This window comes from Parendozoicomonas sp. 2304DJ65-17 (assembly GCF_058148445.1).
Genome location: NZ_JBYVJV010000001.1, coordinates 806,813 through 864,483 on the forward strand (window position 1 = coordinate 806,813; position 57,671 = coordinate 864,483).

46 protein-coding genes (2 of these 46 running past the window's edge) are annotated in these 57,671 nt (G+C 46.9%); 22 read left to right on the forward strand and 24 right to left on the reverse strand.

The window, feature by feature from the left end; all coding sequences use genetic code 11:
- Positions 1-6,157, forward strand: the 3' portion of a protein-coding gene (locus ACY2RR_RS03705) for a two-partner secretion domain-containing protein (RefSeq protein WP_490106796.1). It extends 2,201 nt beyond the left edge of the window; 6,157 of the gene's 8,358 nt are visible here — the last part of the coding sequence; its start codon lies off the left edge, out of view; its stop codon occupies positions 6,155-6,157.
- 1 nt (position 6,158) lies between these two features.
- Positions 6,159-6,578 carry a hypothetical protein gene (locus ACY2RR_RS03710; protein ID WP_490106797.1) on the forward strand — a complete coding sequence of 140 codons (420 nt, stop codon included), beginning with the start codon at positions 6,159-6,161 and terminating at the stop codon, positions 6,576-6,578.
- 148 nt (positions 6,579-6,726) lie between these two features.
- Here ACY2RR_RS03710 and ACY2RR_RS03715 read toward each other — a convergent pair whose 3' ends face one another.
- Both ACY2RR_RS03715 and ACY2RR_RS03720 read right to left on the reverse strand, forming a co-directional pair.
- A complete protein-coding gene (locus tag ACY2RR_RS03715) occupies positions 6,727-6,912 on the reverse strand; it encodes an S-ribosylhomocysteine lyase (RefSeq protein WP_490106798.1) in 186 nt (61 codons plus the stop codon).
- A gap of 24 nt (positions 6,913-6,936) precedes the next feature.
- Complete coding sequence (locus tag ACY2RR_RS03720; protein WP_490106799.1) at positions 6,937-7,776, reverse strand: transposase; 840 nt, start codon at positions 7,774-7,776, stop codon at positions 6,937-6,939.
- 94 nt (positions 7,777-7,870) lie between these two features.
- Between ACY2RR_RS03720 and ACY2RR_RS03725 the strand changes: the two genes are divergently transcribed.
- A complete protein-coding gene (locus tag ACY2RR_RS03725; RefSeq protein ID WP_490106800.1) occupies positions 7,871-8,335 on the forward strand; it encodes a hypothetical protein in 465 nt (154 codons plus the stop codon).
- A gap of 8 nt (positions 8,336-8,343) precedes the next feature.
- Positions 8,344-8,676, forward strand: coding sequence for a hypothetical protein (locus ACY2RR_RS03730; RefSeq protein WP_490106801.1), 333 nt, complete (start codon positions 8,344-8,346; stop codon positions 8,674-8,676).
- 61 nt (positions 8,677-8,737) lie between these two features.
- Here ACY2RR_RS03730 and ACY2RR_RS03735 read toward each other — a convergent pair whose 3' ends face one another.
- On the reverse strand, positions 8,738-9,109 hold the full coding sequence (locus ACY2RR_RS03735; protein ID WP_490106802.1) for a hypothetical protein: 372 nt from the start codon (positions 9,107-9,109) through the stop codon (positions 8,738-8,740).
- Between the two features lie 495 nt (positions 9,110-9,604).
- Between ACY2RR_RS03735 and ACY2RR_RS03740 the strand changes: the two genes are divergently transcribed.
- A complete protein-coding gene (locus ACY2RR_RS03740; RefSeq protein WP_490106803.1) occupies positions 9,605-10,204 on the forward strand; it encodes a hypothetical protein in 600 nt (199 codons plus the stop codon).
- Positions 10,205-10,421: 217 nt separating this feature from the next.
- On the opposite strand, the gene ACY2RR_RS03745 is transcribed toward ACY2RR_RS03740, so the two are convergent.
- Together ACY2RR_RS03745 and luxS are read right to left on the reverse strand one after the other, a co-directional pair.
- On the reverse strand, positions 10,422-10,553 hold the full coding sequence (locus ACY2RR_RS03745; protein WP_490106804.1) for a hypothetical protein: 132 nt from the start codon (positions 10,551-10,553) through the stop codon (positions 10,422-10,424).
- Between the two features lie 202 nt (positions 10,554-10,755).
- Entirely contained in the window at positions 10,756-11,268 is a 513-nt protein-coding gene (gene luxS, locus ACY2RR_RS03750; RefSeq protein ID WP_490106805.1) for an S-ribosylhomocysteine lyase, read from the reverse strand.
- A gap of 192 nt (positions 11,269-11,460) precedes the next feature.
- On the opposite strand from luxS, the gene mtnN reads away from it, so the two are divergent.
- On the forward strand, positions 11,461-12,216 hold the full coding sequence (gene mtnN / locus ACY2RR_RS03755) for a 5'-methylthioadenosine/S-adenosylhomocysteine nucleosidase (protein WP_490106806.1): 756 nt from the start codon (positions 11,461-11,463) through the stop codon (positions 12,214-12,216).
- Between the two features lie 63 nt (positions 12,217-12,279).
- Here the strand turns inward: mtnN and ACY2RR_RS03760 are convergent, their stop codons facing one another.
- Complete coding sequence (locus ACY2RR_RS03760; RefSeq protein ID WP_490106807.1) at positions 12,280-12,753, reverse strand: hypothetical protein; 474 nt, start codon at positions 12,751-12,753, stop codon at positions 12,280-12,282.
- Positions 12,754-12,926: 173 nt separating this feature from the next.
- Positions 12,927-13,715, reverse strand: a complete 789-nt coding sequence (locus ACY2RR_RS03765; RefSeq protein ID WP_490106808.1) for a TIGR00266 family protein — start codon at positions 13,713-13,715, stop codon at positions 12,927-12,929.
- Between the two features lie 247 nt (positions 13,716-13,962).
- Here ACY2RR_RS03765 and ACY2RR_RS03770 point away from each other — a divergent pair, with 247 nt between their 5' ends.
- From ACY2RR_RS03770 to ACY2RR_RS03780, 3 genes are all read left to right on the forward strand, one after another.
- Positions 13,963-14,793, forward strand: a complete 831-nt coding sequence (locus ACY2RR_RS03770; RefSeq protein WP_490106809.1) for a type 1 glutamine amidotransferase domain-containing protein — start codon at positions 13,963-13,965, stop codon at positions 14,791-14,793.
- A 92-nt stretch (positions 14,794-14,885) separates the two neighbouring features.
- Positions 14,886-15,563: a hypothetical protein gene (locus tag ACY2RR_RS03775; RefSeq protein ID WP_490106810.1), complete on the forward strand. Its 678-nt coding sequence runs from the start codon at positions 14,886-14,888 to the stop codon at positions 15,561-15,563.
- The gene (locus ACY2RR_RS03780; protein WP_490106811.1) at positions 15,560-16,012 is read left to right on the forward strand and encodes a hypothetical protein; all 453 of its coding nucleotides are present in this window, start codon (positions 15,560-15,562) and stop codon (positions 16,010-16,012) included. The genes ACY2RR_RS03775 and ACY2RR_RS03780 overlap by 4 nt, the downstream gene beginning before the upstream one ends.
- Positions 16,013-16,066: 54 nt before the next feature.
- Here ACY2RR_RS03780 and ACY2RR_RS03785 read toward each other — a convergent pair whose 3' ends face one another.
- The gene (locus tag ACY2RR_RS03785) at positions 16,067-16,555 is read right to left on the reverse strand and encodes a glutathione peroxidase (RefSeq protein ID WP_490106812.1); all 489 of its coding nucleotides are present in this window, start codon (positions 16,553-16,555) and stop codon (positions 16,067-16,069) included.
- Between the two features lie 357 nt (positions 16,556-16,912).
- On the opposite strand from ACY2RR_RS03785, the gene ACY2RR_RS03790 reads away from it, so the two are divergent.
- The 5 genes from ACY2RR_RS03790 (at position 16,913) to ACY2RR_RS03810 (ending at position 22,127) form a co-directional block, all read left to right on the forward strand.
- Positions 16,913-17,713, forward strand: a complete 801-nt coding sequence (locus ACY2RR_RS03790) for a hypothetical protein (RefSeq protein WP_490106813.1) — start codon at positions 16,913-16,915, stop codon at positions 17,711-17,713.
- 52 nt (positions 17,714-17,765) lie between these two features.
- Positions 17,766-18,935, forward strand: coding sequence for a murein transglycosylase A (gene mltA / locus ACY2RR_RS03795; protein ID WP_490106814.1), 1,170 nt, complete (start codon positions 17,766-17,768; stop codon positions 18,933-18,935).
- Positions 18,936-19,069: 134 nt separating this feature from the next.
- Positions 19,070-20,116 (forward strand): phospholipase C/P1 nuclease family protein, encoded by a 1,047-nt coding sequence (locus tag ACY2RR_RS03800; protein ID WP_490106815.1) that lies wholly within the window; start codon positions 19,070-19,072, stop codon positions 20,114-20,116.
- A 65-nt stretch (positions 20,117-20,181) separates the two neighbouring features.
- The gene (locus tag ACY2RR_RS03805; protein ID WP_490106816.1) at positions 20,182-21,483 is read left to right on the forward strand and encodes a peptidylprolyl isomerase; all 1,302 of its coding nucleotides are present in this window, start codon (positions 20,182-20,184) and stop codon (positions 21,481-21,483) included.
- Positions 21,484-21,497: 14 nt separating this feature from the next.
- Entirely contained in the window at positions 21,498-22,127 is a 630-nt protein-coding gene (locus ACY2RR_RS03810) for a hypothetical protein (protein ID WP_490106817.1), read from the forward strand.
- Between the two features lie 65 nt (positions 22,128-22,192).
- Here the strand turns inward: ACY2RR_RS03810 and elbB are convergent, their stop codons facing one another.
- From elbB to ACY2RR_RS03850, 8 genes are all read right to left on the reverse strand, one after another.
- Complete coding sequence (elbB, locus tag ACY2RR_RS03815; protein WP_490106818.1) at positions 22,193-22,846, reverse strand: isoprenoid biosynthesis glyoxalase ElbB; 654 nt, start codon at positions 22,844-22,846, stop codon at positions 22,193-22,195.
- 157 nt (positions 22,847-23,003) lie between these two features.
- Positions 23,004-23,381 carry a hypothetical protein gene (locus tag ACY2RR_RS03820; protein ID WP_490106819.1) on the reverse strand — a complete coding sequence of 126 codons (378 nt, stop codon included), beginning with the start codon at positions 23,379-23,381 and terminating at the stop codon, positions 23,004-23,006.
- A gap of 15 nt (positions 23,382-23,396) precedes the next feature.
- Entirely contained in the window at positions 23,397-25,652 is a 2,256-nt protein-coding gene (locus ACY2RR_RS03825; protein ID WP_490106820.1) for a hypothetical protein, read from the reverse strand.
- A gap of 66 nt (positions 25,653-25,718) precedes the next feature.
- The gene (locus ACY2RR_RS03830) at positions 25,719-27,395 is read right to left on the reverse strand and encodes a BAR domain-containing protein (protein WP_490106821.1); all 1,677 of its coding nucleotides are present in this window, start codon (positions 27,393-27,395) and stop codon (positions 25,719-25,721) included.
- 18 nt (positions 27,396-27,413) lie between these two features.
- Positions 27,414-28,721 carry a hypothetical protein gene (locus tag ACY2RR_RS03835; RefSeq protein WP_490106822.1) on the reverse strand — a complete coding sequence of 436 codons (1,308 nt, stop codon included), beginning with the start codon at positions 28,719-28,721 and terminating at the stop codon, positions 27,414-27,416.
- A gap of 11 nt (positions 28,722-28,732) precedes the next feature.
- Positions 28,733-29,296, reverse strand: a complete 564-nt coding sequence (locus ACY2RR_RS03840) for a hypothetical protein (RefSeq protein WP_490106823.1) — start codon at positions 29,294-29,296, stop codon at positions 28,733-28,735.
- Positions 29,296-31,146 (reverse strand): hypothetical protein, encoded by a 1,851-nt coding sequence (locus ACY2RR_RS03845; RefSeq protein WP_490106824.1) that lies wholly within the window; start codon positions 31,144-31,146, stop codon positions 29,296-29,298. The genes ACY2RR_RS03840 and ACY2RR_RS03845 overlap by 1 nt, the downstream gene beginning before the upstream one ends.
- Before the next feature lie 138 nt (positions 31,147-31,284).
- Positions 31,285-32,790 (reverse strand): amidase, encoded by a 1,506-nt coding sequence (locus tag ACY2RR_RS03850; RefSeq protein WP_490106825.1) that lies wholly within the window; start codon positions 32,788-32,790, stop codon positions 31,285-31,287.
- A 75-nt stretch (positions 32,791-32,865) separates the two neighbouring features.
- Here ACY2RR_RS03850 and ACY2RR_RS03855 point away from each other — a divergent pair, with 75 nt between their 5' ends.
- On the forward strand, positions 32,866-34,365 hold the full coding sequence (locus ACY2RR_RS03855) for a YifB family Mg chelatase-like AAA ATPase (protein ID WP_490106826.1): 1,500 nt from the start codon (positions 32,866-32,868) through the stop codon (positions 34,363-34,365).
- A gap of 17 nt (positions 34,366-34,382) precedes the next feature.
- On the opposite strand, the gene ppk1 is transcribed toward ACY2RR_RS03855, so the two are convergent.
- From ppk1 to hemB, 3 genes are read right to left on the reverse strand one after another with little or no spacing between them, the layout of a single operon-like run.
- Positions 34,383-36,536, reverse strand: coding sequence for a polyphosphate kinase 1 (gene ppk1 / locus ACY2RR_RS03860; RefSeq protein ID WP_490106827.1), 2,154 nt, complete (start codon positions 36,534-36,536; stop codon positions 34,383-34,385).
- 49 nt (positions 36,537-36,585) lie between these two features.
- On the reverse strand, positions 36,586-37,173 hold the full coding sequence (locus tag ACY2RR_RS03865; protein ID WP_490106828.1) for a LysE family translocator: 588 nt from the start codon (positions 37,171-37,173) through the stop codon (positions 36,586-36,588).
- A 4-nt stretch (positions 37,174-37,177) separates the two neighbouring features.
- Positions 37,178-38,194 carry a porphobilinogen synthase gene (gene hemB / locus ACY2RR_RS03870; RefSeq protein ID WP_490107049.1) on the reverse strand — a complete coding sequence of 339 codons (1,017 nt, stop codon included), beginning with the start codon at positions 38,192-38,194 and terminating at the stop codon, positions 37,178-37,180.
- Positions 38,195-38,376: 182 nt separating this feature from the next.
- Between hemB and ACY2RR_RS03875 the strand changes: the two genes are divergently transcribed.
- Both ACY2RR_RS03875 and ACY2RR_RS03880 read left to right on the forward strand, forming a co-directional pair.
- Positions 38,377-41,097 (forward strand): ubiquitin carboxyl-terminal hydrolase family protein, encoded by a 2,721-nt coding sequence (locus ACY2RR_RS03875; RefSeq protein WP_490106829.1) that lies wholly within the window; start codon positions 38,377-38,379, stop codon positions 41,095-41,097.
- Between the two features lie 80 nt (positions 41,098-41,177).
- Positions 41,178-43,298, forward strand: a complete 2,121-nt coding sequence (locus ACY2RR_RS03880; RefSeq protein WP_490106830.1) for a dihydrolipoyl dehydrogenase family protein — start codon at positions 41,178-41,180, stop codon at positions 43,296-43,298.
- A gap of 24 nt (positions 43,299-43,322) precedes the next feature.
- On the opposite strand, the gene ACY2RR_RS03885 is transcribed toward ACY2RR_RS03880, so the two are convergent.
- Positions 43,323-45,968 (reverse strand): SET domain-containing protein-lysine N-methyltransferase, encoded by a 2,646-nt coding sequence (locus tag ACY2RR_RS03885; RefSeq protein WP_490106831.1) that lies wholly within the window; start codon positions 45,966-45,968, stop codon positions 43,323-43,325.
- 433 nt (positions 45,969-46,401) lie between these two features.
- Here ACY2RR_RS03885 and ACY2RR_RS03890 point away from each other — a divergent pair, with 433 nt between their 5' ends.
- A complete protein-coding gene (locus ACY2RR_RS03890) occupies positions 46,402-48,465 on the forward strand; it encodes an FAD-dependent oxidoreductase (protein WP_490106832.1) in 2,064 nt (687 codons plus the stop codon).
- Positions 48,466-48,507: 42 nt separating this feature from the next.
- Here the strand turns inward: ACY2RR_RS03890 and ACY2RR_RS03895 are convergent, their stop codons facing one another.
- Positions 48,508-49,662, reverse strand: a complete 1,155-nt coding sequence (locus ACY2RR_RS03895) for a hypothetical protein (protein ID WP_490106833.1) — start codon at positions 49,660-49,662, stop codon at positions 48,508-48,510.
- 60 nt (positions 49,663-49,722) lie between these two features.
- On the opposite strand from ACY2RR_RS03895, the gene ACY2RR_RS03900 reads away from it, so the two are divergent.
- Positions 49,723-49,935: a hypothetical protein gene (locus tag ACY2RR_RS03900; RefSeq protein WP_490106834.1), complete on the forward strand. Its 213-nt coding sequence runs from the start codon at positions 49,723-49,725 to the stop codon at positions 49,933-49,935.
- 373 nt (positions 49,936-50,308) lie between these two features.
- Here ACY2RR_RS03900 and ACY2RR_RS03905 read toward each other — a convergent pair whose 3' ends face one another.
- Together ACY2RR_RS03905 and metE are read right to left on the reverse strand one after the other, a co-directional pair.
- Positions 50,309-52,060, reverse strand: a complete 1,752-nt coding sequence (locus tag ACY2RR_RS03905) for a hypothetical protein (protein WP_490106835.1) — start codon at positions 52,058-52,060, stop codon at positions 50,309-50,311.
- 106 nt (positions 52,061-52,166) lie between these two features.
- A complete protein-coding gene (gene metE / locus ACY2RR_RS03910) occupies positions 52,167-54,446 on the reverse strand; it encodes a 5-methyltetrahydropteroyltriglutamate--homocysteine S-methyltransferase (RefSeq protein WP_490106836.1) in 2,280 nt (759 codons plus the stop codon).
- Between the two features lie 154 nt (positions 54,447-54,600).
- Here metE and ACY2RR_RS03915 point away from each other — a divergent pair, with 154 nt between their 5' ends.
- Both ACY2RR_RS03915 and ACY2RR_RS03920 read left to right on the forward strand, forming a co-directional pair.
- On the forward strand, positions 54,601-55,530 hold the full coding sequence (locus ACY2RR_RS03915) for a LysR family transcriptional regulator (RefSeq protein ID WP_490106837.1): 930 nt from the start codon (positions 54,601-54,603) through the stop codon (positions 55,528-55,530).
- A 65-nt stretch (positions 55,531-55,595) separates the two neighbouring features.
- A complete protein-coding gene (locus ACY2RR_RS03920) occupies positions 55,596-56,201 on the forward strand; it encodes an OmpA family protein (protein WP_490106838.1) in 606 nt (201 codons plus the stop codon).
- Between the two features lie 58 nt (positions 56,202-56,259).
- Here the strand turns inward: ACY2RR_RS03920 and ACY2RR_RS03925 are convergent, their stop codons facing one another.
- Complete coding sequence (locus ACY2RR_RS03925) at positions 56,260-56,547, reverse strand: accessory factor UbiK family protein (protein ID WP_490106839.1); 288 nt, start codon at positions 56,545-56,547, stop codon at positions 56,260-56,262.
- A gap of 156 nt (positions 56,548-56,703) precedes the next feature.
- On the opposite strand from ACY2RR_RS03925, the gene ACY2RR_RS03930 reads away from it, so the two are divergent.
- Positions 56,704-57,671 carry the 5' portion of a hypothetical protein gene (locus tag ACY2RR_RS03930; RefSeq protein ID WP_490106840.1) on the forward strand. Its footprint extends 517 nt past the window's final position, so 968 of the gene's 1,485 nt are visible here — the first part of the coding sequence; the start codon lies at positions 56,704-56,706; the stop codon falls past the right edge of the window.

A 57,671-nucleotide genomic window follows, 5' to 3' on the forward strand; every position in this document is an offset into this window, starting at 1 on the left:
GAACAGTGAAATCTCCGCCAGTTATTTTGCTAACCACGGCTTATTGAATCATAACGGTAGTGGCACATTCACACTTGGCGGGCGCGGGGTAGATAACTTCTACCAGATAGGTAGCCAGGGCAATATCAGTTTTAACAGGGGGCGCTACTATCAAGAGCGTTCTGGCACCCTGCAAGCTGCGGGCAGTCTGTCGTTTACAGGTGTTGGGGCAGACATTCTCGGTGGCAGCATTAAGGCTTCCGATCTTATCGTCAATATGCCTGGCATGACATTCTTCCATGGCGCTGACACTGATATTCAAAACCATTTTGATATCTCTGTTGGCACCTTTTTGGGAGATTATGGTTCGCTGCGCTCACTGGCTCAAACCGGCAGCAGCCAGGTTATTGCAACAGACTACTTTTCTCTGGTTAATGGCCTGATCGCTACCAATAACCATGACCTGTTGATTAAAAGCCCCTCTGCTATTGGCAGTGAACGTGGCATTGAGCACAGCGGAGCGGGCACTTTCACTCTTGATATCAACGAGCTGCATGGTGATATCAACCTGATCAGTAATGGCCTGCTTGCAGCTGACAATATCATTAGCTGGGAGTTACAAGGTGGGAATGTTTCTGCAAACTCCCTGCGTTTAAAAGGGAATGGATCATTAACCAGTTTTGCAAATATTGGCGCAAACAATCTGATTATTGATCTGACAAAAAATCTTATTATAAACGCTGGAAGCCTGACCCAATTTGGTAACAGTAACCAGACTATTCGAGCCGGTTTCCTCCGCAATGATGGCACCATCTCAAGCAACGCCGAAGCGTTATCATTCCATGCTTCAACAATTGAAAACTACGGAAACGTCCTGCATTACGGAACAGGGTGGCTGACAGCAACGCCAACTCTGGCTTTCTCAAATCATGGAGACTGGCTGAGCAACAGCAACACATCCATTACCACTGACACGTTAATAAACTCAGGGACAATAAACAGTCAGCTGATGTCTCTGACAGCTCTTAACATTGATAACGCAAATGGTGAAATTAGGAGTTTTGGTGACCAGCTGACACTTACAGTCACTGATACATTGAAAAATGAATCTGGCCGCATCTGGTCAGAGAATAAAGGCATCTTGAGCGCCAACTTTCTGGATAATCGCAGCGGCATTTTTGAAGCTGATGATACGCTGAACCTTACTCTGAACCGACTCAGGCAATACAGCGATGACAGCCTGGGCGCAACGAATGGAGTTACAATTCGTAGCTTCGGGAACTTTGTGAATGACGGCACCCTGAAAGCTAACAATGACTGGACGTTTGATGTTGCCAACCAGCTTAATAACCGTGGCACCATATCTACTCTTGGCAATATCACCATTACGGCACAGTCGCTGTTAAATAATTACGATGCAACACTTTCCAGTGGCGGAAATCTCTCCGTTAACCTGACCGGTGATTTAACCAACAGAGCTTTGATCACATCTGGAAATGCGAACATCTCCGCCAGCACCTTATTGAATGATTACACCTTAGCTGCCAATCAAGATCTAACTCTCAACCTTTCTGGTAATAGCCAGAACTCTTCCCTGGTGTTTGCTGGGCATAACCTCAATTACTTCAGCGCTGGTGAGTTCCTTAACAACCGTGGCAGCCTGTTTGCCGGTAACAACTTTACTTATGCCCTGAATGCCGATTTAGCAAAAGGCGGTAAGCTTTCCAATCGTTCAGGTAGCATTGAAGCTTTTAATGGTGGCATAGGAATTTATGCAGCAAACCTGCTGAACACCAAAGATGAGTTTGCTCATCAGGTCTTCCAGACAACGGCTCCTATCGATCTCCGCTGCTCGGATTGCAGCGGTGATAACTATACCGGCCACGTGATAATCACCCGTTTCACTTCTGATGTAATAACAAAAGACTCACCTGCCGCTCAAATTCTTGCCAGCCAGGACCTGGTTATTGATACCGGGCACTTAGAAAACAAATACAGTCATATTCTTGCGGGAGGAGACATTACCCTCACCGGCTCGCAGCTCACGAACCTGGGCTTTTCCAGCGGTGAAGTGGTTGAAACAGAAAGCCGTTCAGGGCGTATGACAGACGGCACTTTCGATGGAACTTATGGACAAGTACAAAACTACAACAACGCAAAAGTAGAATGTACCTGGTGCATAACGACGGGTGACGAAAAAGTTTACCGGGTACACAACGGCACTGTCCCTTCCACTTTATACAGCTGGTGGTGGTCTGAAGACAGCAAGATTAAATCGTATATCCCCCTGGTTGAAGCACCAGGCCTTATTAAGGCTGGAGGCACTCTCAGCGGCAGTTTCACAGACCGCATTGATAACATTAACATCGGCCAGAATAGTGATGCTCCACAGATTACGGCCAGAAACGTACTGACCAATCCTAAAGGCCAGGTGTTGCAGGGCAATACTGCGAACCCTTTTGCCAGCTCCCTGGACAACACCCGCCAGGCTCATGAAAAGGCTCTCGCCACTGTCGCAACCCAGGCTCTGGCTTCGCCCCAGAAACACGGCACCGACATCACACTGAACGGTGCTATTGGCAATGCCTTTAATCCTCTCGCTACTCCTGGTTTTGAACTACCTGAAAGCCGTTACGGCAGTTTCCGCCCGGCTCTTAACCCCAATCATAACTACGTTATTGCCAGCAACCAGGTTCTCGTAGAATCAGGCCTCTTTACCAGTACTGACAATCTGGTGAAACAGCTGGGTATTGAAGTCGACAGCCTGCAAACCCGTTTGGGTGATGGGGTGTACGAAACCCGGCTGGTTCGTGACCTGGTGGCCCAGGCAACGGGTAATCGTTTTCTGCAACCTGAGTTCTCTAACGACACAGAGCAGTTCCAGTGGCTGATGAACAATGCTGCTGATGTTCACCAGGATCTGCAGCTAAGCCTTGGTGTCGCTCTCTCTGCTGAACAGGCCAAACAATTAACGACAGATATCGTTTGGTTGGTTGAGCAGCCAGTGAATGGTGAGAATGTTCTGGTACCAGTGCTTTATCTGGCTGGCGAGAACCGCACCCTGCAACACGACGGTGCGCTGATAGGTGGTAACGATGTTGAACTCACGACTGACGGCACTCTCAACAACAGTGGAGGGATTCGTGCCTCAGAAAACCTGATCACAAATGCCGGCCACAATCTGTTGAATACCGGTACCCTGCAGGGAATTGAGACTCTGCAGGCCACTGCCGCTGGCAACATTGTGAACCGGGGTGGCCATGTGGATGGTGGCCGGGTTCAGCTGGATGCCATAACCGGCAATATTGTGCATGAAACGGCCATTGTTCAAACCCATAGCGAAGAACAGTTCCGTGGTGCCAGTGCCCAGATCAGCACCGAAAAAGGCGATACTGCCCTGATTACGGCAGATGAGCTGACCCTCAATGCTGGCAACGATATTGAAGTTACGGCTGCACAGGTAAGAACGACTGACAGCCTGACCGCTGTTGCCGGTGAGAACCTGATCATCTCCAGTGATGAACTGCGTGCCCGCAGTGGTGGTGCAGGCAAGAAAGGTCATTCACTGAATGACAAGATCTGGCATGACGGCAGCTCTATTGAAGTGGGTGGTGATGCCAACCTCAATGCCGGAAATATTGCCGCTGTACAGGGCAGTCAGATAGACGCCGAAGGTGACTTAACGCTGCAGGCGGAAAACGGTGTGGCCATTGTCTCCGTACAGGACTCTGCAGAGTTCAGCTACAAGAAGAAATCCAAAAAGTCTCTTGGGCGGAAGGAAAGCCACAGCATTGATGCCAGCTCGGTAGAACAGAACAAGAGCCAGCTCAGTTCCGGTGAAACCCTCACAGTACAATCTGGCGAAGACATTCTGGTACGTGCCAGCCGCCTGGAAGGGGAAGAAGCGGTTCATCTTGAAGCCGAAGGTACCGTGACCCTTGGCTCGGCCAAGAACAGTGAAAAGTACGAAGAGCACAAATCCAAGGTTGGCACAGTCTGGCAGAAATCCAGCGGTGAAGGCCGCACCGATGAAACGGTTGTTCATACCGAGATCATCACACCAGAGCTGACCATTGCCGCCCAGCGTATTGAAGCGGACTTTAAGGGTATTGAAGGATTAACCCTGAAAGAAAGCGTTAAACAGCTGTCGCAAAACCCGGAACTGGCCTGGATGGCTCAGCTGGAGAATGACCCTCGGGTTGACTGGAACCGTGTACAGGAAATTCATGACCAGTGGGATTATGAGAGTGAGGGGCTGGCACCTGCTGCCGCTGTTGTAATTGCTATCGCTGTAGCTATTGCTACAGGCCCTCAAGGGTTTGCCTCAATCAAATTTACCGGACCTGCTGCTACAGCCATGCAGGCAGGTTATACCGCTCTGGCTTCACAAGCCACGATCAGCACCATCAACAACAAAGGTGATTTAGGTGCTGTATTTAAAGAGCTGGGCTCGAGTGACTCTCTAAAAAGCATTGCCACGGCAATGGTCACCGCAGGACTGATGGATAAGTTCCAGGTCAATGTGAAAACTGCCAAGGGGCTGGATCAGCTGGAGCACCTTGCAAAACAGACTGTTATTCGTGCCGGTGTGGATACAGCCATTAACGGCGGAAGTTTGGGAGATAACCTTGCTGCCAATCTCCAAAGCGGTCTGGTGCAAGTACTGGCGCAGGCAGCCAACAAAGAAGTTGGCGATTTTAGCCAGGGAGTACTGGAGGACGGAAATCCCGTTAAGGCTGCTATTCATGCAGCAGTAAGCGGAACACTGGCAGAACTAGCAGGAGGTAATTTTGCTGCTGGAGCTGCCACCGGCGCAACACTGGAGTTGCTCTCCAATGTTCTTGCCGAGATTGAAGAACCGCAGCTTCGTATTCAAGTAGCAGGATTGATAGGCGCCACAGTTGCAGCATTAACGACCGGTGAAGCTAATGATGCCAATATTGCAGCCATGCTTGGTGAAAGCCTGGCAGAGTTTAACCATTACTTCCATGAAAGGGATGCAAGAGGAAAGATCAGATTTGTTTTTGAGGATGAACTACCCGAGGGTGTAGAAGAAGATGACCTAATTGAAGTGTTAAAAGCTATGGCTGCTCAGCATGTAGAGCTGATCGGACAAACTTTTGATGCAACAGGTCTCAACCCCGCAGCCGTAGAATTCATAGCTAATAATGCGACTGTTTTCAGCCGTATATTTAAAGTAGATGACCATTATGCTGAAGCTAATCAAGCTGCGGAGCAATCCCAACAGCAGGAACTGGAAAAGCAGAGAGAATTTATTGATCAGCTTTCCAATGACCCCGCTCTGCTGGCAGTGTACACAGAGCTAAGCCAAATTGAACAACACAAAAATCAGCTTAAAGCGGATAGAGCTGATGCTGCACTCAAAGCATTAAGGGCAATAGAAGCGCAGGCACTTCAAGATCGTGTGTTAGGGGTGGCTTATGCAGAATACAAGAAAGAGCTGCTGAGCACGACAGAAACAGTCAAGCAGGGAGCAGCTACAGTAGGTGAGTTACTTGAGCCAGATGTTCTGGATGTTCTCTTTTCTGCTGGTAAAGTGGCAAAGTTTCTAGACTTGTACAAAAGTCTGGGAAGAGTTGTTCCAGCACCAATAAGCGATCTTCTCAAGATTGATAATCAGCTGAAGGCTATTGATAGGGGCGTGCTCCCCCCTGCAGAGGTATTGGCGAAATATGAGGCTGACCCTCTAGCTGAGGCTACAGCCAAGTACAACAATGATTTGAAGAAACTTGATGGAAATGTAAATACTGACGAAATAATCGACACAGATAACACATTCGTGTTACCAGGTTTAGATCGGCCAGTCAGAAAACCAAATGTAGATTTCCCGCCAAATGAATCATTGGTGCATGCTATGAATAATATGCCTATTTGTACCGGCACTGATTGTTCAGATATAGCTGCAAAATTATTTGATATAGCAGGGGAAAAAGGGAAGATTCTTGAAGTACGCCCTCGTAAGACTGGTGAACTGAATGTATTCGAAGAGGGGCAAAACGTTGGTGGACAATTTTATCACCAAGTATACTCAGATGGGCGCTACATTTATGACCCTCGTCTATCTAGTTCACCAATTCCTAAAGGTGACTGGGAACAACATATGAAGAAGATAAACCCTGACGGTGTGGTTATTTCTAATACCCCTGAGGGACTCTAAAGTGGAAGACCGTGATACCAGTTTGAAAGTGCTAGAAATGATTGAAAAGTATTGTGGTCGCATGGTCTGGCGCAAGTACCAACCTCGTTATCCCTCCGTATGGGAAAAAGGGGAATGGCTCACGGTTAGTGAGCCATTATTCCCGCCATTCTTGGCGTTTCGATTAAAAGATAACAACTGTAAAGAATTGAAATTTATTTTTTCGCTCATAGAAAAGTTTAGGGGTAATTTCAGGTGGGTTGTTTTTGAGCAAGAGCGTATGCATTTGAAGGGTAATAATTGGGTTGTTGCACCTGAATTTATAAAAGCAAAGGACACATCTTCAAATAAAACATATGAAATAAACCTTAACCAGAAGGCATTTGATGATCTAGATAATTTGGCAGCATTTATTGATGAAAGATTAAAAAAGAAAGCATAAAGGGGGCGAAGTAGATTAGCATGTACAGCAATACTCTACCCTCACCACAAAGCGCCCTACTGGGTGCGAAGTGACTTATAGAATAAAAAGCAGGGTTCAAATAACCCTGCTTTTTATTTTTCAGGTATGAGCTGAGAGCAAAGCCTTCTTACTTCTGCCCAACCAGAAACTCATCACTCAAAGTCAGTTCTTCATTGGAGTTCACACCAATACCACTGTCCAGTACCTGCTGGGCAATCTTCTTGGCATCTTCCAGTGAGTGCAGGGTGTAAGTGCCGCACTGGTATTCGTTCAGCTCTGGGATTTCCTTCTCACCGGCAACATTCAGGACCAAAAGGCGGGGTCACAAAAGGCGGGGTCAGGTCTTGCATCGTGCAACCACTCTGCTGACTGTTGAGTAATGTACACCGAAATAGTCTGCTATGGCTTTCATTGAGTAACCACCGGATTGCCAGGCACTGACAATGGCTTCATTACGAGTAACAGACTTTTGTTCGTAAAAGGATAAGGGTTTAGCAGAAGGGCGTGTTTGGGTATGGGGAACTTCAGATAGAGGTGCCCCCTGCTCTTGTAAAATAGCCTGTTGCCGTTCAATAAAGTGATCATTTCCCAAAAACACTTGTTGACGCAAGTCTTTCCAAACGTTTTGCCCAACACCGCCTACAACAAATGCTTGAAAGCGATCAATAGCTTGCTGTCGATGCGTGGAAAACTGCAACAGCATAGCGTCAGTGGCTAACCAAGGAGGAGAATGATGAACGCCAAGAGTATACAGATAGCTGCTCCACTTCCACTCATCAGCTGAGCCTACCATTCGTGCACGCACCGGGTTTAATACTACATATCGGCTGAGTTCCAAGAGATAAGCGGATTTATCAACCAGAATACTTTTGTAACGCCCCTGAAACAGATGCCCCACTCGGTTGTGCTGGTGATTAAATCGAAGACTGTAAACACCGTTTAACTGGCGCATACCTGCCGACAGGTTGGCTTCAGGCGTCTCGACTATGAGGTGGTAATGGTTTGTCATTAAGCACCAGGCATGGATCACCCAGTTACACTGAACACACACATCGCTCAGCACTTCAAGAAACAGGGAAAAATCACATTCCTCTCGGAAAATTGCTTTTCGCTCATTCCCTCGGGAAGTGACATGATACAGTGCACCAGCATATTCTAAGCGTAACGGCCTGCTCAAAAGTAATCTCTGCCTACTCTACAGAAAGAGATTAAAAGTAGACTGCAGTCCAAGTTATGCACGGTGCAAGACCTGACCCCTTTCTTTTGGTGGTGTGAAGAAGGCGGTAAATGGTAACAAAGTTGCCGATAACAAGGCTCCGGCTAATCCGAATTCGACAAGTGCTAAGACGGATGATGAGGCTTCACAAAAAGTTGATTGGAGCGTTAAGGAAAACAGCAGCTCTAGCTCTGGTGGCGCAAAACGTGCTGGGAAGTATAGCCAAAACTGGCCAACTGCTAACTTGAATACGGCAATTGAAAAATTTGCTGGCACATCTCCAAATATAACGATCACTCCAAAAGGGAAAAAAATATACACCAACCCGGACAATGGTGTACAAGTTGTGCAAGACCTTAATGGTAACTATTTTCGTATATACGACCCAAGTATTTCTGGTAAAAGAGCATACTTAGACTTGGATGGCACAGTACCTAATAATAAAACGCTAGAAAATGGGAAGAAATCTGGGCGTACTCAAGGTGAGTATAACCAAGTTACTCATTTCAATATCGAGTGATCAGAAATATGAAAGTAATTACTGTTCCTCTAACAGAGTCTGCAATGAAGAGGCTAGATCATAATGAATCTAGAGAGGGAGACCTGTTCGAGTTTTCGCTAGCCGAAATAGAATATAAGACTCTTGAGGAAAAGGGTCTTTTTGATGATCTGAATAGAGAATTAAAACTCATGATTGATAGTTACGAGGACGAGATCATCTCTTTTAATAAATTGGAAGAGGCATTGAGGATTGTAGAAAACTTCCAAGAAAAGTATCCAGATACTCCTAAAATACAGGAGTTTAAGAAGTCAATTTTGCTAGCAAAGACAAAGCAAACAGGAGTCTTTTTGTTCTTCTAGGGAGTAAAAGTAAAGACGGGGTCAGGTATTGCATCGTGCAACAATTCTGCTAACCGTTGAGTTATGGACACAAAAATAGTCCGCTATCGCTTTCATGGAAGCCAGGCGCTGACAATGGCTTCATCACGTGCGATAGAGTCTTGCTCATAAAAGGACAAGGGTTTTGCGGAAGGGCGTGCTTGGCTGGGGGAACTTCAGAGAGAGGTTTACCCTGCTCTTCTAAAATAGCCTGTTGTCGTTCAATGAAGAGGTCGCTTCCCAAGAACACCTGTTGATGCAAGTCTTTCCAGATATCCTGTCCAACACTGGCTGCAACAAGTGCTTGAAAACAATCGATAGCTTGTTGCCGGCTCTTAGAAAGCTGCAACAGACGCCCCACTCGGTTGTGCTGGTGATTAAATCGAAAACTGTAAACACCATTTAACTGACGCATACCTGTCGACAGGTTGGCTTCAGGCGTCTCAATGGTTTGTCATAAAGCACCAAGCATGGATCACCCAGTTACACTGAACACACATCGCTCAGCACTTCAAGAAACAGGGAAAAATCACATTCCTCTCGGAAAACTGCTTTTCGCTCATTCCCTCGAGAAGTGACATGATACAGTGCACCAGCATGCTCTAAGCGTAACAGCCTGCTTATAAGTAATCTCTGCCTACTTTACAGAAAGAGATTACAAATAGACTGCAGTTTAAGTTATGCACGGTGCAAGACCTGACTCCTTTCTTTTTAATTGCCTCACAGATGATTCATTATCATCTCCTGTAGAAGAATTTAATGGCGGTTAATAAAAAGGGCAGAGCATAACATTAGAGCCTCTGCTAATCCCTCTTACAGTGTTAGGAACACTAACTGGGTTGTCATGTATCTTTCTATTTTATTTTCATAGCTTAGTTTCTATGAACACTGCGCATAAAGGGAGGTTGCAATGTTTAATTCAGAATTTGTTTCTAAAATACCGGTCAGAAAAAATGGCCGCATCCAAATGGAAAACCAAAAGCCTGCGCAGGAATGCGCCTACTGCCATAAAGGCTTACGCAGATGTCAGATTGTTCAACAACTCTGCTGCGGGCATTTTTACCATTCACGCTGTATCGCTGAACAAATGAGTTCGTACCCGTCGGCCAGAGAAGGGTGTAAAATTTGTCATAGGGATATTTCTCTGCACACGCATCGATCCAGAAGCCACCCATACGATAGATGCTACCCTTGGCGCCCGCACTGCATGAGTCAGGCTCAGGATCCCGTTGAACGCGCCAGAGTTTACAAGAGCAGTGGTATGTTTGATACCAGCCTTGCTGATCCAGAGGAGTCTGATATCCAGAAGGCTATAACCTCCTGCCTGACTTCTGATCAGAACGCTCTCCTTCACAAACTCATGCTCGAGTCTAAATTCAGGAATGACTACAGTGAAATCTGTGAAAAGGAAACCTTGCGTCTGGAGCAACAAGGTATCACGAGCCTTAACTCTACTATGAAGTCAATTTTTACCAATCCCGATATCTTAAAAAAAATCGGGTTAGAATAAATAGTAAGTAAAAGAGTTAATAATCCTAGAGGGCGTTCTCAATTATTCTGAGAAGTAACTCACGTTTAAATAAGCCATTTGGATAACCGCCCCACGACTCTAGAGAGCGAAACATAGGAACAGTTTGGCTCTCTAAAGTTTCTTCTACATTACTACAGCCTTCGCTTTTAAAGAAAAGAAAACTTACTCCAACTGCTGTTGATAACTTTGGAAACTGTCAAAACATCCAGCTTTGCCACGACCACTCAAAAGTGCCTCCGTCACCAAATACCATAGCTTTCAGACCTCCGGCACGCTGCATGTCATATTTAATGTCATCAGAGAAACTTACCAGACAGCCGGTGTCCAAACGCAGGGTTTCATCGTTTAGTTGCCGCTCAACAACAGTACAGTCGGCATGAATAAAGCCATACCATAGCCTTCCAGCTGCTGCAGGATAAATCCTTCACCACCGCAAAGGGATCGGAGCAGGTTAACATGCACAATGCTCCTCCCCCCTCACTACAAGGTAGTTCTACCAAGTGCGAAGTGACTTATAGAACAAAGCCTTCTTACTTCTGCCCAACCAGAAACTCATCACTCAAAGTCAGCTCTTCATTGGAGTTCACACCAATACCACTGTCCAGTACCTGCTGGGCAATCTTCTTGGCATCTTCCAGTGAGTGCAGAGTGTAAGTACCGCACTGGTATTCGTTCAGCTCTGGGATTTCTTTCTCACCGGCAACATTCAGTACGTCACCCATGGCAGCTTTCCATGCATTAGCAACACGCTGCTCCTCTGGTGTTCCAATCAGGCTCATATAGAAACCTGTACGACAGCCCATGGGAGAGATATCGATAATCTCTACACCGTTGCCATTTAAGTGATCGCGCATAAAGCCAGCGAACAGGTGTTCGAGGGTATGAATACCACGCTCAGAGAGAAGGTCCTGGTTAGGGATGGTGAACCGCAGGTCGAACACAGTGATAGTGTCGCCACCTGGGGTTTGCATGGTTTTAGCAACTCGTACGGCAGGGGCCTGCATACGGGTATGATCTACACGGAAACTATCTAGCAAAGGCATATTCCGGCTCCAAATTTCACTACTCAACCGAACTGAATAGTTATGACTACATAGGCAAAGGGTCGGAATTATACGCTCTCACAAAATCTTATAACAGAAGAGAAAACAATAAGGAAATTTCCGTAATAGGTCTCTGTCGTATTGCTTGGTAGGATGCGCCAGATTATACAATATTAGAATAGGTCTTAAGCAGTGACCAGTGTACAGAAGCCTATCGGCATTATTGGAGCAATGGATCAAGAAGTCGCTCTGCTGCGCGAACAGCTTCAAAACAAACAGGAGTTGTCTCTTGGTGGTATGACCTTCTATGAAGGTGAACTGGATGGCATTCCCGTGGTTCTGCAGAAGTGCGGCATTGGCAAGGTTAACGCCGCTATTGGCACAACCATTCTGATTGATCGTTTTCAGCCTTCAGCCATTCTCAATACCGGTTCTGCCGGTGGTCTGGACAGTTCCCTGAATGTTGGGGATGTTGTGATTTCTACTGAAGTGCGCCATCACGATGTGGATGTCACCGCCTTCGGTTATGAGTACGGCCAGGTTCCTCAGTTACCAGCGGCGTTTACCCCCTGTGAGAAACTGGTTCGACAAGCTGTTCTTGCATTGAACAACATGAATGCTGAATCAGGCACAAGCTACCGGATTGACCGTGGTCAGATTCTTACTGGTGATTCCTTTATGCAGTGTGCTGACCGGGTTGCACAGACCCGCGAGCGTTTCCCGAACTCTGCTGCCGTTGAGATGGAAGCTGCTGCTATCGCGCAGGTTTGCCATCAGATGGATATTCCTTTCCTGATTATTCGATCTTTGTCTGATATTGCCGGAAAAGAGTCCAACGTCAGCTTTGAACAGTTCCTGGATACAGCTGCAACTCACTCAGCTGATATGGTTCTGGCCATTGTTCGCCAGATATCCAATGAGCCCGAACAGCCTCCTGTTGCGGCTTAATATTAAAAGGCCGAAACAAAGAACATTGTTTCGGCCTTTACCTGATTGAGCTCTGTGCTCAACTCAGAGTTTCTTTTCTATTGCAGCGGCTCTGGCTTTTAGAGTTTCCAGCGCCTGTTCTGACTGCTGCAGGTAACTCTGAAAAGTGTCAAAATCCTTTGGCTTCACAACCATCCCCGGAAAGTTAGACTCCCCCCACGTTTTGAGCATGTTGTAGAACGCCTCAAAAGCTGAGCTTTTTTCTGACAGATCAAGAAATTCTTTCTTAATTATGGCGCTCGATGCTCCATTCAGGTTCAGGCTTTCTTCAAGATACTCCGCTGACAATTTCAGGTTGTCAAAACCATCCAGAACGTAAGACGACAAGATTGCGGGATTAACCGTAGAGCGAAACAGGAAGAGATGTTCTCCCGCATTTTTGTTGTATGAGTGAGTGTATTCCAGATAACGATTCATCTTTTCTTGAGCTGTTTCTGCTGCAGCATAAGAGTAAACAGAAGAAAAAATAAGTGAAGCAGTAAGCAGAAGTAGTCGCATGATTTGCCTCCTGTATCGGCAAACCAAAAGTAGCTACGGGTTGGCTTATCAACAAGTGTGGGGGCTAAAGGTTAGAGAGTTAAAACCGACAATAAGTGCACTTACCCCGGCAGCGAATTCTGAGAATTTCGCAAGCACAAAGAATAACCGGGGTAAGCAATTTATGACGAGACTTAATCTCCGTCGATCAAATCGCCAAGATTCCCTAACACCGAACCTTCACCTTTTCGGCTGCCACTCGCAACGGGCGCGTTAGCCAGAATACGATCTGCAAGGCGTGAGAATGGCAGGCTTTGAATCCACACTTTGCCCCGGCCACTCAGGGTGGCAAGAAAGATTCCTTCACCTCCAAACACCATAGATTTCAAACCTCCGGCGCGCTGAATGTCGTATTCAATATCACCAGCGAAACCTACCAGGCAACCGGTATCCAGACGCAGGGTTTCATTATTCAGTTCCCGCTCTACGACAGTACCTCCGGCATGAATAAATGCCATGCCATCGCCTTCCAGCTGCTGCAGAATAAATCCTTCTCCACCAAAGAATCCGGCACCCAGCTTGCGGTTAAAGGTTATGCTAATGCTGGTTCCCAAAGCGGCACAGAGAAAGCTGTCTTTCTGGCATACAACCCGCTCACCGAGCTTGGACATATCCAGCGCAACAATAGAACCGGGGTAAGGAGCAGCAAAGCCAACACGCTTTTTGCCCATGCCTTCATTGGTAAAGTGTGTTGTGAATACAGACTCACCCGTCAGAGCACGCTTACCGGCAGAGAATAGCTTGCCCATAAAACCCTGATCGGGTTCAGAACCATCGCCCATGCGGGTTTCGAAGTTAATGCCTTCTTCCATAAAGGTCATTGCTCCGGCTTCTGCAACTACCGTTTCCTGAGGATCCAGTTCCACTTCAACCAGCTGCATATCATGCCCGCGAATTTCGTAATCAACTTCATGGCAACGCATATTTATTATTCCTTTAATCGAGTTGGTGTTATCAGCCGGTATAGATTATCAAGAGCGCTATTTGTAAAACACCTGAAGATTCATCCATGTACTTATCAAAGATGATTTGAGATACAGGATCTATCAGTGAATTTGTCCAAGTGCAATGACAAAGCCTTGCCATAAAACTTCAAGACAGGGACAAAGATATAAATATCTGCGTTTGATATTGTGGCTCTCGAAGTATTCCTACAATAGAGAGCACGCAATGCCACGCTTCGCTTTTTTAGCTCGTTTGATGGCTTTAACAAGCCTTATATTCCTTACCGGTTGTGCAACCAATACTCCATTAAACTGGATGGGGTTACATCCTGAACTTGATGCAACACCAATAACACTTAAGGAAAAGCGGGCTTTGGTAATTACCACCAGCCAGGCAACACTGGGTAAAGATGGCAGTGCTACTGGCGTATTCGCCTCTGAGATGACCGGCCCCTATTACCAGTTTCTCGATGGCGGTATGGATGTAGATATTGCGAGCATTAAAGGCGGCAAGGTTCCTGTAGATCCATTGTCTTTTTATTGGTTTATTAAAGCAGAGTCAGACCAGCGCTTTTTGGAAGACGAAGAGTTTCAGGCCAAAGCCAATAATTCCCTGAAAATTGATGACGTAAATATCAATGATTACGACATTGTTTTCCTGTCCGGGGGATGGGGCGCAGCTTATGACTTTGGTTACTCTGATGTACTCGGCGAAAAAATGTCTCAAGCTTATGCACAAAACAAAGCGATTGGTGGAGTATGCCATGGGCCGCTCGGTTTACTGAAAGCTCGAAAGCCTGATGGCACTCTGTTGGTAGATGGTTTGAAAATGACAGCAGTGACAGATCGTCAGGTCAGTCAATTATTTGTTACGGAAACACCTCAACATCCAGAAAATGAATTGCGTAAGGCCGGGGCTGATTTTGAAAGTGACTGGAGTCTGATTGATATTTTTTCTAACCATGTTGTAGCTGATGGTCGTATAATTACCGGCCAGAATCAAAACGCTGGTGAAGAAGTTGCTTACAAGCTTATGGAGCTTGTGAAGGACGAATAATTTCTTTTTAGCGTCGTGTATAGAAAGAGGCTGATGACAGCCTCTTTCTTTTTGTCCTGAAAATAAAAATCACTAATAAATTCAATTGATAAATGAACAAAAAACTTCTGCTTAGCCTGTTCTCTCTCATATTACTTTCTGGTTGTGCCACCGGCCCTGTATTCCAAAGTGTTGATGATCCCACCAGTAAAGAGCACGCTTGGATATACACATTTCGTACAGTCCCTTACTCTGGTGGAGCTGTTCCGACAAAGGTCCTTGTAGACGGAAAAGAACGAGCTGGTTTATTCATCAGAGAATATCATGCGCAGCAAGTTGAACCTGGCGAGCATACTGTCAGCCTCTGGACAGGAAATGGTTGGAGCTATTACGACAGTAATCGTCTTCAAACAAAAGTATCCGCAGAAGCAGGAAAGTCATACTTTTTTACCATCAGACAAAAGCCATCCAGTTTCAGTAATGAAGTCATTTACAAAATCACTCAAATCCCTGAAGAAAAGGCCAGAAGGGATTTGTTGAACATGGAGTTTACCCTCGCCGAAAGCTATAAGGATGGCAAGGTTCATGAACCAATATCAGAAGAAACAATCGCTATAAAACAACGGAACAGCATCAAGAAACAATGGCGAGTTAGCAAACGACTACTCATGATGTTGAAAGAGAAGAACAGTGATCCAAAGCTTATCAAATCCTACGAAGAACTGGTCGCGAAACAAGAAGCTGAGCTAGAAGAACTCGACAAAAAAATCAGCTGGTGGAACGCCTTATGAACAAGCTCTATCTACTTACCGTTGTCTTGTATCTAGCAGGGTGTGCGGGGTTCGTGCCTCCGGAAGAAAGCAGTACACGCATACATTTTATAGCATCTGATGAGTTACCTTCTCCCTCAAACCAGTTTTACTCCATCTTTAATAAAGAAAGTTGCCTGAGTAAGCCGGGTTACGGGATGGCAGCAAATCTTGGGCTTTTTTCAGATGAGAAAATTGTCAAAGTAACTCCAGATCAAACTATTTATATTCTTTCCAGCGTATCAACCCATAGTCACAGTTACTCTCGTAGCTGTACAAACTTCATTACCCTTATCCCCAGCAATGGGGAAACTTATCGCGTAATCCAGGAATTAAAATGGCCTAGCTGTAAAACTCATATTACAGAGGTTTCCACTGGTAAAATTCCTGAGTCTGCCATTCAGATAGAAGTGCCTGAAGGGTGTGGATAAGATTAATTAGTCATTTTGATATCTAATTAGGTGTGGCTCCGAAGAGCCATACCTTTACGCAATCTCAGTCAACAAATTTGCCATTGGTTTAACCAGCTTTTCAGGAGCATCCTTTGGCGCAAAACGCTGCACAACATTACCCTCGGCATCCACCAGAAACTTTGTGAAATTCCATTTAATCCCCTTAGAACCCAACAACCCCGGAGCTTGTTCTTTAAGGTAGTTAAACAGTGGATGTGCGTTATCTCCATTCACATCCACCTTACTGAACAGAGGGAAAGTCACGCCAAAATTAATTTCACAGAACTCGCTGATCTCATTTTCAGAGCCTGGCTCCTGATGCCCAAACTGATCGCAAGGGAAGCCCAGTATTTCCAGCCCCTGGTCTTTGTATTTTTTATAGATCGTTTCCAGAGCTTTGTACTGAGGCGTAAACCCACACTTACTGGCAGTATTCACAATGACCAGGACTTTTCCGCGATACTGCTCCAAAGAAACAGTCTCGCCTTTTATTGTTTCAGCTGAAAACTCATAAATACTCATCTTCCCCTCCTTCATTTTCTATTTTCTGCCTTCTACGTCAGATCGTACTGAACAGATCATGAAGGCTCTAAATTTTCCTTCTCATATCGACAGTGAGCATAACACACCGGTTACCCCAGCCTAAGGAACAACAAGTGGGATCACTGTCTAATCACTTTCGGAATACTGAAGGAACAGAGTGAAAATGAGCCTTACCAGACATAGCAAAGCCGATTCCATAAATATTAATCCTGCACTGGTTGCATATATTAACAAGGGGTTCTCAGACCCTGTTATTGGGGAAAAAACAGCACAGGTTATGGCGTATAAAAAACGCTTGGTGTGCGAGCCGCGAACCTTTACCCCTACACAAAAAAATTGCGTGATTTCGCAATCACATCAATAAAAGCCTTTTCATTTGGGCTTGCCTGCGCGAAAAGCACTTATGCCTTTTTCTCAAAGGTTGCAGATATTGCCTGGAGGGCGGCTCCCGGGTCTATCGCTCTTTTCACCTTTACGAAGTGTGCCATGTATCACTACAGTTCAGTTGCTCCAGCAATAGGAGCCTTATGTACAACCGTAGATACCTTATGCACGAAGTATCCCGCCTTTGGCTATTTAGAATGGGCTTATCAAAATCCTGTTTCTTGTCTGCTTATATGCGTGGCGTTCAGTATGGTTCCATCTGTATTAGCATCTAATTGCACTCAAAATATTATGCAAACAGTGTCCTCTTTAAAAAACCTGATGAAGGTTACAACTCTTGGCTTAGCTCATCGTTTACATCAACTCTCCGCAGAAGATAAAGGCTCAGATAAAGCTGAGGAGATACAAAACAACGGTTTCAGAGATATTAAAACAGGCGATAAAGAAGAATTAACAATGAAAGATCTTGTCCCTGAGGAACCTGAGAAGCCACCAATGGACTTATTCAGCTACGGTGCTGATGCAAGAGAACAAGAATTCATTAAATATTGCAGACATACTTCTCAGGTAAGGCCTAAAACACCTTCCGAGAAAATAGAACCAAAAGCAAAATCTGAGTTACCTCCTCTACAGATGAAGCCTTTAACCAAAAGCAGAACTTACTGGATTAACGGCCATAAGTATCACCGTGTCTCAGGCAGCCTGTTCCGCCCAGAGCTATTTGCTAAAGAAGCTACCAAAGAAAAAGACTGATAAGCTTATCCGGTAATCACCGGAAAACATCAATCGATAGCGAAAAATAAATATGCTCTGGAAGCTCGCCTGTTTTCGTAAAGCGGTTTTAAGTCTTACCTTTCTGGCAATCTTTATAAGCGGCTGTAGCTGGCTGCCAAAAGAACCTGACTATATTTTTCAGTCTTCAAACTTCCAACAGTTAGAAGGCTGGAACCAGCAACAGGCTACCGGCCTGAAAACAGCCCTGATTGAAAGCTGTACCGTTTATAGCCAGCGCGAAGGTAATGTCGCAGATGATCCGCGCTTTGGCACTTACGAACAGTGGCATTCCCTCTGTGAAGCATTACCCGTACTGGAAGATGACGCGTTACCAGAGTTCTTTGAAAACGAGTTCGTGGTTTACCAGATAACCCCTTGGGAAAACGGGTTGTTTACCGGCTACTTCACGCCGTTGCTCCACGGCAGCCGTACAAAGTCAGAACGTTATTCTACCCCACTACTCGATGTTCCTTCCGACCTGATTCGCTTTAATCCCAATGATTTCGGGTTGGTTAAAATTGATGAAGATCGCCCAAACCGTATGCTGGCCGCCAAAGTAAGAAATGGCTGGATGGTTCCTTATGATGATAGGGAAGGCATTAACCAGCGTGCGCAACAGGGTGATTATGATAACGACGTTCTTTTCTGGATTGATGATCGGGTTGATCGTTTCTTCCTGCAAATCCAGGGTTCTGGAACTGTGCGCCTTGATACTGGTGAAGATGTTCAGGTGCGTATCTCTGGCCGGAACGGTCAGGAGTACTTTGCCATTGGTCGCTACCTGAAACGTAATGGACTTCTGGATAAAGTTTCTATGCAAAGTATTCGACAATGGCTGGATGATAACCCGGAACGTCTGGATGAGGTTTTGTACACCAACCCCGACTTTATATTCTTCTCTGAACTTGAAAAGCCTGGCCCAATAGGAGCCCAGGGAACCCGTTTGATTCCTGAACACAGCGCTGCTGTGGACGACAGTATCATCCCATTAGGTACACCACTCTGGTTGAGCACAACACTTACTCACGATGAAACACCGTTCGCCCGAGCTATGGTGGCACAGGATGTAGGCTCAGCTATTCAGGGGAATGCCAGAGCCGATATTTTCTTTGGGGCTGGTGACGATGCTGCTTTGAAAGCTGGTTTCCAGAATGCCGGCGGCAAGCTTTTTGTTTTACTTCCCCGACAATCAAGCAACTGACAGAAATGCCTTTTATTGATTAATAAATATGCAATAAAACTGTCTTAACCAACACGCTATAGTCATAAAGCTGCCATAGGCAGCTTTTATAAATGCACGACAAATCTCGTTAAACAATAAAAGGATCACGTGCTATGACTAAACTCCCTTCTCAGGGGAAGAAAGGCATGCTGCTCAAAGCATTGCCTTTCGCACTTTTGGCGGCAGTCGCTACCGAAAGTCAGGCCTTCAAACAGGAAACCCATAAGCGCATCGTAATTGACGCCGTCAATTATATGAAAGCTAACCCTGAAACCACTGAGTTCAACCGGTTAAAGGCAGCAGCTAATGCTGCAGGCTATACCGTTGAACAAATGGCAGAAGTTATGGGACAGGCTGCTTATGATGTGGATGACTTCGAAGACACCTATCTGTGCGGCAACGTAAGTGGTGACTGTGTTCGCGCTCCGGTATGGGGTCTGGGTTCAGCATTTACTAACTATTCCTCCTGGTGGCACTTCCAGAACCAGAGCCGTGGTCAGGATGCTCATGGTAACGACTTCGGTGGTTACAACTATGACAAGCTGACTGTTGGCGGCACCATGGATAATCTTGCCGCTACCTGGCTGGATGGCGATCACCTTGATGATGGCCCCGGCGGTATGGACGGCTGGTGGGGAATGGAAGATTCTGAATACAACTCCTATGGAGTAACAGAAGCTAACTACCGTCAGGGAAGCCAGTCTTCAAAGTCGATGTACAAAGACTTTGAGACAATGCCGTTCCAGCCTGTCGATAACCTGGGGCAATACTGGTACAGCCAGTTCTGGCAGCAGCCAAGTGCACAGACTCTCGGTTTTGCCTTGCACACAACTGACCTGCTGGTGCCCATGCATACCTGGACGACACTGGACAGAAACCACAGCGGCTGGGAAGGTTGGGTGCGTGACTACTACGATCAGGAAAATCTCAACGATTTCGACCTGGTTGCAAACGCCCTGCAAACCTTTACTCCACCAGTACCAGGCAATCCGGAGATTCGTGAAATCCTGACTCAGGGTGGCACGCTCTCATACAGCACTGGTAGTGTTGTTTTGAGCAGCACAAGTCATGAAGATCGTAAGCAGGTAGCCCGTAATCTGGTACCTCATGCTATTGCCATGGCTGTTCATGTTCTCAATCATGCAGCATTGCGTTTCTAATTAACAAAATATCAGGCAGGGAAGTGAGTAGTCCTGCTTTTCTCCAGTTCCTGGACAGTGTTCTAATGACAAAAATAAATATTGCTGCCCTGATCTTTGTTCTATTGCCCGTCGCTGGATTTGCTTCTCGAGCTCCCGATCCTGTAGTCAGCATTAACAGTGAAACAATTTCGCCGAACGTATTCAACCTGATTCACAAAAGTATCAAAACTCAGAACTTTTCTGCTTCACCACAAGCAACTCTGAAACGGATAACAGAAAACAGACTGCTCGCCCTACATAGTAAAGAAGAAGGCATAAAAGAACCTGAAACCAAGGTTGGTTTCCAGCGCACGGTATCTGTTAATGACCAGCTTGTGGGCTTACTCCGCTCTTCATACAAGAACAGTTACAGCCAATGGCAAAAACAACAGAGTGGCGGGCTAAAAGGATTTATTACCAACAGCACAGTTCCAGATTCAGCATCATTGAGAAGTATGCTGGGAAACTCCTCCTTCGTTTATCAGTTGGTCGGAGAAGAACTTAGCAAATTAAAAGAACACTCTCTGGTTCATTACCGTTTTCCTGATGGTGACACACAAACACTCAGTCTACACGATATTTACCAGCGCCAGAATGTTCAGGGCCGTATCAGCCTGCATCAGGGCGACGTTCGCTTTTTACAGAAACAGATTTTACAAATGCTGGATCGACGATCTGTTATTCACTGGGCACAACTGCATTCTGGTCTCTCAGAAGATGACCTCTCCTCTATAAAGAAAGTTCTCGCTGATCAGCGCCAGCGTAAGATTGTTATGAAAAGCGTTGGATTGGGGGATTTCTTTCACGGCAGCAACCCTGTTTTTGATCAGTTGGTGAAAGATGTTACCAAAGAAGAAGTATTCGAATATTACACCCGCAACAAAGAGACCTTCCGGGCGATTAATTCAGTTGATGCTTACCAGGTAATACTCTTTAGCCAGGAAGAAGCCGACAGGGAATATGAAAAACTCAGCGGAATGACTCAGCAGCAACTTCTGACATATTTCACATCCAAAGAGCAGGAAAAGCAGACAATAAGCCGGACCAGCAACCACCCTTCCTGGCTCATAGGAATGGCTTTCGCACAAACCACTAATAACGTATCCAAACCTGCACGACTACCGGAACAGAAAAATAAACGACCATCCTGGGCTATTGTTCTGGTAACAGGAAAATCTGAGCATTATCTGGAATCGGATACAGAAACAGTTCGCTATGAAGCCAGCCGGGTGATTGCCCAGCAAAAGGCCAGCAAGAATTTTCAGGCATTGCTTTCCGACCTGGCTAAGAAATATCCAGTTACACTTAATCCCAAAGCTATGAGCTCAACAGGTTCAACCTTATGAAGGAGGAAACTGTTATGAACAGAAAAACACTAATATTAATCGCCCTGATTCTTACCTGCTTTCTGGCAGGGGCGCTTCTGTTAACAACCATGGAAAGGACAGATGAACCTCAGGCAGAAAGCCTTTCGGCTACCCAACCACCTATAGGTACAACCTCAGAAGAGATTGGAGATAAAACATCGGAGAAGTCGCCCTCACAACTGCCTGCAATAAAGATTATCAGCCAACCTGTTAACAAAGATCTTGAACAGGCATCGCAGGCAGAGTCATCTTTCCCTGAGCTTGAACGCCCTTTAGATTCGGAAGCAATCTCCAGCCTGTCTGCAACCATGATGGCTGGCGATTCACGGGCTCCGACTATTGGAGAGTCTGAACCCGATATTCTTCCTACAGCAGAAGAACTGGCTGACCCCGAGCTTTATCAGGACTATGAGAAAAGTCTCGAACAGCGCTTCCAACAGGCTTGGGTGAACAATGCTGATAATAAAATTGAGATGCTGGAAAGTTATATCGAGATGGCTGAGTCCCGGTATCTTGATCCGGAAGAGCTTGAAGCCGGGCTAAGAAAACTGGAAAAGATAAAAGCTATGAAGCAAGAGCTTCAGGCCTCACTTGGCGAGCAGGAAAACAATACAGAAAACTAAACGGCTCTCTTCAAATTCAGGAATGAGCCACCATAAACGATGTTCTCATTCCTGTAAGAAGTTTCTCAGCTCATCTCCAGAACAGTATCAACCAACCTGAAAATACCGCTGGCCGCTTCACTGATGCTGCCAGCCAGCATATAGGCAGGAGTAGTTACCAATTTGTAGTCTTTATCCACAACCACATCATGAACCGGGCACTCTTTATGAACTGCGCCGGTTTCCTCAACAGCTGAAGCTGTATCCTGGTCATTACCAATTGTGCACTGAACACCTTCTCCGAAAATCTTCGCAGACATAACCGGAGCAATACACATCAGTCCAACAGGTTTACTGGCAGCCTTAAAGCTCTGTACAGCCGCTTTTACATCATCCCTTACAGCCACATCTTTACCCTTAAAGGCAAAATCGCAGAGGTTTTTAGCCGCCCCAAAACCACCAGGAATAATCAGGGCATCATACTGATCTGCAGCCAGTTCACTCAGAATTTTAATATTGCCACGGGCAAGACGGGCGGCTTCCACCAGCATATTGCGGGTATCTGCCATCTCTACACCAGAAATATGGTTAACCACATGGTGCTGGTCAGCGTCCGGAGCGAAACACTGATAGCTGGCACCATTTTGATCCAGCCGCAATAAAGTCAGAACAGATTCGTAAATCTCAGAGCCGTCATAAACACCACAGCCCGAAAGGATAATCGCAACTTTCTTTTCCATTATCTTGCCCAACCCTTCTTTGGAATAGACCCAGAATATAAGCCCTTAAAACTAAAGAACAGAACATAGCCTATTGAGAAGCAACCATTTCGGGAGTGGATAGACAGGAGAGTGATTTCAGGTAACAAAAGGAATGCACCAGAGGCTTCATAAACTACTAGTGCAAAGTATCGGTATTATTGAGTTCTTCACGTCTGTACTTCACGGCTTTCAACAGTGCATCACGGTTAGCATCATCCAGCTCCTGATCATTATTATATCTATTCTGTAACGCATTCAGGGTTTGGTGATCCTGTGCCTCTCTTATCACGCCGTGCTCCTGCACTGTTAGAAAAGCCTGATTCAACCCCAGAGCCGTTATATTTCGCTCTGAAAGTTTGTAGTCAGTCTTCTCTTTATCTGAGGAAAAATAGGACTTCCCTTCAACTACTCGAACGTTCGGGCCTGTAGTAGATGATTTCCCCAGCACCAAACCGGCAAGCATCTTCCACAGGCTTTGTCCTGTTCGCTCCGGCCCCGCTCTAAGGTCACTCATAAATCTATCCCTGTATTATGAAAACTTGTCGAAAACCTCTACCAGCTTCATGCCTGTATTCAGTACCGGCTCTTTATGAAGAAGCAAATCATGCGATTTTTCCTTCTTCGCAACAGCCAGTAAGTGCTGTCCTACCGCTTTCCGAAGAGCCCGTTCATCATCTATTGCCTCCTGAACAGACATAAACCACTCCGGCGGCGTATCCCCTACCTGCTGCGCAAGAGTAATCTCTTCAAGTACGTCGGCAGCTTTCTGTGTTTCTTGCTTCATGCCTTTCGCCGCCTGCATCAACCCTGGAGCCTGGTTATAAACATTGCCAAGCGCTTTAAAGCCTTTTTCAACATCAATATCGTCAAACGCCCGTTTCGCTATTTGGACAGTTATCAAATGTTTGCCAAGAATCTTGGCAAACTTTTTCCGCTTGGCGAGATATTGATCCACCTCTTTCTTTTTGGCTTCTAAAAGCTGTTCAAACTCTGGTGAGTTCTTCAATGGCGCTATAGCTTCCTCTTCCAGATCACTGGAGATACTCCCTAAGCCAGAATCCTTAGAAACACTGCTCTCCAGCTCATCGATTGCCTCATCAGTATTCGAATAAACAGGTGGAGGAGGCGTTGTAAACTCTGTGGTCGGATTGCTGGCAAACTCGTCAACCTCACTGTTTGAATAAAGCGGTTCGCCCTTAGGGCGGTTAGTCAGCTGTTTATTGTCATAAATATTTTCAATGCCGCTTGGAACGCTATAAACAGGCTCATCTTTTCTCAGCCCCTCATACACTGACTCAGGTTCGTCAGGGCGTTTTTGCAAAGGCGAATAAAGCGGCTCTGTAGTCGTTTTTTTCTGCAAAGCCGAATACACAGGGCTGGCTGAAGATTCCTTCTGCACGGCTGGATTTTGCTCGTGCTGAAAGAGTTTGGAATATTCTGGAGAATCAGACAGCGATGAGGATCTTGCTTTTTCAGATGCCACCAACTCCTTCATCCCCATCCCTTTATATCTGGGTGGTGGCACTGGCGGGGCTGATTCTGAGCGTTTTTTCACCGGACTGTTATCACCAGAATTTGGTAAATCCGGAATAGTGTCATAAAACTTGTCGCTGCTGGCTTCAGACTTATGAGACTCTGGCCTGGGAGGCAGCGGAGGCGGGCTCGACGGAAGATATGTTTTGGTCTGTTCAACGACAACAGGCTTGTTTTTACGAAAGCGATCCAGAAACCCACTCGCAAATCGTCTCTTCTTTTTCTTTACAGGAGCAGGGTTATCTTCAGGCCTTGAGTAGATATCCAGTGGCTCGTAGATATCGTCTGATTTAAGTTCTGGCTCGCTACTAAGCTGTGCCTTGGCAGGCACATCACTTTTCACTTCTGCAGTTGCTTTGCTCTCCGGGGTTTTAACTGCCTTTCCAACCCCTTCATAAATATTTTCCTGAACAGGAGGTCTGACTTTTAACAACTGACTGGGAGTATCTGACTTGTGCTTCTTAAATCGGGCGAAGAGTTTGGCTCGTCGACTTTTGGGTTTTTCCTGTTCAGAAACAGGCTCCTCGTTTTTAACAGCCACTTTCTCTGATTTAAGGTCTGATACCAGCTCTTTCTCAGGCAAAGATGTACTTTTCGGTGATATATCTTCGAATTTCGTCGCTTCAGGGTAAACCTGTGGACTGGTGTCGAGCGTGTAGCCCTTAGACTTCTGTTCTGTGACATTTTCCTGCGCCTGTGGCTTAGGCGCAACATGGGCAGGCTGGAAATTTCGCAGCGGAGCAGGCTTCTGCCAGTCTGAAAACTGCTGCACCTGAGGCTTTGGTGGCTGATAGGCAGGTTGACGTGCAACCTGGTTATATCCCCCTTGGTTGAAGTATCGGGTATGGGAGCTCACTGGAGCACTCTGGGGAGAGAATCCCTGCCAGACATTCTGCTGGGCATAGCCAGAATACCCTGGCTGAGGATAAGCAGGCTGGGGAAAAGGCGGAGCATGGTAAACAGGAGGCTGCCACTGTTGTGGCTGAGGAGGTGGCAGCACCTGAACGTAGGAAGTCTGGCGAATGTAGCCCGGTTGATTCGTCTGAACCAGAACAGTATTACGGGTATAAATTCCGGTATTTGGAAAGTCCGGAACCCGGGGAGGCCAGCTCTGATGCTGTGGCTGGTTATTTATATAAACGCTAAAGCCGCCATACTGCCCACCCTGAGCAACATGAACCTGGCTCTGAAAGCCGCCATAGTTGAGTCCCTGAACGCCCCCGCCATGGCCAGGGATTGCGTTATACCCCATTTTTCATCCCTGTCAGTTATGACACGTTTAAGACTAGCAATTTGGCGCTGGCCCCTCTTATATGAACTATTTCTTCGGCTTCCAATAGAGCGTATCGAGCCTTGTTTCATCAATCATTGCCTGGGCTTTGAAACCAAGGACGTTATTTTGAACAAAGCTGCTAGGCACCTCTTTAGCGATATGAGGCGTTTTCATCATTTCGTAAATACGAGTATTCATTAAAAGCCGGAGAGTCCTTTTTTCATTCTTGGTCAGCCGGGGGTGTTCCATCACATTCACTCGAAGCTTCATAACGTCATACATATCCCGCATGTTCTCCGCCTGCTTGATAAAACCACGCAGCCCCTTTTTCCCAAGCTCAGATTGTCTGCCCGCAATCAGCGCGTCCTTGGCAGCTTGAACCTCAGCGTCTGTAATCGGTGTTGATGTGGGATAGGCCGGCCCTTGCGATTGCGGGCTCTGTGGTGACTGGCCTTGAACCTGAGGCGCAGACTGCTTCGGAGATTGCTGCGCTTTTTGTTGTGCTGGTTTCTGCACCGGTGCCTGCTGTTGTGCTCTAGCAGGTTCTGGCTGATAACCAGCCTTTTGGCGTTGTGGAGCCTTACTTTTCTGAACCTCTCCCTGCAGGGCTTTGAGCTTTGCCTCAGCTTTACGATTGGCTGCCGCGTCCTTGCGATCCTGTTTCAAAGCCGATGAATAAAGTTTTTCTGCTTCTTTCAATCGACCAGCCTGCTTGGTAACACCCCGCTCAGCCTTGCGATAATTTTCTTCAGCCTGCACTCTGACCTTACTACCTACTGGATACTGCTTCGAAAGAATCACCAAATCCAGCTGTTTACGGGCATCTCTCATTTTCCCCAATGCCTGGTTAAATTCCTGCTGCACCGTTTGCATGCCAAGCTTTCCATTCTCGCTTAGAGGAGAAGAAGGTGCGCTATCCGAATGGAAGCCTTTGTTATTACCAAGACGAATCTGAAGGGCACTGCGGGATGATGAAAGTTCTATAAGCTGCTGAGTAAGACGCCCAACTTCCAGTTCAGCGGTCTTATCACCCTGCCGAACATCTGAGGCTGCACGCTCCAGATGGGTCTTCAAATCCCCTTCCAGATTTTTGAGTCCTTCCAGCCGTGTTTCTAACACAGCCCGATCATCTTTGTGGAAAACCCCTGTACTGCCCGGGTCATACAAACCTGACAGCACACTTTTATGACTGCTTGAAGATGTCGCAACATCCAGATCCAGCTGATCCTGAGCTCCGGAAAGCTCCAGTCCAGCTTTCTGGAGTTTACTTTCAGCCTCTATCAGCTGTTTTTCAGCCTTATAAAGGCCATTTTTGCGGGTGGCTGGAGTGTCCCATCCCACACTGTTTCTCAACTTCTCCAGATTACCTGTAGCCTCATCAAATCCTTTCAGAGCTTCAGCATATTTCCCTGCTTTCTTTGCCAACTGTGAAATGTCATCTTTCAGATCTTTAGCAACATTATTGTTATCCGATACTCCGCCGGCTCCACGATTAACCAAAAAGGTATCGTACTGCTTCAAGACTTCGACATGCCTTTGATAAAGAGCCTTTGTTGCAACCTGCACCAGTTCGCGTTTGCCGCCCAGAATGGTCTTTCCGGGAGCGGTCTCCAATGTCCATTGTTGCAACTTGCCCTGCGGCTGGTCAGTCTTCTGCGGCCCATGAAAGCCGCCGGTTTGCTGAATCCCCTGAAGACCACCACCATTAACCGAATGACTCATCAGCCCACAGCACCCATATCAGTCTTTTTTACCCTTATCTGAAGCTATCGGCCGCCGGCGCCTTTTTAGAGCCGCAGTCAGGTCGTCCAACAGCTTTTCCTGATCTGTTTTCGGCACATCTTTGGGTGCTGGACGATTGTCAGTTTTCTGTGAGCCGCTTCCGCTCTTAGACCTCGCCTTTATTTTCTCCCACTGATTCTGAAGATCGCTGGCTTTAAAAGGCCTCTCGCCATGGGGCAGCGCGGGCTTTTCCTGCTTTTTCTCCTCAGTAACAACCTTTGGAGGTGGTGGAGGCGCCGGGCTGGTCTCTCGTTTCGGCCCCCCGATAGGTGGAGGTGGTGGCGGAGGCGGAGGCGGCGGGGTTAATGTTCCAGAAGGGGATGGCGTCGGGGCTGGAACATCCGGCGACTTGTTTTCCTTTTTGATGACGGGACTGTTGGATTCAACATGCACCTTTTTTGAAGGAGGCGGTGGTGCAGGTTTATGTTCCCGAACAGCTTTCGTATTCTGATTTCGCTTTGGCTTGGGCTTCTTAACCGGCGGCCCAACCTTAATGCCTTCAATCCTTTTGCTCAGGTTTTCAGGAATAGAGGGTTTGGGTGAGACTGGTGGTTTTGGAGCAACTGGTGTTTTCACCACATCTTTGGGCTGAACAGGCGATGGCTCCTCTGGGGGCTTGGAAACAACCTTTGGAATAGCAATATCGGGCAGCTGATAGTCATCAAGGTCTGGGAGATTTGGATAAAGAGACGGGATTTCTTTGGTTTCAGGCTTTTTTACATCCTGAGCAATGGTTTCTTCATAGGATGGAGGCAATCCCTGTGCCTCCCGCTCCGAAGAGGTTTTTACCGGCTCTGGAATGGATAAAGGTTCAGATGGTGGTGTGTACGCTGGAGGCGGCTCATCTGGCACAGTTTTCTGCTGGGGTACATTTGGCTTTTGATAATTGGAAACCTGAACCGTTGGATTATTCACAGGTTGTACTGGCCGGGCAAAAACAGATTTCTGAGGCAACGGCGGATAAGACAGGTTCATATACTGGTTTGGTGGGTAATAAGTCACCTGCTGATTCTGGAAAGGCGGATATTGAACAACAGGTGGTTGAATATAAGTTACCGGTGGCCAGGGTTGCCATGCTCTGGCATCAAGAGCTGTGGGAATGTATGGAAGCTGTTGCTGCAAAGGTGCAAGCAGCAGATTTACGTCTGCCAATATCTGCTGAAGTTGCCGATCGCCAAAAGGAACAGAACCACTGAATACCTGAATATTAGGGCTGGCAAAGCCAATATTCTGTAGAACAAACGGTCCCTGAACTCCACCAGCCATAACCTTTACCGTTATGGCTGGTGGAGTTCAGGAGGGTTGAGCTGATCACTCAGCCATTGTTCAACACCTTCCATAAGAGCACCTTCAACCGATAACCATTCCACCTGATGATTTTCAGGGTTTAAAACGCCCATGTGTGTTCCGGAAAAAACAGAATCAACAACAACCAGCTTTTCTCCGTCTTCAAAAACAGTGTCTTTAAAGTCATCAATCAGGCAGTCCAGGGCACTGATTTGTGCCATGGCATCTTTTAACCCCTCTGTGTCGGTAGATTCCTGATAAATCCCTCCCCAAGGATATTGCAGGAAAACAGCCAGATTGGGGCGCACCAGATAGTAATGAAGGGCATGGCTGTTTACGCCATAGCCATCAACTCCATAAACCATCATATCTGCGACATCTCCACCTTCCAGAGCTGTAAGCCAGAGGTTGAGGTTCCAAGGCTCCGCTGGCAGGCGGGATGAGGCCATAAGGTTTGGCGTTAGAAATTGGATATCATCAGCCAGATCAACCGGTATTGGCGGAACAGGTAACTCTGGCAGAACAGACTGAGGGAAAAAGTTTTTTAATCTCATTAATCATCTCCCTCTTCATCGCTGAATTCTTCGTTATGCTCTGTCCATAAATTCCTTCCTACGTCAGAGTAATAACTTGTTACAGCCCCTTTTGTAACGGTCGTCTGAAGGTTTTTCATAGCCTGCCATTGAAGGAAATCAGCTACAGGAAGAGATTTAAGAAACGCTTCATCTGGCTTGTCCTGCCCATTTACCAAAGCTTTCGCCCGCTCTGGGAGCGCTAGCCTTAACCGGTAATGATTACGTTGCACATGCTCAAGATACTCAACCGGGGATAGGCCTGTTTCCTTATCTCGCCAGGTGCTCCAGTCATCAACAACAAGACCAAGTTGCTCCAGTCCCAAAGCATGTCTACGAAGCAGGTAATATCTGTTTTCCAAGGCATTGACCTCTTCCTCAGATAAATAATCACCAAGATCACGCTTGAGTTGCTGGATATCTAAAGCTTTGAAAGCTTCCAGAGTATCCCTGCCAATCAGGAACGGGTATCCAACCCGGCACCCCGCCTTCTGTTGGAAGTCATTTTGAAAGTAACTGGCACTTTCCCGAATAACCGTGCTCATTGGAAACAGGGAGTAATCATTGTCGATTGAGGTGACCTGCCCCGTTTTAGATACCATGGAGTTATCCATATGCCGATCTGGCATGGCACAAAGAGCATCGAACCACTCCATTCTGTTCAAACCACTCATGACTTTGGCATGAACCCTTGGAGAACTATATCCATGAACAACGTCATTCATACTTCCTGACGGATGAAATCTGTGACGACAGGTTTTCCCCGGTGCTACGGACATATGCATACCTAATTGCCCGTTATGTACAGCAAACTCTACTTCAGGGGCCAGCTCCGGCATGCCAAGCTTTTCAGCTATTTTGTGCACAGCCATATTACGGGCAACGAAGTGTGGTGTTTCGGGGTCGAAGTAGTCTTTCTTGGTAACAATTGACTGCCACCTGGAGTGGTCGCGGGAGTCTATAGGTTTAAAGATCTTGGGAATGAGTTTTCCACCGACTTTATAAAAAATCTTATAGACGGTATTTCGAGCTCCTTTACCAGCAACAGTTACAGCTTTTGGAATTTTGGCTATGTCGTTATCAGTCAACTTGCTACATACAGTGAAGTTAGGATCAAGGTTGTAGCCCAACCTCTTGAATTCCATGGCAGTATTCCAATCCAACTCACCTGCGCACCGGATCGATCCAGGATCATAAGCAACCTGCGACACCAGCTGTTTTTCACTTTGTATCCAGTAAAGCAAATTCTGGGTGGTATAATCGATAGACTTGCGGTCCCCCCTATACCAGCTTTTCAAACTTTCCCAGTAACTGGCTGGCTGAGAATCAAGCTCTGCACGCCTCACAGCAATAAGTTCTTCAAGCTCATTGAGTTGTTGAATCATCAAAGAGCCTGTCCTGCCATTTATATCTAATGACTCCGATAACTTTTTCTTCTGGAGAGCCTTTATGGATTCCACCCTTGAGTTCAAATCATGTGGCAGCAGCTGACCCAAAGTTTTATCGCCATGTTCTTCAAACCATGTGGAGTTTGTAAACTTTTCATCTATTCGATCAAATAACGCCTTCTTGCTGGTGTCATTTAAAAAACGCTCGTGTACACGCACCTGAGGAACACTAGTCAGTGCTCCAGCCTCTCTCTTCCCAACATGTGATCTCGCTGATTTGCCAATTTTGCGTGATTTGAGATAGACCCTCTTTCTGGCGTCAACACCTGAGGGATTTTCTGGCATAAGACGAGGTTGTTTAGCTAACTCCGGCTCATCATCTTCGTAGGTGCGAAAATGCTTTCTACCACCACCGGAAGTTGGTCCAACCCCACCTGTTTGCATGTCTGTCCCCCCCCTAAATTGGCATGTCCCGGTTATGCCTGCACTTAGTACTATCGACCTGCCACAAGGCTCCGTGAGGGAGGTTTATCTCAGATAGTAAAAGGGAAAAAGCCAATAAACTGGCAGAATGAAACCAGATTATTTATGTGAAGGAGCACGCCTGTGCTTTGTTTCCTGCTCGTAGGAATAAGCTGCTTCTATAAGCAATGGCTCACTGCCTGCACTGGCAAAAAATGAGAGGCCTACCGGGAGTTCATCAACAAAACCCATAGGTACAGTAAGGTGTGGATAACCTGCTACAGCGGTGACAGTGCCAACAAGGCCATACTCTCCTCTCTTTTCGTCAAGAGGATCTGCCGTACCAGTCGTTGTTGTAACCAGCAGATCAACTGAACATCTTGCCAGAGTGGCATCTATAGCTTTTTGGCGTTCTTCTTTCAGGTTTGCCAGCATTTCCAGATAGGTGGCATCAGTTATGGGGAGCGCACCCTGAGCATCAATAAAGACTTCCTGAGAAAAGGCCTGAAGTTCCTGCTGTGCCAGCCTGTTGTTACCTTCAATCAGTGCTTTCAGTGTTTCAGCGCCAGTAACCTTTGCTTTAGCCAAGTATTGATTAATTCCATGCCGAAACTCGGTAAGCATCACCTGATACTGCTTCTGAAACCGCACATCCAGGCCCAGCTCGCAGGACTCAACAATAATCGCACCGTTATCCGCTAAATCACCCAAGGCTTTATTGAAGAGATTTAATATTTCAGGCTGCTTAACTAGAAGATCGCTAACTACCCCGATGCGTTTGCCTGCCAGCCCTTTAGCATTCAGGAATTGTGAGTAATCAATCTTTTCGTCCCCCATAGCACCCAGAAGTATCGTCATATCAGATACTGTTCGAGCCATTGGCCCTGCTGTATCAAATGAGTACGCGACAGGGATGATTCCATTTTGAGAAATTAAACCTATAGAAGGTTTCAAGGTAACGATGCCATTTTGAGATGCAGGACAGATCAGGGAACCACTGGTTTCTGTTCCTACAGATACAGCCGTTAAATTTGCTGCAACAGCAACAGCGGAGCCACTGCTGGAACCACAGGGGTCCATACCCCAGTTATAGGGACTGTGGGTTTGCCCTCCCATAGCACTCCAGCCACTGTGTTCTGCATATCCCCGAAAATTTGCCCATTCGCTTAAATTGGCTTTGCCAAAAATAATCGCACCCGCTTCCCGCAATCGTTTTACAACAGCAGCGTCTTCCGATGGATTGTGATCTTTTAACAGCAGAGAGCCTGCCGTTGTTGGCATATCAGAAGTATCAATATTGTCTTTTATAAGCACGGGAATTCCATGTAAGGGGCCTCTTGCTCCCGAAAGAATTCGCTCAGCATCCAGTTCTCGCGCAATATCCAGAGCACGAGGATGAATTGCAATGATGGAGTTCAACCCTTTTTCACCCCGATCAAAGCGTTCAATACGATCCAGATAAAACCGGATTAATTGCGCAGATGTCAGCTCACCTCTTCCCATAAGCTGTTGAAGCTCAGCAATTGTTTTTTCAGACAAGTCCTGCACAGCGCTCACCATATTGCTTATCAGGCAAAGACATAATGCACCAAACCCCAGCACTATTTTTAGTTTTTCAATCTGCATCAATTTTCGCCACTCAATGAATATCACTGATCTAGACTGGCTCTCTCGATTTTGCCCATTGATTTAAGGATCACTATGTCTTTGGCTGTTGTTCACACCCGAGCCCGGTTAGGTATCAGTGCTCCGGAGGTACAGGTTGAAGTTCACCTGTCTAACGGGTTGCCAGCCTTAAATATTGTCGGCCTGCCGGAAACAGCCGTGAGAGAAAGCAAAGACAGGGTTCGCAGCGCGCTTATTAATGCCGGGTTTGAATTTCCGGCACGGCGGATAACCGTCAACCTAGCCCCAGCAGATTTGCCAAAAGAAGGTGGCCGTTATGATCTGCCCATTGCGCTTGGGATTCTCCAGGCTTCAGGCCAACTTCCGGAAAATGCTCTTGAAGGTTATGAATGTTTGGGAGAATTATCTCTGGGCGGTGAACTCCGGCCAGTAACCGGCATTCTTCCAGCAGTGATGGCCGCGCATGAAACAGAACGCAATGTACTGGCTCCAGCGAGTTCGCTTCCTGAAGCCTCACACTGTTCAAGCGCCGTGGTATTTGGAGCGGATAATCTTCTCGCCGCCACAGCACATTTGAATGGCACACGCCCTCTGCCTAAATCAGAAGGCAATATAAAACTTCAGTGCGTTAAACTTGCGATTCGAGACAACCTTTCTTCGGTACAAGGACACTTTCAGGCTCGAAGAGCTCTGGAAATTGCGGCAGCCGGAGGTCATGGACTGCTGTTCAGTGGTCCTCCCGGAACAGGGAAAACCATGCTCGCCCGTTGCCTGCCCGGGATTCTTCCAAAGCTCTCTGAATCAGAATCTCTGGAGGTTGCAAGTATTCACTCACTTTGCGGGCAAAGCATTCCTCAATGGCAACAACCACCCTGGCGAGCACCGCACCATACCGCTTCGAGCACGGCTTTAACCGGTGGTGGTTCTCACCCGCGACCGGGGGAAATTAGCCTTGCTCACAGAGGTGTGCTCTTCCTCGATGAGCTGCCGGAATTTGACAGGCGTTCTCTGGAAATACTTCGCCAACCATTGGAATCCGGAGAGATTCTGATTTCCCGTGCCCGGCACCAGATAACCTTTCCGGCAAAGTTCCAGCTACTGGCTGCCATGAATCCCTGCCCTTGTGGATTTCAGGGAGATAAAGAAAAAACCTGTCACTGCACTCCTGAACAGGTGCAAAAGTACCGCCGCAAACTGTCTGGTCCCTTGCTGGACAGAATCGATCTGCGAGTTGAAGTTGGTCGCCTGCCACCTGCTGCACTAATCCAACAACCCAGCTCAGAGCCAGAACCTTCTGAAGTTGTTCGAGAAAGAGTCTGCGAAACCCGGGCATTTATGATTGCCCGGCAAGGGTGCTTGAATGCATATCTCAGCTCTGATGATGTGATGCAAAAAGCGGCACTGGGAGAAACTGAAAGAAAGTTGTTAGAAACACTGGCAACCAGAATGCAGTTATCAGGTCGAAGCTTGCACCGTCTGCTAAGAGTATCCAGAACAATTGCGGATATGGAGAAGGCAGAGCGTGTAACAACCAAACATTTAACAGAAGCAGTCAGCTACCGACAGGTGAACTGACTGCGTGTTAAACAAGGTTACTTGGAAAGGTTTTCCAACAAAGTCTGCTGAGCATTACGCTCTTTCTGATTACGAACTGGCAACTTACGCTCGTAAACACCTTCATTGGTAAGCAGATAGCTTCTGGTGTTATCACTCAAGTAGGTTTCCAGTTCCTTACGGATTCGGATAACCAGCTTTGGATTTTCAACCGGGAAGCATGTTTCCACACGGCGGTCGAGGTTCCGGATCATCAGATCCGCACTGGCACAGTAAACCTTCTCTTCGCCACCGTTATAGAAATAGAAGACACGGGTGTGTTCAAGGAAGCGGCCAAGAATTGAACGTACGGTGATGTTTTCTGAAAGCCCTTCAATACCGGGTTGCAGACAGCAGATACCACGCACAATCAAATCAATCTTCACACCAGCCTGGGAAGCTTTATACAGCGCTTTAATCGTAACCGGCTCGGTAACAGAGTTTACCTTGATAATGATATGGGCCTTCTCATCATTGCGGGCCTTCTCTGCTTCCTGCCCGATTAAATCCACCAGTCCCTTCTTAAGAGTGAATGGCGCGTGGAACAGCTTCTTCACTCGCAACGCTTTACCCATTCCAGTGAGCTGCTGGAAGACCTTGTGTACATCGCTGGTGATAGCTGGGTCACAGGTTAACAGACTGTAATCGGTGTAAAGACGGGCATTGCCCTGGTGATAGTTACCGGTTCCCAGATGGACGTAACGAACAACTTTGCGCCCCTCACGGCGAACAATCAGCATCATCTTGGAATGGGTTTTATAGCTCACCACCCCATACACGACGATGGCTCCAGCTTCCTGTAAACGGCGGGCAAGCTTAAGGTTTTCTTCCTCATCAAAGCGGGCTCGAATTTCCACCACCACAGTCACTTCTTTACCATGACGTGCAGCTTCAACAAGTGCGTCCACCATCTGTGAGCGGGAGCCGGTGCGATAAAGAGTTTGCTTAATCGCCAAGACCTGTGGATCTTTTGCCGATTGGCGCAGCAAATCCACAACAGGAGTAAATGACTGGAACGGATGCAGAAGAAGTACATCTTCCTTACTGACGGCATCCATCAGTTTGTCACCCTTGGTTGGCAAACCTTTGGGGTAGCCGGGAGTAAAGGGCTGGAACTGCAACTCTGGATGATTATCGCTGTCGCAGACATCCATCATCCGGGTCAGGTTTACCGGGCCGTTAATTTCGTAACGTTCATCTTCTGTCAAACCAAACTGGTTCAGCAGGAAGTCAGAAAGATAGCGTGGGCAGTTATCCACAACCTCAAGACGCACCGCATCACCATAACGACGAGAGAGCAGTTCGCCCTGCAACGCAGTTGCCAAATCTTCTACATCGTCGTCTTCAAGGCTGAGGTCACTGTTTCTGGTCAAACGGAACTGGTAACAACCCATCACCCTCATGCCTGGGAAAAGATCTTCGGCATGCTGGTGGATGATAGACGACAAGAAAACATTATATTCCCCGTCATCCTCACAAACATGACGAGGTAACCTGACTATTCGAGGAAGAGAACGGGGAGCTGGAATAATTGCCATACCGGTTTCCCGGCCAAAAGCATCTTTGCCATCCAGTTCAACAATGAAGTTCAGGATTTTATTGGCCAGACGTGGGAACGGGTGGGCAGGATCAAGACCAATCGGGCTGATAATGGGCATGATTTCCTGAAAGAAAAATGTTCTGATCCAGCTTTTCTGGGCATCAGACAGTTCATTCCGGCGCAGGAAGTGAATGCCCTTTTCCCGCATGGCTGGCAGCAGAACTTCATTAAGAATGTTGTACTGCCTTTCCACCTGATGGTGGGACAGGTGACTGATTTCTTTCAGCACCTCGGCCGGGCGCATGCCATCCAGGCCAACCTGTTCACGGGCAAATTCAATCTGCTGCTTGAGGCCGGACACCCGAATCTCAAAGAATTCATCCATATTGCTGGAGAAAATCAGCAGGAAGCGCAGGCGTTCAAGCAGGGGATGCTCTTCATTCAGCGCCTGCTCCAAAACCCGGATATTAAACTGAAGATGGCTCAGCTCCCGGTTCAGGTAATAATCAGGGTTGGTGTAGTCTGTGAGCAGAGGCTTCACATCTTCCGGCTTTACCGCAGCCCCATTAACCACATCTCCGGTGGCTTTTCCGGTAGCTCCAACGTCGTGCATAACTCCTCCCTCACTCTACCCACTCATTGGTTCTCTTATTAACAGGCTTTCACCCAAGAACCAGCATCCAGACACTGACCATTAACAGCATTATACCCGGCAAAGTCGACCAGCCGGGACTCTCTGCCAGTTTTTTGAGAACAATCTGGCCAAAAAGTGCCCACAGGTAATGGGACATAAAGTGCAGAATAACAAATACGGTGGCCATCGCCGCCACAACCTGCACATTGCTGACATCAAACCCGGCCATTGTGGCCACAATAATCAACATCAGTTTGGGGTTTAAAGACTGAAACACCAAACCCTGCCAGAAACCAGGTTGAACGGCTTTCGCCTGAGAGCTGCTGTTTTCAGCACCTTTTGATGGCTTCAGCATGCCTACAGCTATCCACAGCAGATAACCACAACCAGCGTATTTCAATACTTTGGCAAAGGCCGGAAACTGTTCCAGTAACTCCGCCGCTCCCAGCAATCCGGCCAGAACCATTAAACCGGTAACAACATTGGCTCCAAGAATAAACCAGCTGACCTGAGCCAGCTGGTAGCGACCAGCCAATGTACACATGGTAAGGTTGGCTGGCCCCGGGCTGAATACCAGAGGCAGGAGCAGAAGCGTATAGGCGGCCAGCTGCTCCATAGTATCAGTTACCCTGTTTCAGTAATTTTGCAGCTTTCGGGGCAAAGTAGGTGAGAATGGCATCAGCACCAGCCCGCCGACAGGCAATCAGGCTTTCCATCATCACCGCCTCACCATCCAGCCAGCCATTTTCAGCCGCGGCCATGTGCATGGCGTATTCACCACTCACTTGGTAAACAAAGGTTGGTGCGCCAAAGGTGTCTTTCACTCGGCGAACAATATCCAGATAAGGCATACCTGGCTTCACCATCACCATATCTGCACCTTCTTGCAAATCCATGGCCACTTCGTGAATGGCTTCATCAGAATTCGCTGGATCCATCTGATAGGTGTACTTGTTACCCTTGCCAAGATTACCGGCAGAACCCACCGCATCACGGAATGGCCCGTAATAGCTGGAAGCGTATTTGGCAGAATAAGCAAGAATGCGGGTGTGGATATGTCCACTCTCTTCCAGAGCAGAGCGGATTTCACCAATACGGCCATCCATCATATCGGAAGGTGCAACCATATCAGCGCCAGCTTCTGCATGGCTGACAGCCTGCTTAATCAGGGCAGATACAGTTTCATCATTCATCACATAGCCGGAATCATCCAGCAGACCGTCCTGACCATGAATGGTGTAAGGGTCAAGAGCTACATCGGTAATAACACCCAGCTCCGGGAAACGGGATTTCAGGGCTTTAATGGTCCTGGGAACCAGACCATCGGGATTCCAGGCTTCCTTGGCTTCCAGACACTTCTTCTCTGCTGGAACAACCGGAAATATGGCCAGAGCAGGAATACCAATTTCTACCCACTCTTCCGCATCTTTGAGCAGCTCATCAAGGCTCAGGCGTTCAACACCAGGCATAGACGCTACCGGTTCCCGAATCATCTGCCCTTCCAGCACAAAAACCGGGTAAATCAGGTTATCTACCGAGAGACGATTCTCACGCATCAGACGGCGGGAAAAATCATCTTTACGCATACGGCGTGGACGGCTGGCAGGGTAGGAACGTTGAACAGGATTCAATGAAATCACTCCTTTCTATTATCTGCTACCGGCCTGAATCCAACCGGCACAGAGAGAAGGACATTATGGCCTGTTTCCGGACGTATCTGAACTAGCTTCTGTTGACATCCGCCGGTTTTAACAAAATTACAACTCTTCGTATATCAGCGACTGCTACCTTTACGCTTCGTTTCTGAATGAACTCCCGAATGCCCGCGAAACCCATCGTGATTCTGTTATGTTTATGCCTGTCTTTATGGCAGGGGTTGCTGCAGGCCTACGACACACCAAACGAGGAGGTTGTGACCACACCTCCTCAAGATTATTACCACCACTACAACACAAACTCCTTTTTTGAACGTTTTTATATTGAAGGCGCTCGTGATTCCTGGCTCTCATTCAGTGAAGACAATGGGTTACAGTTTGAAAAACGCCACCTGCAACAGCATTTCTCCCTGACTCTGGCCGCAGCTGTAGGAACAGCCCTTATCAGCAACGCTCCGCAGCTTTGTGGTGTTATAAGCAATAACTGGCAGGCACAACTGGCCACCCATTTGCCTGCATTGATTCTGCCGGTTTACTACATCAAACAGCACTGGAAAGCCTTTCGGGAAAAACAAACCTCAAAGACCTACCGAATTGTTATTGCAGATAATCACTCTCTTGCTGAACGCTTGATGATGACTCTGCACATTTCCCCCAATGAACAGAAGCTGGTTTTTCAACGTCCACCAGCCAAACTATTTGGGTTTCCATTAAAAAGAGCGAAAGACAACAATCATCTCCAGACGCTGGCTGACCAAATGTTTTTAATGAACAGTGATGAAATATCACTGACATGGCGTGGCACTCGTACCTCTGTAGAAATCAATATTGGTAAACCAACAGGTCAGAATATGAATGTTTATATTCCGGCCTGGGGAGCCACACTATCTGAAGTTATAAAAACTCAGAGGGTGCCTTCTGTCCTGGCTCTCCTTCAACCACGAGGTTTGGAATTTATTACATCCCTGTTTAATTGTTTCCTGGGTTTTCGTTTCACCCCGGAAAAGTGTGAGTGTGGTGAGTTATCTTTTGAGGCGAGCCAAACTCAATTTTCTCATTACTATTTCAAACCGGATAGTCACTACAAAACCCTGCCTTCACTTAACGGGAAAAAAATTAACGGGCGTTTTTTTGTTCCCCTTCTTCCCTGTAAGAAAGATACCGAGTGTGAAATGGCGATGACCTGGGCTATGACCTCAGATTTTGGTCATACATTGCCCAGCGAACAAACGCCAATGTTTATCTATTCCATGCAAAAAAAGATAAACACAATTCCCAAAAAGCCGCCCCATTTTGAAAGTTCCGTAGTCACTAAAATCGCTGCCTGGCAAACAGATCTTATGTTTGTTCCCCTTTATCTAACCCTGTATATCTCTTCAAGCATGGCTTTTAAGCGTTTTTTCAGATCAATGGGATGGATCAATTCTTCTCTGGCTTCCGGGGGCAGTTCCGCTTTTGTTGCCTGGCTTGTCGATGCACAGTTCTCATTGTTTGGAGATACTTTTTATGATCCGACCCGGTATTACGAGGAGCATTACAGCAGTGATACTCCACCGCCTAAAAGCTTTGGTTTTACAGCTACTCGGCTTCATCTTCTGCAGGAAACACAAACCATAAAAGCTATTGGAACCCCTTCTATTTCCACAACTCTTCACGAAGAGACAACAACCTTGGAACCCACCCTTAGCCATATGGGGAACAACTGTTTTTTTAATGCCACTCTCAGCTATCTGAGCCATACCCTGACGGAACAAGAACTCACTGACCTGAAAGATAGTGTTTTTACGTCTGCAAACAGCAGCTCTGAAGAAAGTGATGAACTTACCGAGCTTCGTGAATCATTCACCACACTCATGAGAACTCTTCGCCGCAATTCAGTGCTAGCTGTTAGCCAGAAAGAGTTAAAAATCGATCAACAGCGTTTTTTCAACGCTGCACAGGATTACGGCCAAACAAAAGATGGAGTACGTTTAGGCTTAGTCGTTGGCTCTTCGTCCATGTGGAGCCTCCAGCAACATGATGCCCATGAATTCCTTGTAGGGCTCTTTGATGCATTGGGGATGAGTCATAACAGAACGGCGTCCCTGATTCACGGAACAAGAATGGAGTTCCCTATCAAAGGGCAAACCTATCAAAAGTATCACTTGGGAGGAGAGGTAAAACACAACGTTAAAGAAGGAGGGCTCGCTACCGTTGAACTGGCCATTCCAGCACCTGAACATATTGAGCAGCACAAAATTCGTAGTTTTAACGACATCCTTAACAAGGAGTATTTACACCGGGAATGGTGCCCAAAATCAGAGGGGGTAAGAATTTCGTCTACGGAAGTTGAAGCAATGAAAATGTCGGAGTCTGTTTATGAAAGTGTCAAAGCCACCCCCCAGGAAAGAGAGATTTACAATATTCCAGACAGTGAGTTTGAAAATGGAAAATCCGCCAGCAGGCCACTCCCCTGTTTTAAAACCATTATTCTGACTCCCGACAACCCGGAAGACCTGAAACATATAACAACACAGGTTCGCCTCTACTCTAATAGTTCAGCCCAAACAAGTAAGCTGCGAAAAGTCAGCCGCCATCTTCTGGCCGGTGGTGACAGACTGACCATTCCTGTTTATGCGAAGGATATGTCTCCGGGGTCGAAAAGAGATATTCACATGCAGCTGGATGGTGTTGTCATGCATTCCGGTGCAACTATGGACAGTGGTCATTATCTGTCAGCTGACCTGAGAGAAGGCCGCTGGCATATCTCAGACGATATGAGCACTTACGTCACAAGGATTGACCCGGCGCCAGGCCATGAAGGGAGAGCGCCTATAGAAATCCTGAATAGCTACATGGAAGAACATGGCTATGATCCCTATATCCTGCATTTTCATCGCTTGTAGACTTCACTAAAAGTTATACTGATGAATCCACTGACTGACGCCTTCCGTATCAGCCAATACAAGAACATGGATACAGGCTCATGCGCTACACAAAACTCCTGCTACTCGTTGCCATCATTGCTGCTATTGGTGCCTTTTATGGGTTAGGCCTTGGGCAGTATCTGACTTTTGACTTTTTCAATGAGCTGAAAGCAGAAAACCCTCTGCTAACAGCCGGAATATTCTTTGCGACCTATGTGCTGGTTACAGCTCTTTCGCTGCCTATAGCTGCAGTTATGACCCTTTTCGGCGGTGCGCTGTTTGGGTTAGCGGAAGGGCTGTTAATTATTTCTTTTGCCAGCACCATTGGCGCAACTCTCGCCATGCTTGTATCCCGAACCCTGTTACAGGACTGGGTGCAGAGTAAGTTTGGTAGCTACCTGAAAAGCGTAAATGCCGGTGTTGAGAAAGACGGTGCATTTTATCTGTTCAGCCTGCGTCTGATTCCTGTTGTGCCCTTTATGGTGATCAACCTTGTGATGGGCCTGACCAAGATCCGCGCCTGGACGTTTTACTGGGTAAGTCAGATTGGCATGTTGGCAGGAACGGCTGTTTATGTGAACGCTGGTGCGCAGCTCGGACAGGTAAAAGAATTCTCGGTCAAAGGCATTGCGACTCCCGGCCTGATCTTCTCCTTTGTTCTACTGGCGGCTTTCCCATGGGTTGCCCGTGCGATTATGAATACTCTGCAGGCTCGCAAAGTTTATAAAGGCTTCACCAAACCAGAATCTTTCGATACCAACCTTGCCGTTATTGGCGCAGGTTCTGGTGGACTTGTCAGCGCTTATATTGCCGCTGCGGTAAAAGCCAAAGTTACCCTGATTGAAAAGCATCAGATGGGCGGTGACTGTCTGAACACCGGTTGTGTACCGAGTAAAGCGCTGATTCGTTCTTCCCGCATTAATCATTATGTTCACAGAGCTGATGAGTTCGGCATTAAAAATGCTGAAGCTGAGGTTGATTTCCATGCAGTTATGGAGCGTGTGCAATCTGTTATTAAGCAGGTAGAACCCCATGATTCTGTAGAGCGCTACTCAGGCTTGGGCGTTGATTGTGTTCAAGGCACCGCAACACTGGTTTCCCCCTGGGAAGTAAAAACCGGTGACAAAACCATTCGTGCGAAAAACATTATTATCGCCAGTGGTGGCCGACCATTTGTTCCATCCATTCCTGGGCTGGATCAGGTTACCTATTACACCTCAGACACTATCTGGGAGATTCGCGAAAAACCTCAACGCATGCTGGTTCTGGGCGGTGGCCCAATTGGTTCCGAGTTAGCTCAGGCCTTTAACCGTCTTGGCATTCAGGTTATTCAGGTTGATCGTTCCAATCGTATTCTTCCCCGGGAAGATGCCGATGTTGCGGAAGTTGTGATGGAACAGTTCCGCAAAGATGGTATTGATCTGCGGGTTGGTTATGAGGCTGTTGCCTTCCACAAAGAAGGTGACAAGCAGTGGCTGGAAGCGAAGCATGAAGGTGAAACCAAAACCATCGAATTCGATGTTGCTTTGCTGGCTCTGGGACGCAAAGCCAATACCGCTTCTCTCGGAATGGAAAACCTTGGACTGGAAACCAATCCAAACGGTACCGTAACTGTTAACGAATACCTGCAAACCAAATATCCGAATGTTTATGCCTGTGGTGATGTTGCTGGCCCTTACCAGTTCACCCACGCAGCTGCGCATCAGGCCTGGTATGCGGCAGTGAACGCTTTGTTTGGTCGCTTTAAGAAGTTCAAGGTCGATTACTCTGTTATGCCCTGGGCAACGTTTATCGACCCGGAAGTTGCCCGTGTTGGCCTGAATGAAATGGAAGCCAAAGAACAGGGAATCGAGTATGAAGTGACTCGCTTTGGTATAGACGACCTTGATCGTGCTTTAGCTGACGGCGAAGCCAAAGGCTTTATCAAAGTTCTCACCGTTCCCGGTAAAGACAAAATTCTTGGCTGCACCATCGTTGGTTACCACGCAGGCGAGCTGATTACCGAGTACATCACCGCCATGAAGCACGGGCTGGGGCTGAACAAGATCTTGGGTACTATCCATATCTACCCGACCCTGTCTGAGACCAACAAATATGCGGCCGGTGAATGGAAAAAAGCCCATGTACCCGAAAAAGCCATGAAGTTTCTTGAGAAGTTCCATGCCTGGAGTCGCGGATAAATCACCGATCCCCGGAAGCGCTTGTTAACGCCAGTTGCTTCCGGGTTGACGGCCTTCTTCATCCCAGCGTTTTTTTCTCAGCGGTACTTTCATTATCGGCTTATTATCTTCATCAAACGTGATGTACCTTTCCGGGTACATCTCGATATGATCCTTCTTTCCACCAAAACAAACATCTTCACGGAACGGGTTGTAATCCCAGTGAAGCTCTTCACCCGCGGCAATATTGCGAGTTGTGATTAATGACAGATCACCTTCTTCTGTCACAAACACTTCAACATTGTTGTCTTTGCTGTGATTAATAAATCGAAGTTTATTCTTCCCTTCTACACCTTTTGCTAAAACCAGCCTTCCTCCCCCAGCCAGAGACGCTTCAATAGCTTCCGCCTCAGAGTCTTTTTGTATCCAGAGAATATAGGTGTCGTCTTGAATAAACTCCGGTTTATTATCTTTTCCTATCCGATAAACAGCCCACTTTTTGGTATGAGGTACAAAAACCCTGAACCGCTCTTCTCCCTTATAATCATCAAGGTGGCGGCCGCCAGATATTGGCTCACCTGCCATAAGACCCTGACCTGCTGCTTTGTTTTGACTGGGGCCAGGATACAGGCGCCACTTTTTATGGCCCGATCTCTGTACCTGCATCAGTTGTTTTTGTACCTGTGTAAGCATTTTGTTTGCGGAAACTTTATCGATTTCCGCACGAGCTAATAGCTGTTTGAAATGTAGGTAGCTGCTTCTGAACGCAGCAGCCAGCTGTTCTTTTTCTTCCAGTAATAATTGTTTAGCATCCAGTTCTTCTTTGACGCCTTCAAGCTGGCTTTCAAGCTTTTCGTGCTCTGAGAGCGCTCGGGATTGTTCCCGTACCGCTTTCTTTTCTCGGGTTTCAGCAAGAAGTTTATCTCTCAGATATTGTGACTGTTTGGCCTTGCTTTTCTTTTCCCGATCCAAAGCTTCCTGCAGTTTTGAATAAGCCGTATCAAGAGTTTCTTTCAAGGAGCTTAACTGGGCTTGCAGAGCAGCCAGATACCTACCCCCTTTTTGCTCTTCCAAAGCCTTATCTTGAAGATACTGTTCTGTTGCTTGCGCACAGAGTGCAGGGCATTTCACAACATCAATAATGTCCTGACCTTGCTTCAGTTTCTCCAGCATCATTCTCACAGAGTCGATATGCCACAAACCGATATATTCAATATCTCTATTCTCTTTCAAAGATTCAGTGAGAGTCTGAGATAAGGTGGCGCAGGCACGCTCATACATCCCTAACTGTGCCAAAAGGATTCCTTTATCAATTCCGTTCTGCCAAACGGTTTTTACTCTTTCCAGTTCCTTTCGTGCGATTTCTGTCAGTTGCGTAGCAAATTTGTAGAGCTTTTTGGCTTCCTCGCCTTTTTCATTCTCCTCACACTCGCCAGCCTGTCTTAAAACACTTTCTCTTTGATCCAAAATTGCTTTTACATAGAGCATGGTGTCGCAGCGAAGAGCGAAGCGATCATGTTCACTCAGAACTCTCCGGCTTATGCGCCTGGACAACTTGTCAGCACACGCGTCAAACTGCTCGTGTTCATATAGTGATAATGCTTCACAGTATTCATCAGACAATGCCTGACCATAAATTTTTTCAAACTGCGTTTCCAAACCATGCAGAAGTTTCAGGTCTGCTTCCTGACCTCGCCTGCCAGAACCCGCTAAATATTGATAATGGAAAAAAACATCAAAAAGGGTTTCTCGCATCAGTTCAACAGGCGGCCTTAAATCCATCAACTTACGTGTATGATGCGCGACCTTTTCAATCTGGCCTGCCCAAGGCCCTAATAAAACCAAGGCAAGAGGGGCGGTAATGGTTTGCAACTCAGTCACCTGATGACTGCTTCCCTTTTCCTGATACTCTCTCTTTAGCCGAACAAGAGATAAAACCAGTTCCAGAGTTTTTCGACGTGTCCAATGGGGTTTCTCAGCGGTCAGAATATCCCGGCATTCGCTAGCCAGCTTTCTTGAAAGGTTCTCTGGAGATGATGACGTTATAGCCTCACGTAAGCGATCGGTATAACAATCCGTCGCATGGTCTCCTGTGATATTGAGAGCGCTTCCAAGATCAATCAAATCCAGCCACATTTGCCATAAAGGCAGGTGCAAATCACTGGGAGGGTGTCGAAGTCTTAAAATCGTAGTGAGTATTTGTAAGGCTTCACACCAGCTTCTTTTCCGCAGGTTCAAGTCGCCACTTTTCTGGTGCTCACCGAGAAGAATATGCTTGGCGTAATTGAAAGCCTGATCATAATTATGTCTAACCAAAAGCCCATGTTGTCGTCCAAGCGTAACAACGTGACCACTGTCATCCTTAGGAAGATCTGCATTCTTATAATCCTGATGAAGCCGACCTTTAAACTCCATTGTCATGACGCACCGATCTTGCATTTTGGTCAGCGCTGTCTCGAGCTTGATACCAAAACCACAGGCTTTGGCTAAATCGCGCATTTCATGCATCTCAGGCAGATCCGAGGCATTAATCTTACGACCTCTTGGCAAACAGCCGTAGGCCTGCTGAATGTAAGTATTGGCTTCGTGATATTCGAGCTTACATATTGCTCTTTTGGCCTGCTCCAACTTTGGAGACAGTTCTCCCTTTAAGCGCAACATCTCACCATCTGTTAGACGAGTGTCAGACATACGGTGTTGTTGCCTTCCCCGTTCCTGACGGCGGCTTCCTTTTTGGAGTCTGTCTATTTTTCGCCCCCGGTACCTCTGTTCTCTCTTCGGGCAATCCCAGGTCTGCCGAGTTGTACGACTGAAGCTTCTATCTCTCCAATCGTCAGGGCTGCTATCTCTTCTGCGTTTGGTGGCTGGAGGGCTGTCAAACGATCTCATTCTATCGGAGTACATAAACATTCCACTTGCAAAGGAATGTACTTCTGACAGTTCTTCATCTATTAAACTCAGAATCAGCCGGCCTTTATCAGTGAAGCTAACCCCTGTGACAGCAATTCTGCTGTCATTTTTAGACAGCAATCTGCCTTTTTTGATCATTTACCTCTGTTCTGCGCCCCCCTATATTCTCTGGCAGTCATGACCGTATGCCGAAATAACAAAAGAGATAAGCCAGATGAGCAGCAACACACCCTATCCAAAGATCATGGAACCTCTGGATCTTGGTTTTACCACCCTGAAAAACCGGGTCATGATGGGCTCTATGCACGTTGGTCTGGAAGATCGTCCCTGGCATTTTGGGGAAATGGCTGAGTACTTTGCCGAGCGTGCCCGGGGAGGCGCAGGCCTTGTGGTAACTGGCGGTTTTGCCCCTAACCGTGAGGGTGACCTTCTGCCATTTGGCTCCAAATTGATCAGCAACTGGCAGGTGCCTTTCCACAAAAAGGTGACCAAAGCTGTTCACGATGCTGGTGGCAAAATTTTGCTGCAGATTCTTCACGCAGGTCGCTACGGCTATACACCATTTAACGTAGCGCCGACTGCTATTAAATCTCCTATCTCCATGTTCAAGCCCAGAGAGCTGAGTACCAAGGGCATTTACAAAACCATCGACGACTATGTGCGCTGCGCCAAGCTTGCGAAAAAAGCTGGTTATGATGGTGTAGAAATTATGGGTTCCGAGGGCTATTTCATCTGCCAGATGATTAACAAGCGAACCAATCACCGAGATGATGAATGGGGTGGTTCGTATGAGAACCGTATTCGCTTTGCGCTGGAGGTTGTTGGTCAGGTTCGTGAAGCAGTTGGTACTGACTTTATTATTATGTTCCGCCTGTCCATGCTTGACCTTGTGGAAGGCGGTTCAACGATTGAAGAAGTTATTCAGCTGGCACAGGAACTGGAAAAGCGCGGCGTAACAATTATCAACAGCGGCATCGGCTGGCACGAAGCCCGTGTTCCAACCATCGTGACGTCGGTTCCCCGTGCCGCATTTACTGATGTTACAGCCAAAGTGAAGTCATCAGTCAGCATTCCGGTTGTGGCTTCCAACCGTATCAATATGCCAGATGTTGCTGAAGAGATTGTTGCCGGTGGCACTGCCGATATGATTTCCATGGCTCGCCCATTCCTTGCCGACTCAGAGTGGGTAAACAAGGCCGCTGAAGGCCGGGCTGACGAGATCAACACTTGTATCGCCTGTAACCAGGCTTGCCTGGATCATACTTTCCAGGGCAAACGTGCCAGCTGTCTGGTGAATCCTCGTGCAGGCCATGAAACCAAACTGTTGTATACGCCTGTTCTGAATGCTCGCAAAGTTGCTGTTGTTGGTGCTGGTCCTGCTGGCCTTGCCTGTGCAACTGTTGCTGCACAGCGTGGCCATAAGGTGACTTTGTTTGAAGCCCGTGGCGAGATTGGCGGACAGTTTAACTACGCCAGCATGATTCCCGGCAAAGAAGAATTCCGCGAAACCATTCGCTACTACCTCAAGCAAATTGAAGTTCACAATATCGATCTGAAACTGAACACCTGGGTGTCCTCTGAAGAGCTTAAGGCTGCCGGTTTTGATGACATCATTATTGCCAGCGGTGTGGAGCCACGTATTCCTGATATGCCGGGCGTTGATCATCCAAAGGTTGTCACTTATCAGGAAGTGCTAAGCACAGATGTTGAGCTCGGTAAGAAAGTAGCCGTTATGGGTGCTGGCGGTATTGGTTTTGATATGTGTGAATATCTTACCCACGAAGGCAAATCCATTACTCTGGATAAAGAAGCCTGGATGAAAGAGTGGGGAGTTGATGGTGGCAACGAAGTGCGCGGCGGTCTTGTGAAAGCTGACATCGAACCATCTCCACGCAAGGTTTACATGCTGCAGCGTAAATCATCATCTTTCGGTAAAGGTTTGAATAAAACCTCCGGCTGGGTTCACCGTGCCGTTGTGAAGATGAAAGGCGTTGAAACTATTGGCGGTGTGTCTTACGACAAGGTTGATGACGAAGGTCTGCATATCACTATCACCACCGGTAAGCAGGGTGAAGAAGTGAAAGAACAACGGATTCTGGATGTGGATCATGTCGTGCTGTGCGCAGGTCAGGTGAGTGTGAACAAGCTTCACAAAGAACTTGAGCAGGAGCAGAACAGCAACTTTAGCCTGCATCTGGTTGGTGGCGCAGAGCTGGCCGGAGAGCTGGATGCCAAACGTGCTATCAAGTTAGCCAGTGAGCTGGCTGCGGCGCTTTAATCTCAACCTTGCTAAGAGAGCATGATGTGTCTTCACAATGCATCATGCTCTTTTCTCAACCCGCAGAGGCTTATTGAGATCAACAACTTTTTCTTTAAGATTCCAGTCTCCCAAAGGCTGAACAATTCGATATTCCGATGAATGTCTTCCCGTGTGCGCAGCAATCGCTATGGGTTCGACTTTACTTCCTTCCCGGGTAAAGAGAATGGTCGCGGTATTTACATCACCTTTTCCCTTAATACCGGAAGACATGTGATACACCGGTGAAGAAACACCGGTTTGATGATTCACTGCCACCCAGTCGTTACCAATCGTGCTGATAAGTCTTATATCATCCCAGTGACAACAGTTTTCAATACGCTCAAAACACTTACGAATAAACTGATTTCGTTGTGTACTGTCTGATCTAGCCAGAACATTTGCCCGTAACTGAGTATCCAGCTCAAGTGGCTCAAGTACCGTACGACTAGCAGCTTGTGAACTTAACTTCGGTACAACAGGCTCTTGTTTAAATGATGTTTTCTTACTGCGTCTTTTTTTGGATGACGACCCACCCACCTTGCCAACAGCTAATTCTGAAGCAGATTCTCTGGATGATCGGCTTGTTTCACTAGCAGCCTCACCCGAATGAATACCGGCTACTTTTCTTTTGAGGTAATTTATGACGGCATTTTGCAAGACCTCAACTACAAAGGGATGAGCCTCACTTTTTTCAAGTAATTCCTCTTGTGGTACTCGATCACCTTCAAGAAAAATCAACTCAGCAAGAATCGCGTTCAGAAAACCCATCTCATAAGTACATGGGAGAGTCTCTCTCATTGTCTGATACTCAACATTCGCAACAGGGTTATCTTTTAACACCCACTCCAAGGCCCCTTTCGTTGCATACATAACATTCAGAGGGTTGGTAACATTACTTAAACACCCTGCTGCCACCTCAATAAGATCTTCATAAAAGCTTTCAACACCTTCAGAGGTCTGTTGCTTAGCCAGGAAAGAGTCACGATCCTGCTGCATACAAACACAAAGCTCCCTCAGTTGTTCCTTTCCGGTCTTATAAGCCATATTGGGGTGCCTTACGAAAAGATCATCCAGGTACTCAGCTATAAGCTCCTGAAACTGCGTAACATCCAATCGTTGAAGAGCGCCTTTCACACTTTCCGGGATATATAAACGTCGGAGATATGTCCGAATCATATCCGCCGAGCAGAGCTCTTTAAGCACCTGGAAATGTGTATTTCTCTGGAGCATCCTGCGATGCAACTTTATAGATTGTTCCCCGAACAGAAGTTTTATAGACCTCGTGCACACCTTCATGAAAACCAGGCAGGTACAACTGCATACTCCACCTATGGCTGTGCTGCTTATTACTCTTCCAATGAGTCCCAGAGAGGCATTTCCAGTGAGCGACCCAAGGTATCCGGACAGGAAATAGCCAACTCCTCCCATCGCCACCCCTGCAGCACCTGAAACAACCGTTATTTTTCGTTCTGATAGCTGGAGGCCTTGTTCATAGAACCACCCTTGTATCTGCCGCAGTCGATATTCGAAGGGGTAATATATTTTTGAAATACTCTCATTGATGATGGATCGTATGTTTTTTTCCAGAACCTGATCTTCACGTTGCTCTTTCGCTTGCTTATCACGGAGCTTCTTTTGCCTCCTTGCGACAGTTCTGGGCAAGGGTGCTTTGTCTGCTCCCATACGAATTCTGTATTGATAGGACATAAGTCTCTCTGAACCCTGTAAGAGAGACTTTGACCTGATTCAACAGGAAGAGTTTGTTATTTGTTCTGACATACTGCTCAGTACTTGATAAGACAAAGCTAGCCGTTGTTATGTCTTAAAGCAGGGATGACATTGGTGAAGTTCTCGTAGCCGCCGTCATTGGCGCACTATTTGGTTCTTCCTCTGGCTGGAGAGACTTAACGGCCCAGAAAGGCTGAGAAAGGTTGAAGGTGTTATCACTCACCGCCCAATGGCCAAATGTTGTTATCAACCTGTACTCCGAAGAACTCCTGTCGGTATGCACGGCAATGGCAATTGGCTCAACCCGGTAACCATTTCTAGTAAATAACACCGTCGCGTTTTGGTTTTCACCTCTATTCTTGATTCCCGCAGACACATGATAAATCTGCGTATCCTCCCCATGGTTTTCATCTCTGGCAATCCATCCCTTTCCTGCGGAGCTGACCAACCGGACATCTCCCCAGTGCACCCGGTTCTGAATACGTTCAAAACACTTCTTAAGAAACTGTTTTCTCTCTTTGCACCTATCTTGGGAGAGAAGTGTGTTCAGTAAATCTGAAGGGATTTCAAGCTTTTCCACTCTGGAGTCAGTAGCTGTTTCTTTTACAACACCTCTTTTCTTCACAGCTGCCGGTTGTGATGTCGGTTCCCTGCGCTTCTTGCCTGAATGTTTAGCCTGTGGTTCGGCTGGTTCACACTGCTGATATGGGCTGTATGCTGCATTCTCTGAAACACTTGTTACAGCTTTTAAATGCGCTCTTTCGCTGCGCCTACGCCTAATACCTTCTCTCAAATGATCCAAAATAGCTTTCTGCAAAACTTCAAAGACATAGGGGTTTGCCTCTCCAATATGCACCTGATCCTTTAAAGATAACTTCCACATTGCCGGGCGAATCAAGTGGTTCAGCAACCCATGTAACACCCCCGCCGTTGAAGCACCAGGCATTGTCTTAAGCATACATTCATAGAACCGGTCAGCTTTTTCATCAGGAAAAACTTCATCGATAACAGATTTGGCAACAGCAACCAGTACTCCTTCAGGCCCACCAGTGCGTAACAGGCGTGATGTTTGAGCAAGCAACTCATGGAAAAGAGAACCTGCATTTCCCCCTTCGTCTTTACTATCCAGGTAGTGAGCCAAATCTCTCTTTATTAATTCAGCGATGTAAGACAGCTGAGTATCACTGCTTCGATTCTTCAGGTTTGGGTGTTTATCAAAAATATCTTCCAGATATTCCGCAATGAGCTCCTGCACATGATTAATCTGCAAGCGCTCTCCTGCTTCGCGAACACTATCTTCAACATAGGTATTACGGAAAAATGCTTTCACTAAGGCTTTGGATTTATGGGCGCAGAGTTTCTTAAAATAAGGATTATCTTTCATAAGACTCATACCATGCTTAATGTCTCCAATTGAGCAGTGTGCCGATAGTTGACTGGACAGGCTTTTAATACCCTTATAAACGACAAAACCACTCAAGCTGCCAATGGCTCCACCCAGAAGTTGCCCGCCAAAGCTCTCTCCAAGAAATTTGAAAAACTGGGAACAGACACTTCCACACAGATAACCGGCATAACCAGCCAGCATTCCTGCACCAACAGATACTATTTTGATATTACGAGGAGAGCCCCACTGGTGAACGGTATTCATAAAGCTGCCCTTCAACCAAAGCCAGGACCTCTCCTTAAAGGTGTGTCGACGAGGAATTCTTATGACTTCAGTTCTTTGACGAATTTGTCTCTCTAGTCCGCGCTGCCGCCTTCTTTCCTGCTCCAGCTGCCTTCTTAAATCAGGCCCTATATATGGTGGTCGATAGTCTGGTGCATAACCAAATCCGTACGCCATGATCCCCTCCCATTGGCAATAATAAAACCATTGGACAGCTGAAAGGAGAAGTTAGGCAGGAGCTTTGATAACAAGACAGTTAGGCAAAGTTGTCGGGCCGCACATATTAAGCGCGAAGTTCTTTGGCAACTGAAACCATATTAGCCAGAGCGGCTTCCACCTCTGGCCAGCCACGGGTTTTCAGGCCGCAGTCTGGGTTTATCCACAACCGTTCGGCAGGAATTTTTTCCGCAGCCTTCAACATCAGCTGTTTCATCCATTCTTTTTCCGGAACATTGGGCGAATGAATATCGTAAACCCCTGGACCAATTTCATTGGGATAATGGAACTTCTCGAAGGCATCAAGCAATTCCATATCAGAACGGGATGTTTCGATAGTAATGACATCGGCATCCATTGAGGCGATATATTCAATAATGTCGTTAAACTCGCTGTAACACATGTGAGTGTGGATCTGGGTTTTGTCTTCCACTCCACTGGCAGAAATCCGGAAGCTCTGGGTTGCCCAGTTCAGATAGGCAGGCCAGTCTCTTTTCTTAAGAGGCAAACCTTCCCGTATGGCTGGTTCATCAATCTGAATAATTCCAATACCGGCTTTTTCCAGATCAACAACTTCATCCCGAAGAGCAAGAGCCAGTTGAAGACATGATTCTTTTCTGTCCACATCTTCACGGGGGAATGACCAGCACAGAATCGTTACGGGGCCGGTCAGCATACCTTTCATTGGCTGTTTTGTTTGCTGCTGGGCAAATGCGCTCCACTCAACGGTCATCGGTTCAGGGCGGGAAATATCACCAACAATCACCGGCGGTTTTACACAGCGACTGCCATAGCTTTGTACCCAGCCGTTAGCGGTAAACGCAAAGCCTTTCAGCTGTTCACCAAAGTATTCGACCATGTCATTACGTTCGGCTTCACCATGAACCAAAACATCAAGGCCAAGCTGTTCCTGACGAGCCACCGCATCTTTGATTTCCGCTTCCATAGAAGCCTGATAATCCGCTTCAGCAAGCTCACCTTTTTTGAATAATCTACGAACCCGGCGAATCTCTGTGGTTTGCGGAAATGAACCAATTGTTGTGGTTGGATACAGTGGCAGATTTAAAGCCTGCTTCTGAACCTGTGCACGCGCCTCATAAGACGAATGACGCTTATCCATTTCAGCACTGATGGCCTGTACCCGATTTTGAACATTCGGGTCATGAATACGTGCAGATACTCTACGCTGTTCAGCAACCTGATCTGAAGCTTTCTTCAAAGCCAGAGCTTTGTCGTCTGCCTCTCCATTAATAATTGCGCTAATAGCGGAAACTTCTTCACACTTTTGTTTTGCAAAGGCTAACCAGCCTTTCAGTTCATCATCCAGTTTATTTTCGTTGTCCAGATCAACGGGAACGTGCAGCAAAGAGCAACTGGGAGCAACCCATAATCTGTCCCCCAGTTTCTCTGAGGCAAACTGCAGGGTTTCAAGAACCTTACTGATATCTGCCCGCCAGATATTTCTGCCATTCACCACACCAACAGACAAAACAGTATGAGGCGAAACACGGTCCACCAGAGTGATGATTTCTTCAGGAGCTCGCACCGCATCAATATGAATACCAGCTACCGGCAAACTGGTAACCAGTGCTGCATGGCCATTCAAGCCACCAAAATAAGTCGCCAGAAGGATTTTGACCTTGGTGCTCTGCAAACGGTTATACACAGATTCCAAGGCCTGCTGCCATTCAGTGGGCACATCCAGAACAGCAATGGGTTCATCAATCTGCACCCACTCCACGCCCAGTTCCGCAAGTTCTGACAACACTTCTCCATAAACATTAACAACATCGTCCAGAAGTGTGAGCCGGTCGAAATTGTCCCCTTTTACCTTACCCAACCAGAGCCAGGTAAGCGGGCCAACAAGAACAGGTTTTACCTTATGACCTAAGGCCAGAGCCTCTTTGGTTTCTTCAATGATTGAGCGGTTAGAAAGGTTGAACGTCTGCCCTTTACGCAACTCAGGCACTATATAGTGATAGTTGGTATCAAACCATTTGGTCATTTCACTGGCCGCTGCAGGCTGACCGCTGGGCGCACGACCGCGAGCTATGCGAAACAGTGTGTCGATATCACTGGGATCGATTCCATCCTGGACAAAACGTTTGGGAACAGCGCCTAACATTAAGGAATGATTAAGAACCTGATCGTACCAGGCGAAGTCACCCACCGGGATCAAATCCAATCCCGCTTGTTGTTGAACGTCCCAATGCAAAGCTCTGAGTCGCTTACCCTCTTCAAGCAACTCATTTTGGGAAAGCTCACCCTTCCAGTAAGCTTCCTGGGCTTTCTTCAATTCCCGGTTTGCGCCTATTCTGGGAAATCCCAAATTGTGTGATACCGCCATTTTCCCTCCCCAGTGAAAATGTCTGAGTATTTTTCTGGAATTAAGAAAGTGTGGAATATCACTCAATTTGAATCAAACTCATTATTTTCAACTTTAAAGTGAGAAAAATTAATATAAAATCTCTACTAAAACAGATAACAACGAAATACCAACCATGAGTTCCCAGATTGGTTTAGGCCTGCATCACCTGAAAACCCTCCATGCACTCAGGCAAACCGGAAGCCTGGTTGAGGCTGCACGCATGCTGCACCTCACCCAATCAGCACTCTCCCACCAGATCAAAGAGCTGGAATCTCGCATTGACATGGAGCTGTTTGTTCGCAAAACCAAACCTCCACGTTTCACAACTGCAGGGCTGCGTTTGCTGACATTGGCTGATGAGCTACTTCCACAAGTTCGCCTTGCTGAGCAGGATTTACTAAGGCTGGCAGGAGGAGAGTCCGGCCGTTTGAACATGGCGATTGAATGCCATAGTTGTTTTCAGTGGTTAATGCCCACAATCGATCGCTACAGAGAACACTGGCCAGAAGTGGAAATGGACTTTGCCAGCAGCTTCAACTTTGCTCCTCTACCTGCCCTGTCTCGTGGAGAGCTCGACTTGGTTATTACCTCAGATCCCATGAACAGTCCAGAGCTGGAATACATCCCACTGTTCCAGTACGAAATGTTGCTGGCCATTTCCCGCCGCCACCCTCTGACAGAAAAAGAGTGGATTGAACCAAAAGATCTGGAACCGGAAATATTGATTACCTATCCGGTTGAGCACGAACGTTTGGCCGTGTTCCGGGATTTTATGGACCCTGCCAATATCGAGCCTGAAGCCATTCGCACCGTGGAACTCACACTCATGATGCTGCAGCTGGTTGCCAGCCAGAGAGGTGTTTGCGCTTTGCCAAACTGGGCTCTGGCCGAGTATTTGGATAAAAGCCATATCCAAACGCGAAAGCTGGGGGAGAAAGGTATCTGGTGCACACTGTACGCAGCCATTCGCACAGAACATAAAGGTCAGCCCTATATGATGGACTTTATCGAAACCGCAAAAGAAACCAGCTTTGCCCGGCTGGATGGTGTGAGGCCGGCTTAAAAGCAGTTAATGAGTAATAGGTCTATCCTTGTGACCGTTGATTCACGGTTCTCGGGTAGGCGTCCATGGCTTTGTATAATCGTTTGTTGCATTCAGCTTCGGTTGTCATCTGTCTTATTCTCAGCGCTACTCTGGTGGGCTGCCGGGATGAAAACACCAAACCAGAAGAGTTGCCCGTTGAACCACCGCTGGTAACACCACCGGAGACATATAAAGGCACTGGTGCAGATGGGATGGCTGAAATGCCACCTTCGGGTTTAACTATTCCTGGAGCAGAGAAGGCTCATGAAAAAGAAATAGAACAGCTGATAAAAGAAGAAACAGTTACCATTGAAGAAATAGATGCCGTTTTTCACTTTGGCTTTAATCAAGCCTCTCTCAGCTATGATGCCCGCACAGAATTAGCAGCTCTGGCTCCCCAGCTTAAAGCCATGCCAGGAACGATTATGATTGAAGGCCATGCCGATGAGCGAGGCACACTGAATTACAACAAAGGGCTGGGCATGCGCCGAGCACAATCTGTTGCTTCATTTCTTCAGGAACAGGGTATCGATAAAAAGCGTATAAAACTGGCAAGTTATGGCAGCGAACGGCCACTGACGCGGGGTAATGATGAAAAGAGTCACGCCCAGAACAGACGTGTAGAACTGTTTATAACATCAGAGAAGTAATGAACCAGCTATAAAGAAAGCCGTCAGAAAAGACGGCTTTCCATAATACCGAGGCGAGTTACTCTTCGCTGGCACTTTCTGTGCTTAATTCAGCTACAGGAGCCTGTTTTTCCAGTTCAGCAACTCTTTTCTCGAGAGCTTCAACCATCTCCCGGGTACGCTGAAGAACTGCCGCCTGACCTTCAAACTCTTCGCGGGTCAGCAGTTCCATCTTGCTGAAAGCATTGGTCAGAACAGCTTTGACATTCCGCTCAAAATCTTCTTTTAACGGCTGGCCTGGGCCCTGACTGACAATATCCTGTAGTTTTCCAGCAACGGTTCCGATAAAAGCTGCTTTATCAATCATAGTCTCCCCACATCCCGAATATTTTCTGGTACGCAGAATACCTAGGGCACATACCCCCGTCAAAGAACAATCCTCAGAAGGTAGGAGATACGGTTGCAAGTTTATCCGAAACTCCTAGACTTCCGATAAGTGAAATACATTCACAAGGACTGTGAAATGCCCCGTCGTCTAGAAGGTGGTGAGAAAGCTTCCGCTAACCCTCCTCCTGAGCACAATCACCCTCGTACTCCAACTGGTCAGGACACTTCAGGACGCCACATAACAGAAACAACCTCTGAAAAGTCCATTCCGAAAACTTTAAAAACAACAGAGCACCCGCAAAAAGAAAGATTCGCACATGTGCACCCCTATGATTCATCAACAGGGCTTCTATATCTGGAAGCGGCTGCAACCAATCCAGAAGGTTCCCCATCTAGCGAAAGTGATTCCGGTTTCTACAGTACTTCAGAAGGTTTGTTCGTTGCTCCTCAAAGTCACGCCTGCACGGCAACGCCAATGGATAGTGCTGTAGCTGATGCCGTCAGCTATGTCTCCGGAGAGAAACTCGAATCCCTTAAACAGCTGAAACAAAAGGGAGGAAGGAGCGAGCATTATTTTCTATGTCGTACCAAATCACAAAGCTATTTCATTAAAGTTTATGGATGTGACTCTAAGCCTGCTGATGAAAAGTTACAGCGATCGGAAGAGTTTAATCATCAAGTCGAAAACTTGGATCAACTTTTTCAGCAATACCTTCACCCGGGTGAAGTGGACTATGTTTTGCCTCGGCTTTCAGGTGTTATTAAATTTGCACCATCAAAAAGTGCATATATTGAAGTCCATGATTATTTACCCGGAGATAATATCGGTGAGATAGCCGGAAGATGGTTAGACGCTCCAGAAAGTACACCTAAAGAAGAGGTATTCAACGCTGTTAATCGTTATGGTCGCACCATAGGACATTATCAGCACCGCGCTTGCGAAGGTGAACATATAGATGCTATGAAGTACAACCTCCACCTTGAGGATCGTATTCCTGGTAATGCCATGTACAATCCAGAGACCGGACAGGTGGTATTAATTGATCTACTTGATAACCTGATACATGGTTCCCTTATACCTGCACGTGGTGAACTGAGGGTGAA

What these genes read in the sequence shown, in the direction of transcription:
- ACY2RR_RS03730 (WP_490106801.1), top strand. Translation starts at nt 8,344, where the DNA reads ATGAAAGTAATTACTGTTCCTCTAACAGAGTCTGCAATGAAGAGGCTA.
- ACY2RR_RS03735 (WP_490106802.1), bottom strand. Translation starts at nt 9,109, where the DNA reads ATGCGTCAGTTAAATGGTGTTTACAGTTTTCGATTTAATCACCAGCAC.
- ACY2RR_RS03740 (WP_490106803.1), top strand. Translation starts at nt 9,605, where the DNA reads ATGTTTAATTCAGAATTTGTTTCTAAAATACCGGTCAGAAAAAATGGC.
- luxS (WP_490106805.1), bottom strand. Translation starts at nt 11,268, where the DNA reads ATGCCTTTGCTAGATAGTTTCCGTGTAGATCATACCCGTATGCAGGCC.
- ACY2RR_RS03760 (WP_490106807.1), bottom strand. Translation starts at nt 12,753, where the DNA reads ATGCGACTACTTCTGCTTACTGCTTCACTTATTTTTTCTTCTGTTTAC.
- ACY2RR_RS03765 (WP_490106808.1), bottom strand. Translation starts at nt 13,715, where the DNA reads ATGCGTTGCCATGAAGTTGATTACGAAATTCGCGGGCATGATATGCAG.
- ACY2RR_RS03770 (WP_490106809.1), top strand. Translation starts at nt 13,963, where the DNA reads ATGCCACGCTTCGCTTTTTTAGCTCGTTTGATGGCTTTAACAAGCCTT.
- ACY2RR_RS03775 (WP_490106810.1), top strand. Translation starts at nt 14,886, where the DNA reads ATGAACAAAAAACTTCTGCTTAGCCTGTTCTCTCTCATATTACTTTCT.
- ACY2RR_RS03780 (WP_490106811.1), top strand. Translation starts at nt 15,560, where the DNA reads ATGAACAAGCTCTATCTACTTACCGTTGTCTTGTATCTAGCAGGGTGT.
- ACY2RR_RS03785 (WP_490106812.1), bottom strand. Translation starts at nt 16,555, where the DNA reads ATGAGTATTTATGAGTTTTCAGCTGAAACAATAAAAGGCGAGACTGTT.
- mltA (WP_490106814.1), top strand. Translation starts at nt 17,766, where the DNA reads ATGCTCTGGAAGCTCGCCTGTTTTCGTAAAGCGGTTTTAAGTCTTACC.
- ACY2RR_RS03800 (WP_490106815.1), top strand. Translation starts at nt 19,070, where the DNA reads ATGACTAAACTCCCTTCTCAGGGGAAGAAAGGCATGCTGCTCAAAGCA.
- ACY2RR_RS03805 (WP_490106816.1), top strand. Translation starts at nt 20,182, where the DNA reads ATGACAAAAATAAATATTGCTGCCCTGATCTTTGTTCTATTGCCCGTC.
- ACY2RR_RS03810 (WP_490106817.1), top strand. Translation starts at nt 21,498, where the DNA reads ATGAACAGAAAAACACTAATATTAATCGCCCTGATTCTTACCTGCTTT.
- elbB (WP_490106818.1), bottom strand. Translation starts at nt 22,846, where the DNA reads ATGGAAAAGAAAGTTGCGATTATCCTTTCGGGCTGTGGTGTTTATGAC.
- ACY2RR_RS03820 (WP_490106819.1), bottom strand. Translation starts at nt 23,381, where the DNA reads ATGAGTGACCTTAGAGCGGGGCCGGAGCGAACAGGACAAAGCCTGTGG.
- ACY2RR_RS03825 (WP_490106820.1), bottom strand. Translation starts at nt 25,652, where the DNA reads ATGGGGTATAACGCAATCCCTGGCCATGGCGGGGGCGTTCAGGGACTC.
- ACY2RR_RS03830 (WP_490106821.1), bottom strand. Translation starts at nt 27,395, where the DNA reads ATGAGTCATTCGGTTAATGGTGGTGGTCTTCAGGGGATTCAGCAAACC.
- ACY2RR_RS03835 (WP_490106822.1), bottom strand. Translation starts at nt 28,721, where the DNA reads ATGGCTGGTGGAGTTCAGGGACCGTTTGTTCTACAGAATATTGGCTTT.
- ACY2RR_RS03840 (WP_490106823.1), bottom strand. Translation starts at nt 29,296, where the DNA reads ATGAGATTAAAAAACTTTTTCCCTCAGTCTGTTCTGCCAGAGTTACCT.
- ACY2RR_RS03845 (WP_490106824.1), bottom strand. Translation starts at nt 31,146, where the DNA reads ATGCAAACAGGTGGGGTTGGACCAACTTCCGGTGGTGGTAGAAAGCAT.
- ACY2RR_RS03850 (WP_490106825.1), bottom strand. Translation starts at nt 32,790, where the DNA reads ATGCAGATTGAAAAACTAAAAATAGTGCTGGGGTTTGGTGCATTATGT.
- ACY2RR_RS03855 (WP_490106826.1), top strand. Translation starts at nt 32,866, where the DNA reads ATGTCTTTGGCTGTTGTTCACACCCGAGCCCGGTTAGGTATCAGTGCT.
- ppk1 (WP_490106827.1), bottom strand. Translation starts at nt 36,536, where the DNA reads ATGCACGACGTTGGAGCTACCGGAAAAGCCACCGGAGATGTGGTTAAT.
- ACY2RR_RS03865 (WP_490106828.1), bottom strand. Translation starts at nt 37,173, where the DNA reads ATGGAGCAGCTGGCCGCCTATACGCTTCTGCTCCTGCCTCTGGTATTC.
- ACY2RR_RS03875 (WP_490106829.1), top strand. Translation starts at nt 38,377, where the DNA reads ATGCCCGCGAAACCCATCGTGATTCTGTTATGTTTATGCCTGTCTTTA.
- ACY2RR_RS03880 (WP_490106830.1), top strand. Translation starts at nt 41,178, where the DNA reads ATGCGCTACACAAAACTCCTGCTACTCGTTGCCATCATTGCTGCTATT.
- ACY2RR_RS03885 (WP_490106831.1), bottom strand. Translation starts at nt 45,968, where the DNA reads ATGTCTGACACTCGTCTAACAGATGGTGAGATGTTGCGCTTAAAGGGA.
- ACY2RR_RS03890 (WP_490106832.1), top strand. Translation starts at nt 46,402, where the DNA reads ATGAGCAGCAACACACCCTATCCAAAGATCATGGAACCTCTGGATCTT.
- ACY2RR_RS03895 (WP_490106833.1), bottom strand. Translation starts at nt 49,662, where the DNA reads ATGATTCGGACATATCTCCGACGTTTATATATCCCGGAAAGTGTGAAA.
- ACY2RR_RS03900 (WP_490106834.1), top strand. Translation starts at nt 49,723, where the DNA reads ATGCAACTTTATAGATTGTTCCCCGAACAGAAGTTTTATAGACCTCGT.
- ACY2RR_RS03905 (WP_490106835.1), bottom strand. Translation starts at nt 52,060, where the DNA reads ATGGCGTACGGATTTGGTTATGCACCAGACTATCGACCACCATATATA.
- metE (WP_490106836.1), bottom strand. Translation starts at nt 54,446, where the DNA reads ATGGCGGTATCACACAATTTGGGATTTCCCAGAATAGGCGCAAACCGG.
- ACY2RR_RS03915 (WP_490106837.1), top strand. Translation starts at nt 54,601, where the DNA reads ATGAGTTCCCAGATTGGTTTAGGCCTGCATCACCTGAAAACCCTCCAT.
- ACY2RR_RS03920 (WP_490106838.1), top strand. Translation starts at nt 55,596, where the DNA reads ATGGCTTTGTATAATCGTTTGTTGCATTCAGCTTCGGTTGTCATCTGT.
- ACY2RR_RS03925 (WP_490106839.1), bottom strand. Translation starts at nt 56,547, where the DNA reads ATGATTGATAAAGCAGCTTTTATCGGAACCGTTGCTGGAAAACTACAG.